The organism is Actinomadura keratinilytica (genome assembly GCF_039539665.1).
Classification (GTDB): Bacteria; Actinomycetota; Actinomycetes; order Streptosporangiales; family Streptosporangiaceae; genus Spirillospora; species Spirillospora keratinilytica.
On the sequence record NZ_BAABDO010000003.1, the window covers coordinates 1 to 55,848 of the forward strand.

Sequence of the window (55,848 nt, forward strand, 5' to 3'; positions counted from 1 at the left end):
GCACTCGGCGGCCTCCCACCCGCCAGCCGCGTCACCAACCTGTCGGGACAGAACATCTAGGCGAGTGGCGTCGCGGCCTTGACGAGCGGCGCGGCCAGGTTGGCGGCGCGTGCCATCGACCTCGGCGGCGATCGCGGCGACGTCGCGGGTCCAGCCGGTGAGGCCGAAGAAGCGCCGGCCGAAAGTCAGGCCGGTGGTGCCCAGGCCGAGCCCGGCCACCTCGCCGGAGACCTCGTGGCCGGGGACGGCCGGGGCGCGGTCGCGGCCAGCCCGGTCGGTCCAGGTCCCCGGCCAGCTCGGCTCGCCCGGTGTGAACCCGGCCGCGTGGACCTTGACGATGACATCGTTCTCGGCGGCGTGCGGTACGGAACGTCTTCCAGGACGAGCCCGTCGCCCCCGGCCTGCGGGCTGCGGACGCGGATGGCCTTCATGCGAGCCCCTTGCCCAGTCGGTGATCGGATATCAGTGCTTGCGGACGAGCGGCGGCAGCAATGCCATCGCCGCCAGGGCGAGGGCCAGGTTGCCGACCAGCGTGACCGTGAAGGCGTCGGTGTAGGCGTCCGGCGCGGCGGCGGCGTCGTGCGTTCCGCCGAGCGCCGCGGAGAACAGCAGGCCGAGCACCGTGACACCGAGCGACATGCCCACCTGTCCCGCGGTCTCCAGCACGCCGCCCGCCGAACCGGCGCTCCTGGCGGGCACCCCGGCCAGGACGCTTCCCATCAGCGGGCTGACACCCAGGCCCTCCCCGAAGCCGATCACGGCCAGCGCCGGCAACATGATCCAGCCGGTCAGCCCCGTCCCGGCCGCCCACGCGGTGATCAGCAGCGCCAGCGTGCCCACGGCGTTGATCACGTATCCCCAGGTGAGCACATGGCGGCCGTACCGGCCCTGCAGCCGGGGCGCCAGCATCGAGGCCAGCGAGAACGTCACCGCGAGCGGGACGAAGGTGAGCCCCGCGGCCAGCGGGGAGTAGCCCATGCCGTTCTGCAGGTGCAGGGTGAGCACGAAGAACAGGCCCGCATTGCCGGCGAAGAACGCCACCGCGATCGCGTTGCCGGCCGCGAACGTCCGCAGCCTGAACAGCGCCGGGTCGATCAGCGGGCTCCCGCCGCGCGAGGCCAGGCGGCGTTCCCAGGCCAGGAACGCCGCGGCGGCGGGCAGGGCGGCGCCCAGCGAGAACCACGTCCAGGCCGGCCAGCCGGCCTGCTGGCCCAGCGTGAGCGGGCCGATCAGCAACAGCAGTGCGGCGCTGAGCAGGCCGACGCCGGCAAGGTCCAGGCTGCAGGCGTGCCCGGCGTCGCCGTCGGCGGTGTGCCCGGCCGGCAGGGTGCGGGCGGCACCGATCAGGGCGAGCAGTCCGAGCGGCACGTTCACCAGGAACACGTTGCGCCAGCCGAGCCCGAACAGGTCGAGGTGGATCAGCAGGCCGCCGATCGCCTGCCCGGCGATGGAGGCCAGCCCGATCGTGGCGCCGAAGACGGCGAACGCCGTGGCCCGGGCGCGGCCGGTGAACACGATCTGCAGCACTGCCAGCACCTGCGGATAGAACAGCGCCGCCCCCGCGGCCTGCGCCGCCCGGAAAGCGATCAACGTCACCGGATCGCCGGCGAGCCCGGCGGCCAGCGAGGCCAGCGTGAAGACCACCGTCCCGATCAGGAACAGCCGCCGGGCGCCGAACAGGTCGCCGAGCCGTCCGCCGGTGACCAGCAGCAGCCCGTACACCAGCACGTAACCGCTCACGGCCAGCTCGGCCTGGGCGAACGAGGCGTCCAGCTCGGCGCGGACGGAGGGCAGCGCCACGTTCACGATGAACGAGTCCATGATCGCCATGAACGTGCCCGTCATGGCGACCAGCAGGGTCCACCACTCCCGTCCGCAGATCCGCCCGTCCCGCCGCGCGGCCGGTGCCGCCGACGCTTCGCTCACTGCCGTCATCGCGACCTCACTCCGTTGCCGTCGTTCCTCGACACCTTCCAGAGCCTCGTCCGCGGGCAGGTCCGGAACAATGACGAAGCGGATCACGACCCATAAGTGAGAGTTATCGATGTTGGAGCGCCACGAGATCGAGAGCTTCCTGGTGCTGGCCGAGGAGCTGCACTTCGGCCGTACCGCCGAACGCCTGCGCCTGTCGCAGGCCCGGGTCAGCCAGACGATCAGGAAGCTGGAACGCCGGATCGGTGCCCCGCTGTTCGAGCGGACGAGCCGCCGGGTGACGCTCACTCCACTGGGCGCGCGGCTGCACGCCGAGCTGGAGCCGGTCGTCCGGCAGCTCGACTCCGCGGTGGAGCGGGCGATCGCCGCGGCCAGAGGCGTCCAGGGCGTGCTGCGCGTCGGCTTCCTCGGCACCGGAGCCGGCGAGCTGACCGCCGCGATCATGGACGGGTTCCGCTCCCGGCATCCGGGCTGCGAGATCCTGATGCGCGAGACGCACTTCGCCGACCCGCTCGGCCCCCTCCGCGACGGGGACGTGGACGTGCTGCTGACCCGCCTGCCGGTCGAGGAGCCCGATCTCACCGTGGGCCCCGTGGTGCTGTCGGAGCCCCGGGTGCTGGCCGTCGCCGCCCGGCACCCGTTCGCCCGCCGCCGCAGTGTCTCGCTCGAGGACCTGGCCCACGACACGGTCTTCGGCGTGACCGGGCCCGCGCCGCGGTACTGGTGGGACTTCCACGTCCCCGCCCAGACCCCCAGTGGCCGGACCGTCCCGAGGGGGCAGTCCGTGGCCACCTTCCAGGAGCTGCTCGCCCTGGTCGCGGCCGGGCAGGGCATCTCGCCGGTGGCGGCGTCCGTCGAGCGGTACTACGCCCGTCCCGACATCGCCTTCGTCCCGATCGAGGATGCCCCGCCGACGCACGTGGCCGTGGTGTGGCGTACGGCCGGTGTCACGGCGCGCGTCCGTGCCTTCGCCGAAGCGGCGGCGGACGCCGTCCGCGCCAACGGCGGCCCGGCCCGCTACTGACGCGGGGACGCGGCGGGCGGGGTTCACATCGCGGCGGTGTTCAACCACTCCCTCGGCGGCATCCTCGCCGACGAGGGCACCGAATACCGGAAGTTCTGCTTCGACCTGCCCGAGAACCGTGCGAGCGACGCCCCGGCGCACACGGCTCTCTGACGAGCGCGTACGCGCACGTCATGCATCACCTGCGCGAGCACGGCCGGGGCCATGCCAAGTCCAAAGCGGCCGCTGTCACTACGGGGGGCGAAGAGCGGCAGCGTCCGGCGGCGCGCAGTGCGGCGGCCATCTCGGCCGAGTCGTGGTCGGGGTCGGCGCCGTCCACGATGACCAGGTCGCCCTCGAGACGGGCGGTACGCAGCGGCTTGATCTCCTGATAGGCGGCCGAGTCGCAGGAGTCGCCTGCGTGTTTCGTCGACGGGGACTCCACCAGCACGACGTCCCCGGGCCACTGCCCCTCCCGGACCCCCAGCGCCCCTCCGTGCACGAGGAGCCGGCCCGGGCAGGGGTCCAATGCCGACCGGCCCCTCTCCAGGTACTCCAGCACCTCGGGGTGGACCTCGGCGGGCTTGCGCAGGTACGCGAGCATGTACGGACGCCGTCGGAGGGTCTCTCCAAGGCGCTTCACGCCCCGAGGCCGCCCGATCCGGGCCTCGGCGGCGCTGCCCACGACCTGACCGCCGCCAGCTGGGGTCGGACGAAGTGCCTTCGATGCGCCGGGGTACGCGGGCGGGCTCTGGGCACGGGCGCGACGGGGTCTTGGCGGGTGCGCGGGCCGGTCTGAGGCGGGTGTTGGTGTTCGCGATGTCCGCGATCGGACGCGCCCCGTTCTGGCGGGGCCGCTGAGGCGGGCGGGTCAGCGGGTCACGGTGGTCTCGTGGCCGATGTGGGACAGCTTCTCCGGGTTCCGCACGATGTAGAGGCCGGTGATCAGGCCGTCGTCGATCCGCAGCGCGACGACGCTGTCGATCTCGCCGTCGATCCGGACGAGCAGCCCGGGGCGTCCGTTGACCTGCACCGGCTCGTAGGAGACGGCGTCCGCCACCCTGGCCCGCCCGGCCTCCAGCAGGCGGGCCACCTTGCGGGCCCCCACGATCGGCCGCACCACGGCCTGCCGGACGCCGCCGCCGTCGCCGAGGAGGACGACGTCCGGCGCGAGCCTGTCGACGAGGCCCTGCAGGTCGCCCGTCTCGAGCGCCCGCCGGAACGCGTCGAGCGCCGCCTGCGACTCGGCCGGGGAGACGGGGACGCGCGGGCGGCGGGCGGCGACATGCGCGCGCGCCCGGTGGGCGATCTGCCGGACGGCGTCCCGGCTCTTGCCGACCGCCTCGGCGATCTCGTCATAGCCGAGGTCGAACACCTCGCGCAGCACGAACACCGCGCGCTCGGTCGGGCCGAGGGTCTCCAGCACCAGCAGCATCGCCATCGAGACGCTCTCGGCGAGCTCGACGTCCTCGGCGACGTCCGGCGAGGTCAGCAGCGGTTCGGGCAGCCACGGGCCGATGTAGGACTCCTTGCGGCGGCGCAGCGTCCGCAGCCGTATCAGCGCCTGCCGGGTGACGATCCGGACGAGGTAGGCGCGCGGCTCCCGCACCCCGGCGAGGTCGACGCCGACCCAGCGCAGCCACGTCTCCTGCAGCACGTCCTCGGCGTCCGCGGCGGAGCCGAGCATCTCGTAGGCGACGGTGAACAGCAGGTTGCGGTGGGAGACGAACACCTCGGTGGCCGGGTCCGCGGGGCGGGTGGCCGGTGCGTCGGTGTGCGGCTCGCTCATGGTCGGCTCCTGCCCGTCTCGGCTCGTCGTGCACGCATACGGTGCCGGTGCCCGCCGGTCCGTGACGCCCCGGGCCCGTGGCGTACGTCACACCGGTGCGCCGTCACGGGGCCTGGTCCGGCGGCGTCTCGTGGTCGTCAGGACGCCGCGCGGAGGCCGCGCGGCCCGCGCCCACCAGTGAGGAGCATGCCATGGAACCCCGATTCGACCTGTTCGCCAGCGAGACCGCGGCGAAGTTCGCCAAGCGCGTGTACGCCGCCGGCTCGGTCCTGGAGGCGTCGCCGCTGCCGAAGTCCGTCCGCGAGCTGGTGATGCTGCGCATCAGCCAGATCAACGGCTGCGCGATGTGCATCGACATCCACACCAAGGAGGCCGCGGCCGCCGGGGAGGAGGCCGTCCGGCTGCACCTGGTGGCGGCGTGGCGGGAGGCGACCGTGTTCAGCGAGGCCGAGCGGGCGGCGCTCGCGTTCGCCGAGGAGGGCACCCGGCTCGCGGACGCGGGCGGCGGCGTGTCCGACCAGACCTGGGCGCGGGTGCGGGAGCACTTCGACGACGACCAGGTCGGCACGCTGATCGCGCTGGTCGCGATGATCAACGCCGCCAACCGGATGAACGTGATCGTGCGGACCCCGGCCGGCTCCTACAAGCCCGGCATGTTCGCGAACGCGCTCGACTGACCGGACGGCCCGGCCCGCGGGCGGGGCGGGCCGGTCATCCGGCCCGCCCGGCGCCCCGCGACGGGCGCGCCATGTGGAAACCGGGCGCGGTGAACCCGCGCCATGCGAACGCGTCCAACACGGCGGCCTCGACGGCGCCCCGGCCGTCCCGCTCGACCGGCGCGAGCACCGATCCGCCGAAGCCGCCGGGCGATCATCGGGGCGCCCGGCCGCGAGCGCCGCATCGACGGCCGTGTCGAGTTCGGCGGCGGACACCTCGTAGTCGTCCCGGAACGAGGCGTGGGAGGCGGTGAGCAGCGGTCCGACCTCCCGGCGCCCGGCCCGCCCGCAGCAGCCCGGCGGCCGCAAGAACCCGGGTGTTCTCCCGCACGACGTGCCGGACGCGCCGCGCGGCAACGGGATCGGCGAGGCGGGCGAGGGCGCCGTCGAGGTCGGTCCCGTCGCGCAGGTCCGCGACGCCGAGGGCCCGCGCCGCCGCGGCGCAGGTCCGGCGGCGCACGCCGTAACGCGCCGTCCGCGTTCCGGTGCGGCGACCGGGTGTCGACCACGAGCAGGTCGAGCCCCGCGGCCCCGAAGTCGCACGGGACGGGCTCGGCGGTCAGGCGTCGCGCGCCGACGAGCATCTCCTCCGTGGAGGGACGCCATCTGGTCCATGACGCCGGCGGGCGCGCCGACGTACCCGTTCTCCGCGTGCGTGGGCTCCCCACCCGGTGACCTCGCCCGGGACCGTCGCGGCGGGGAACTCGACCGCGCCGTACCCGGCGGACACCGCCGCGATGCGGCCGTCGGCGCGGGGCCGGGCGCGCACGACGGTGCGGCGCGCCGGCGCGAAGCCGCCGCTGTAGTCGGTGTGCTCGCCGATGATGTCGATCCGTCCCGGCGCGGACCACACTCCGCCGCGCACGCTCACACCTCCCGCATGCGGCGCGCCGCCTGCTCGGGGAGGGCGTCGGCGACGAAGGCGCCCATGCCCGACTCGGATCCGGCGAGGCACTTCGGCTTGTCCGCCGACCGCCGGATCGAGAACAGCTGGAGGTGCAGGTACCCGAGGTCGTCAGGGTCGTCCACCGGGCCCTGGTGCCACGCGGCGATGTACGGCAGCGGCGCGTCGCACAGCCGGTCGAAGCGGGCCGGCAGGTCCAGGTAGAGCGCGACGAACGCGTCGCGTTCCGCGCGTCGAGGTCGGGGATCGTCTTCGCCCTGCGGCGCGGGTACAGGTGGACCTCCACCGGCAAGCGCTCCGCCGCCGGGACGAACGCGGTGGTCCAGTGCGCGTTCTCCGCGACGAGCCGGACGCCCGCGCGGCGCTCCGCGTCCAGCACGTCGGTGTGCAGGTCCCCGTACCGCGCGGCCGCCCCGAGCCTGCGGGACGTCCGCGGCGTCGTGAACGGGTGGGCGCGGATCTGGCCGTGCGGGTGGGCCCCCGGCCGTGCGGGCGACGGGCGGCCGACCGGCTGAGTCACGGTGCGCGGCACGTGCCCGGAGAGCCGGACGCGCCGCCGTGCCAGGGGTCTCGCGGTCGTCGCGTCCGCTGTTCGCGCGTGCGGGATGAGGCGTCGTCGGCGGCCGGTGAACGGCCGGAACTCATGCCTGGACGGTGGTGCCGATGTCCTCGCCGTTGCAGACGTCGAGCATGGCGCCGCGCCGGGTCACATCGAAGATGTGCATGGTGAGGCCCTGTTCGTGCGCCAGGATGAACGCGCTCCTGTCCATGATGGAGATGCCGCGCGTGATGGCCTCCTCGTAGCGCAGCGTCTGGTACCGCTCGGCGTCCGGATGCACGTTCGGATCGCGGTCGTAGACGCCGTCGACGCCGCGTTTGGCCACCAGGAGGGCGTCGGCCTCCAGTTCGAGCGCCCGCTGGACCGACGGGTAGTCGGTGGTGACGTAGGGCTGCCCGATGCCGCCCGCCAGCAGCACGATGCAGCCGTGGTCGAGGTGACGCATGGCCCGGAGCCGGATGAACGGCTCCGCGACCGACTGGATCGGAATCGCCGTCATGACCCGGATGTCCGCGTCGGTGCGGGCGGTCAGAACGCCGCGCAGCATCAACGCGTTCATCACCGTACCGAGAATTCCGATATTGTCGGCCTCGGCGTGGGAAATGCCCCAACTGGCGGCCATTCGACCGCGGAAGTAGTTGCCGCCTCCGATGACGACGGCAACCCGGATGTCGTTGTCGTACAGGGCGATGATTTCGTCAGCGAGCCGCTGCAGCATCTGCTGGCTGACGCCCCAACCGGACTCGCCTGCCAGAGCCTCGCCGCTGAGCTTCACGACGACCCTCTTGTATCGCGTCACAGGCGAACAGGCTAGCACACCCCTCTCGATTAGGCGTGCCGATCGCCACCATCCGAGCGCACGCTTGCGGGACATCTTATTGACCTCAGCCGTGTTCCCGAATGTCCGCTTCTACGGCCTGCTCGAATGAGGCCCGCATGTCGTCGCACATACACATCACCATGGCAGTGTCCACATGTCTCGCACGACAAGAAACGATCACCGGACGCGACATATACCGGCATCCGCGCCTCTACAAAAAAGCCGCCTGCCGAAATCACCAAGACGGGTTCTTGACCACTGCCTCGGCGGTTCTCCATGAGCGCGACGAGCAGCAGGGGCGGGTTCGATTCTCGCTGGCGCGGACTGGCGGGCACCGGACGGCATACCGCAGGCGCCCGCCGCTGACGGCAAGGAGTGTGTGGTGCAGCTCCCCCGGACATTGGTCCTGCAACAGCATCTGTTTCGCTGGTCTGGGGGCGTTCGGCCTCCCCATCGCACTGCACTGCATGAAGGTCGGATCCGGCGTGTCCACGACGGAGGCGAACTGCGGGCGGGCCGAGCGGAAGGCGTCGGCGGACGCGCGGGCCAAGTCCGTTGCATCAGAATCCCTCAACCGTGACGCAATGGTCCTGTGCGGCGGCGGATACTGCGCCCGGTCTTTTCGGCTCGGAGGCCACAGCCGAGCAGCTGACGTGAAAGACGGACGGCTCTCTCGGGAAGCGGCTCGCCGTCTGCACTACCCAAGAACATCGAGAAGACCGGCGGATCAGGCGATATCCCGTTCGCGATACCGCGACGACCGCCTGCCCGCCAACGTGGACAACAACTCCCGGACGCCATGGCCGAGATATTCGCCGCCACGCGGACCAGAATGCCGCGACGCGCCCTGATGCCGGAAAGCCGCGATCTCTTCGCGCTGTTCCGCTGCTGCGCGGAGAACGACGCGGCCGCCGCCATGACGATCGACGCCGACCTGTACCAAGTCGGCGCGGAATGGGGGGGACCGTTACCCGGACGCGGCCGAAGAAGCCGACACGGTGCTCCCGGTGTATCCGCGCCGGTGGTACGAGGGAGGCCCGACCGTCCCGCTGATCTACGCGGGCGTCGGGAACCGCGATACGGCTTCTTCGCGTCCATGATGAAGCGCCTGCCGACGGCCGGGAGGAGGCGTGGACGTACGGCGGACGCCGGGATCGCAGATGTCGCCCTGCCGACCGGCGAAGTGCGGCCCGCCGTGCCTGCGTGCGGCGGCGCCGCCCGCGGCCCGCTCCGTGGAGTCCAGGTCGATGCCCTCGGAGTCGAACACGGCCTCCGGTATGGCGGACGGAGGCCACGTGCCGGTGCCCATCCGGTGCGACGTCGCGCAGACAGCCACGTCACCTGCCGGAACGTCGGCAGCGACTCCATCTCGCCCCTCGCGACGGAGCCGGTTCCGCGTGGGCACCTCTCCTTCGGCCAGGCCGGCGGGTCGGCCCCTCCGCAGCGGTAGGTGCGCTGCGGTCGTGAGCGTCGGCGGGTTCCCCGAGCGCGCGAGGGACTGCGACGGATCTTGTGACATGGATCGGCGAATCGCCCGCACGGGTCGTCCGGATCCCCTCCGACGTGATGGAGCACGTGAGAGGACCGCACGCGCCGACACGTCCGACAACGCATCCCCGGTCGTCAGCGCCTCGTTCCTGAACGATCCCGTCGGTGAGCTCCGCCGACACGCCGGGATCGCGTCCCACCGGATCGAGACTGGGCAAGGGGGAGTTGACCATGCAGGCGGACCGCGTAGCGGCCTACCCCGCCGGGCATCGAGGACTGGCGGCGCGGCGGGGAAGCACGGGCGGTCCGGCTCCGAGCCGACAATGCCATGCCGCGACGGCGCGGAGCTGGGCGCACGGTCTCGGTCGGCGGCGTCTCCGCACCGATTTGCGGCCTCGCCACATGGTGATCTGCAGTGCGGCCCTGGACATGACACCGGGTTGCGGCCCTCAGGAGGTCGCCCAGGCGAAGCCGCCGGGTGCGGCTGGTGGTGGCGGGCAACGAGACCACCCGCAACGCCATCGCCCACGGCCTCGCACTGCTCACCGACCACCCCGACCAGCGCGGTTGATGATCGAACGGGCCTGCACCAGTGAACATCGCCTGTGGTCGAACAGCCAGAAGTCCGCGCCGGGCGGCATCACGTCCCCTGCCTGGTCACGACGCTCTGGGACGTGAGCATGTGCTCCCACAGGAGGCAGTCCGACGGCGGTTCGCGGGTCATGCGGGCGTGGAAGCCGAATCGGCCCGCCGTGGGCGGCGATGTCCCGTCGCGGCTACGAACCGCGAAGCCGCGCGACCTCCGCTTCCAGTTCGCGCACTCTCGCCTCCAGCTCGGCTCTCGTGGGCTTCCGCGGCTTGGTGGACCGGCGGGGTGGCGCGGCAGGTGACGGCTTGGCCGGACCAGGCGGCTCCTCCACGAGGCCGACGGCCTCGCCGTCCACGATGGTCGCCGGATCGAGACCGCACTCGGGGCACGAAGTGGAGCCCGTGAACGCCGAGTGAAGGGTCTTGTGCGTGTAGTGCGCCTGCTCCTCCACGACGTGGCCGCAGTACAACCGGAGGCGCCACCGCATCAGTTCATGGGGCTGCTTCGGAGTCCCGAGGAGGCGGCCGATCTTCTCGATCTGCCGTGGCGACAGCGGCGGCGGCGGGCAGCACTTGCCGCAGTGCATGGTCAGCGATCCCGAGACCGAGTGGCGATGAGAGCGGCAGTCGCCGTGCGCCTTCTTGAACCGCGCCTCCTCAGCGTCGTAGCGGGCGCGCTCCTCCTCCGTGAAGTACATGGTGCCCTTGAAGTCCCAAGGTTCCCCGTCTCGATACGGGAGACCGCAACCGGGACACGGCTCTCCCGCGACGTAGGCTTCCCACGTCAACGGAGCGACATCGCACCGCACCGCTTCGCGGATGCGCTCGGCCGTTTTCTGCGCCCGCTCGTGCTTCCTGGTCAGTTCGAATGGCGCGTCGAGGTCGCCGCGCCGTTCGTACTCGGTGAGGTCGACCATGGTTCGACCGTAGAGGCATCCGCCGTCCGACGTTCGAGGATTCACCTGATCGCCGCCAGAACCTCTCCCAAGACGGCGTCGCAGCCCAGCGCCAGGGGCACGCGCCTTTCGGCCAGGCGGCCCCCGAACCGACCAGCGGCGCCATCGCCGCAGAAATGCCGCGTGATACGGCAGATCACCGCCCCTGCTAGGCCAGGGAGCGTGTCAGACCCAGCGGCCGTCCTTGGTGTTCGGGACGAACACCCTGTGTTTGAGGTATCCGGGCCAGGCGGACCCGTGACCGGCGAACCCCTTTTCCTGGCCGGCGGCGCAGGCGAGCAGCCAGCCGGTGATGAACGTCAGGCTTCCGCCGCCGTACGCGATGGACAGCACGACGGGACTACCGGGGTCCAGCATGATCAGGCAGAACACCGGTACCGTGGCGATCAGGAAGACGACGGCCGCGATCAACTGGCGGACCCGCCTTCGCCGCGTCGCCGCGATGCTGTGCACGGCATAGGTCAGCGTTTCCTGGCACACCGGACACCTGACGGTGTGCCGACGGGCTGGTTCTCCGTCCTCGGGCCGTTCGACGTCCCAGATTCGGCCGCTGTAGTTCCAGGCGATGGTGGTGAACGACACCGGGCGCCCGAAGAAGTTCTGGCGATGGCCGAGCATTGCGCGCTGCTGTCGCTCGATCGCCATCGCCATGCCGTGACTCCTTCGGATCGCTCTCACCCGCATCCTCGCCAGAGCCCAAAGCCGCGGTCAACTGCGCCCACGCCGTCGCCTTCGAAGTGCGCGCTCCACATCCGCTCGCAAGAAGTCGGCTGACCTGGGGTTACGTCAGGGTGCACGGCCGATGTCGGCGCGGGCCGCCGGATGGCCGCGGCACGCGGCCGAGGGCCCGGAAGTAGGCTTGGGCGGTGTTCTCGCCCAAAGGCCCCTCGCTGCGTGAACTGACGGTGCAGGCGCTGTCCTCTGTCGAGCGCGGCTACGACCTGCTCGCGCCGAAGTTCGACCACACGCCGTTCCGCACTCCGGACGCCGTTCTCGACGCGACCGCCGACGCGCTTCGTCCGCTGGGGCCCTTCGGGCAGGGTTTGGACGTGTGCTGCGGCACGGGTGCGGGCATGCGGGTCCTGCGCCCCCTGTGCCAGGGGCGGATCACGGGTGTGGACTTCAGCGCGGGCATGCTCGCGCAGGCGCGCAGGGCGCACCCGGAAGCCGAGTGGGTGCGGGCCGACGTGCGCGACCTGCGCTTCGCCGGGGACTTCGACCTCGCGGTCAGCTTCGGAGCGCTCGGGCACTTCCTGCCCGCCGAACGTCCCGCGCTGTTCGCCGGGGTGTACCGCGCGCTGCGGCCCGGCGGGCTGTTCGCCTTCCCGATCGGCGCTCCGCAGCCCGCCACCTCGCCCTGGTATTGGGCGCTGCTCGGGTTCGACCTGGCCATGCGGGTCCGCAACGCCGTGTGGCGTCCCCCGTTCGTCATGTACTACCGCACGTGCCCGCTGCACGCGGTCCGCGACGACCTGTCGGCGGCCGGATTCACCGTGACGACCGCTCCCCTGACCGCCCTGGGACGTCGCGAGGACGGCAGCCCGCGCTACGGGCTCGTTCTCGCGCGCAGACCCGGCGCGTCCTGACCTGCCCGCAGCGGCCGAACCGCGCTCACCTGATCGGGGCCGTGTCCGCACGGGCGAGCGGCACCGGCGGACGACCAGCTCGTCCGGCGAGGCTCGGGTCAGGAGGGTTCCTCCGCCAGGCGTCGCAGCAGGTCGACGAGGTGGCGGCGCTCGTCGCCGGTGAGCCGGCCGAAGATCTCCTCCCCCGTCCGCTCGGCGATCCGGCGCGCCTTGTCCAGGGTCTGCTCGCCGCGGCCCGTCAGCACGATCTGGTACGCGCGGCGGTCCTGCGGCGCCCGCCGGCGGGAGACCAGCCCCTTGTCCTCCAGCTCGTCGATGATCCGCACCATCGTGGACTTGTCGATGCCGATACGGGCGATCAGGTCCCGCTGGCTGACCGGGCCGTACAGGGGCAGCGCCAACAGCACGGTGAGTCCGCGGACGTCGATGCCCAGCGGACGCAGGGCCTCGTTGATGCGCGCCCGGCTCCTGTTGTGGGCCTCGGCCAGCAGCATGCCGAGCCCCACCTGATCGGCGGCCGGGCTGTCCTTCCCGGACAGCAGGCGCTCGAGCAGGTCCTTCAGCATGCGCCCAGTCTAGTAGCACCTGATATAGTCTCAGCCGAGATTATCTCACGAGTCTTCAGTAGGAGCACTCATGCCCGAGCTGACCCGTCGGAGCACCCTCAAGCTGACCGCGGCGACCGGGATGGCGGCGGCCGTCACCGCCATCCCGGTGCGCGGCGCCGCCGCGAGCACGCACCGCCCCTCGTACGGACGCATCGACACCCACCACCACGCCGTGCCGCGCAGGATGCGGCTGTGGGCGGTCGAGCAGGGCATCATCCCGCCCACCGGCGGCCCCTCCTGGGCCCACTGGACCCTGCCGAGCACACTGGAGACCATGGAGGCCAACAACATCGCCGTGGGCGTGGCCTCCGCGCCCGTGCCGGCCGAGGTGTTCGCGGACCGCAAGACCGCCGAGTCGGGCGTGCGCGTGTGCAACGAGTCCCTCGCCGAGCTGGTACGCGACCATCCCACCCGGTTCGGCTTCTTCGCCAACGTGGCCATGCTCCACCTTGACCTGGCGCTGCAGCAGATCGAGTACGCGCTGGACGAGCTGGGCGCCGACGGGGTGCTGCTCAACACCTCGGCCGCCGGGCACTACCTCGGCGACCCGATGTTCGACCCGCTGCTGGCCGAGCTCGACCGCCGCGGCGCCGTCGTGTTCGCCCATCCCTTCGCACCGAAGGGGATCGTCGAGGTGCCCGAGGTCGGAGAGTGGCTGGGCGACTTCCTGCTCGACACCACGCGGACCGCGCTCAGCCTGATCGCCGCCGGGGTCCTGGACCGCTACCGGCGGCTATCGATCATCTTGTCGCACGCGGGCGGGTTCCTGCCGTACATCGTCGCCCGCGTCGAGCGCTGGGGCAGGGAGGACGGCGGGCCCGACCCGGCGCGGACCTGGCGAGCGCTGCGGCGCTTCTACTACGACACGGCGCTGCCGATGTCCCCGTACGCCACCCCGACCCTGCTCAACGCGGTCGGCGCCGACCGCGTGCTGTTCGGCACCGACTGGCCCGCCGTCACCGCCCCCGAGGTGAGGCGCGGCACCGTGGACTTCGACCGCGACCCCGGCGTGGACCGCCGCGCACACCGCGCCATCGCCCGGGACAACGCACTGCGCCTGCTGCCCCGTCTCGCAAGCAAACTGCAGTGAGCCACGTCCGCGATCAGCGGCTTCGGTGCCGATGACAGCGTGACGACGGCCGACGCGGCACAGGCCGTCCCCTGCCGCCAAAGCCCTCGCCGATCAGGGAATGCCGCTCGGCGACCGCCACCGAGGCGACGGCCCCGAGCCTCCGCTTCGGCGATTCAACGCAGGTCGCGCACGTGACGACGGTAGGGACCGGTTCGCCGGTGGCCATGAGACCGTCCGGATCGGCAGAGCCGATGTTCCCGCACTGCCCGGCCGGTGAACACCGTGGCCTCCGGGATCACCGTCGCCGGCGGGGTCGATGTCCCCCGGCCCGCCGCGGACCATGCTCACGGAGTCGCACCGCGACCGGATGAGTCTCGTCCTGCGCCGCTGCCTGCCGGGATGTCCGGCGGGCAGCGGCGGCGAGCGGCATGGCGCGTGCGCCGCTCGCGCCGGGGCTGCTGCGCCTGTCCGCCCCTGGTGTCCCGGATAAGCCGACCAGCGGCGCGGAACGCCTCCGGGTCCGGCCGCCCGACCTCGAACCTGCGGAGCGACACCGCTGCGGGCGTGCCGCAGACACCGGGGAACGTTCGGCGGGGACAGGCCCAGCGAAGGCAGCGGGCAGTCCTGTCGTGACGCAAGTAGCGGCGGGAGGGACCGGGCCACAGCAGCCCCGATACGGCCACCGTCACCCCCAGCCGATGACGACGAGCGTGCGGAGCAGGAGCCGGTCGTCGGCCGCGAACACCACCGGCCTGCCGACGAGCTGCACCGCCAGCAGGCCCGTCAGCCGGTTCCGGGCCCATGAGCACGGCCGCCGGAGGAGCAGCGCCGGCCATGCGCAGGCCACGCCCCAGACCAGGTGGAAGACGTCCGTGAGTCCCTGCGGCGGATACAGCCAGGCGAACACGTGCCCGACGAGCAGCACCGCGATGCCGGCCAGCGCCCAGCTGACGGTCGCGGGCACCCGGACGGACTGAGACGCGCCGGCGCGGGCGCCCCTTGGATCGCGCATCGTTCTGCCCTGTGTTCGCGGATGCCGCCCGTATACATCTTATGAGAAACTCTCATCTGAGACTATCTCGCCGTGGTTAGATTCCCGGGCGGCATGGAACGAAGGGCGCGCCGCCAGGCCGGTCGATGCGCCGACGCGGCGATCGGCCACACGGGCGGGACGATGCAGGCGCGGTCGCGGGACGCGGCCGCCGCGGCCGAGGTCGGCTATCGCACCGGCTTGCGGGCGACCCCGCAGACTCCCAGGTCCGCGATCTCGTCGCCCGGCTCCTCCCCGTCGGGATCCAGTTCGGGCCGCCAGAGGTGCGCTGCGACCAGGCCCGGCTCGAGCAGCTCGAAGTCGCCGAACAGGGCCTTGATCTCGTCCCTGTCGCGCAGGGTGCCCAGGCCCATCGCCTGCTGGTACGCGGCGGCGACGTCGCGCAGCGCCGGGAGCACGTGGCTGATCGACAGGAAGCTGCCGGGGGCCAGCCGGCCGCAAAGACGGGCCAGCAGTTCGGCGGGCTGCGGGTCGGGCAGGAAGTGGAACAGGGCCAGCGCGCTGACGGCGATGGGCCGGGTGAAGTCGAGGGTCCGGGCCGCCTGCTCGATGATGCGGTCGATGTCGACGACGTCCGCGTCGATGTAGTCGGTGGCGCCCTCGGGACGGCTGGTCAGCAGCGCGCGGGCGTGGACGAGCACGATGGGGTCGTTGTCGACGTACACGACCCGGGACTCGGGGGCGATGCCCTGGGCGACCTCGTGCAGGTTGGGCGAGGTCGGCAGTCCGGTGCCGAGGTCCAGGAACTGCCGGATGCCGTAGTCGCGCGCGAGCAGCCCGACAGAGCGCACCAGGAACCTGCGGTTGGCCCGCGCCAGCGGCCGCAACTGCGGGCAGATGCCCAGCACCCGCTCGCCGAACTCGCGGTCGACGGTGAAGTGGTCCTTGCCGCCGAGATAGAAGTCGTAGACCCGCGCGGGGTGCGGCTCGTCAGTACGCAGGTCCGCAGAAGGGGGGAGCTCTGTCATGGGGGTCGCTTCCCGGAGCCGACGCCGTCTCTACGGAAGTAGCGTATCGACGCCGGACGGCGGATCACCTCGGCCCGTGCGGAGATGAAGCGCCCGGCGACCGCGACCGGCCGCACGACCTGCTCCATCTCCGCGCGAGCGACGAAAGTCACACCGGGAGTCTCGGCTCCGGTCCACCGCCCTCCGGCGGGGCCGGCTGTCTCGTGCCCGTCCGGGAGGGCCGCGGAGAACGGGCGGGCGGCATGTGCGGACGCGGGATCACCTGCCCTTGGCGGGGTAGAACGCCCAGGTCGGAGGGAAGGAGAGGCCATGAGGATCGCAGTCATCGGCACCGGTCTCATCGGCTCCCAGGTCGTGCGCGACCTCGTCGCGGCCGGGCACGACGCGGCCGGGCACTCCCGCTCCACCGGGCTCGACCTGCTCACCGGCGCGGGCCTCGACGAGGCGGTGCGCGGCGCCCGTGCCGTGGTGGACGTGAGCAACTCGCCGACCTTCGACGAGGCGTCCCTCGGCTTCTTCCGCGCCTCGGCCGGCCACCTGCTCCCCGCCGCCGCGAAGGCCGGCGTCGGGCACATCGTCATGTTGTCGATCGTGGGCGTCGACCGGGTGCCCGGCCTGGCCTACTACCGGGCCAAGACGTTGCAGGAGAACCTGGTGAAGGCGGGGCCCGTCCCGTATTCGATCGTGCGCGCCACCCAGTTCATGGAGTTCATTCCGGCGGTACTGGACGCGACCACCGACGGCGGCGTCGTGCGTCTGCCGTCCACCCCGGTCCAGCCCATCAGCTCCGCCGAGGTCGCCGCCGCGGTCGCCGAGGTCGCCGCCGGGGACCCGCTGCTGGGCACCCGCGAGATCGCCGGGCCCGAGGTCTTCCCGCTGGACGAGCTCGGCCGCATCACCCTGGAGGCGACCGGCGACGGCCGCCGCGTCGTCACCGACGAGACCGCCGGCCAGTTCGCCGCCGCCGAGGGGGACGTGCTCACCGCGTCCGATGGCGCCCGCATCGCCGCCACGCGCTACCGCGACTGGCTGCGAACCCGCTGACGGGGCGCCGGCTGACAGAGTGCCCGGCCGAAGGGGCGTCCGACGCGGCGGCCTCAGGTCACCAGGCCCCTGCGGTAGGCGTAGACGACCGCCTGCACCCGGTCGCGCAGGTCGAGCTTGGTGAGGATGCGCGACACGTACGTCTTCACGGTCTCCTGGCTGATCACCAGCGTCGCGGCGATCTCGCTGTTGGACAGGCCGTTGGCGATGAGGCGCAGCACCTCCAGTTCGCGCGGGGTCAGCGCGACGTCGTCCGGCGTGGCCTCGGCGGGCCGGATCCGCGCCGCGTACTTGCCGACGAGCTGCCGCGTCACCTCCGGGGCCAGCAGCGCGGCGCCGGTGGCGACGGTGCGGATGCCGTGCAGCAGCTGCGCGGGCGGGGCGTCCTTGAGCAGGAAGCCGCTCGCGCCCGCGCGCAGCGCCTCGTACACGTACTCGTCCAGGTTGAACGTCGTCACCACGAGCACCTTGACGGGCTGCTCCACCCCGACGCCGGCGAGCAGGCGGGTCGCCTCGATGCCGTCGAGCACCGGCATCCGCACGTCCATGACCACCACGTCCGGGTGCAGGCTGCGGGCGAGGTCGACCGCGGTGCGCCCGTCCTCGCACTCGCCCACGATCTCCATGTCGGGCTGCGCGTCGATGATGGTGACGAATCCGGTGCGGATCAGCGCCTGGTCGTCGCAGACCAGGACCCGGATGGGTGCGCTCACGACGGGCTCCCGGCGGGGATGCGGGCGCGGACGACGAAGCCGCCGTCGGGTCGCGGGGCCGCGGTGAAGTCGCCGCCCAGCGCGTCGATGCGCTCCCGGAGCCCGGCCAGGCCCCGCCCGCTCCCGCCGGGGGACGCGGCGCGCGAGCCGGTGCCGTCGGTGCTGACCTCCACGGTGATCTCCTTCTCGCCATGGCGCACGCCGACCGCCGTGCGGCTGCCGTGGGCGTACTTGAGGGCGTTCGTCAAAGCCTCCTGCACCACCCGGAAGGCCACCAGCTCGGCGCTGCCGCCGACCTGCGCCGGAGTGCCCTCCATGGTGAACTCCACCGGCTGCCCCGCCCGGCGCGTCTGCTCCACCAGTGCGTGCAGGTCGCCGGTGGTCGGCGTCCGGTCGCCGGTGCCCTGGTGGTCGGGGTTGAGCACGTCCAGCAGGTGCCGCAGGTCGGTGATGGCGCGCCGCCCGGTGTCGGTCACGGCGCTCAACGTGGCGTCGAGACGGTCGGGGGCGGCGGTCAGGTACCGGGCCGCCTCGGCCTGCACCACCATGGCGGTCACATGGTGGGTCACCACGTCGTGCAGGTCGCGGGCGATGCGGGCGCGTTCGGCCGCGCGGGTGGCCTCGGCGACGCGGCGGCGGCGTTCGGCCTCGGCCAGCCGCGTGGAACGCAGCCAGGATCCGATGCCCCACGCGCCCGCGAGCGTCACGTAGAACATCACGTACTCCGCCACTCCCGCAGTCGAGCCGAGCCGGTCGAGCGCGACCGCCAACGGCACGTACGCCGCCGACAACCCGATCGCGGTGAGGCGGCGGCGGCGTTCCAGATGGGCGCCCGCGCTCAGCAGCGCGACCGGCAGCGCGGCGCCCGCGTACGCGTGGTAGCCGCGGAGCTGGTCGACGGCGAAGCCGAGCACCACCAGCAGGAGGCAGACCGCCGGCCACCGCCGCCGCACCGCGAGCGGCATGCCCTGCAGGGCGACCGCCGCGACGGCCAGCGCGTCGTAGGTCCTGGCCGGCGCCTCGCCGATGCGCGTCCCGTCGCCCTGGAGCGCCGGCAGCAGCGACATGACGGTGAGCAGCAGCGCGAGCGGCAGGTCCCGGACCGTGACGTCGCACCGCCGCCACAGCTCCGGGATGCGCCGAAGATCGGTCACTGGGAGAGGGTAGCGGTCGCGGCGGCCCGGGCGGAGCGCCGGCGGGGAACGATGTTGCCGCGCCGGCGGGCCAGCCAGAGGAACACGATCGTCACCAGCACGCCGAAGGTGATGGCGGGCGGGCTGGCCTCCGGTCCGAACGCGCCGCCGGTGTAGAAGGCCGGGCCGGAGATCTCGCTGCGCAGCAGCCCCTCCGTCGCGCCGTTGCCGGACACCTCGGTGCTGAAGATGCCGGCCGCGGCGAAGTTCCAGCCGAAGTGCAGGCCGATCGGCACCCACAGGTTGCGGGTGGCGGCGTAGGCGGCGGCGAGCATGCCGCCGGCCTCGATCATGATGGCGACGGCGCCCCACAGGCTGGCGTGCGGGTTGGCCAGGTGGAAGGCGCCGAACAGCACGCCGGTCAGCGTCATCGCGATCCAGGTGCCCAGGCGCTGCTCGATGATGCGGAACAGCACGCCGCGGAACATCAGCTCCTCGGTCGTGGCGGCGGCGGCCATGAAGCCGACGAACCCGATCGCGCCCTCCACCGAGCCCAGGCCCTCGACGTGGTAGGCGCCGTTGAAGGCGATGTTCCCGATGACGGCCGAGAACATCGCGACGCCGATCACCAGTCCGCGGCCGAAGGCGGGGACGGCGCCCTTGCCCGCCACCTCCTCCGGCGCGCGGCGCTCGGTCCACCGCACCACCCATCGGTAGACGACGACCGCCAGCACGGCCGTCGCGACGCCGACGACCATGGTGAGCGGCCCGTTCCCCTCGACGGCGGCGGCGCCCGTGCTGCCGACGAAGGCGACCGCGGCGACGGCCGCGAACTGCGCCAGCAGTTGCCCCAACACTCGCATGACGACTCCTTAGCGGGATCGCGCGGCCGGAACGCCGCGGTGACGTGGAGAAACGCTAGGGATTCGCCGGCCCGGAATCTTCCCCGCACAGTGGACATTCGCGTGTAGCTCGCACGGGGGACAAGCACGGCCGCCGGGTTCCGGTGGCGGGCGGGTCGCGCGGCTAGAAGTAGTCGCCGAACAGGTCCTTGGTCGGCCAGGTCTTCAGGTTGTTGGCGACAGTGTGCAGGGGCGCGCTGAAGTCGCTGTAGGTGTAGGTCAGGCCGGACGGGTCGTCGCGCTGGTCGAACAGCAGCGCCCACGTCACGCCGTCGTAGCGGCGGGTGACGATCGTGCTGGTGCCGTCGTAGGCGCCGTCGTGCCAGGTGTTGCGGCCGCCGGTCACGTCCCGGACGAACCAGCCGAAGCCGTAGTAGGAGCCGCCGGAGTTCAGCCCGGTCTCCGGCTTGGCGAAGATCGAGGCGATGGAGGAGTCGTTCAGCACGCTCGTCCCGCCGTCGAGGATCGTGGTGAAGCGCACGTAGTCGACGGCGGAGGCCAGCCAGCCGCCCATCGCGGTGCGGTTCTCCACGTTGAAGGTGCCGTAGGGGGCGGGGACGGTCGTCCCGGCCGCGTCGAACACCGACGGGCCGGTCCGCTGCGAGAAGTAGGGGACCTCGCCCGGCGCGCGGTCGGCCCGCATGGTCTTGCCGGGACGCATCCGGGTGATGCCGACCGGCTCCAGGACGTGGCGTTGGACGTAGTCGGCGTACCCCATGCCCGAGACCTCCTCGATGATCTGGCCGAGCAGCAGGTAGCCGTAGTTGCTGTAGGCGTAGGCGGTGCCGGGGTCGTGGTCGAGCGGCAGGCCCGCCCCGTAGCGGACCATGTGCTCGCGGGTGATCGGCAGCGGGACGTTCAGCAGCTGGGCGATGGCGCGGTCCTTGTAGGTCGGGTCGCCGGAGATGTTCCGGTCCCAGCCGCCGAGGTGCTGGAGCAGGCGCCGCACCGTCACCCGGCCGAGCCGCGGGTCGAGCGACCGGCCGGGCGGCGGGGTCAGCGTCAGCAGGTCGGTGACCGGCGTCGACAGGCTCAGCCGGCCCGCCTGCACGAGCGTCATGACGGCCGTCGCGGTGATCGGCTTGCTGAGGCTGGCGAGCCGGAACAGGGACGTGGGCTGGACGGTCAGCGCGGGGTCGTCGCTCCAGGTGTAGCCGCGGGCGTGCAGCAGCCTGCCGTTGCGCATCACGGCCAGCGCCCCGCACGGGATGCCGCGGTCCTGCATCAGCTTCTTGACGGCCGCGTCGAACCCTTCCAGCCCGGCGCCCGCCGTCCCGGTGACCCGCCACGTCCGGGCCGCCGCGGCGCCCGTCCGGGCGGCCGTGCGCGCCTGCGTCGAGCAGCCCCCGGCCAGGGCGGGCACGGCCAGGCCGAGCCCGGCCAGTCCCATGAGCCTGCCGAAGTCGCGTCGGCGGAGTTCCTGCGGCACCCGTCCTCCTCTGATTCGCTGCGCCCCGCAATGGGATGATCACGGAAATTACATGATCACGAAGGGGGGCGGGTGCCCTTTTCCGGCAGATGACGGACGGCGGACGCGCGGACGCCGCGCGTCATGCGGCACCGCGCCGGACCGAACGGCCAGGTCAGGGGGTGCCGGCCTGCCCCGCGGACCCGGTGAAGACTCCGGCGTTCCACAGCACGCGCACATGGCCGATCAGCGGCGGTCCGAGGGCCCGCAGCGCGTCCGGGTCGCCCTCGGCGACGGCCGTGGTCACCATCGCGCCGGTCGCCGCCACGACCACCCGGCAGCCGAAGCGGCCCGCCTCGTCCGTCGCCCCCAGCAGGTCGGCGAGCGCCTCGGTGATGGCCTCCTGCAGCCGGGCGCGCCGCCGCAGCGCCTCGGGCCCGGCCGCGTGCACCTCGACGAGGAACAGCCGCGCGTAGGCCATCTCCTCGGCCAGCGCGCGCAGGTAGGCGGTGATCGCCCGCTCGAACAGCGCCAGCCGGTCCCCCGCCTGCTCGGCGGGCGGTCCGCCGCCGAGCGCCCAGCCCGCGCCGTCGTCGACCGCCTCGGCGATGCGCCGCAGCAGCAGTTCGCCCGCCGCCTCGAAGGTGGCCATGAAGCAGTCCAGTTTGGACTCGAAGAGTTCGTAGAAGCTCTGCCGCGACACCACGGCGCGTTTGAGCACGTCCGCCACCGATGTGGCCACGTACCCCTTCTCCGCCATCACATCGGCCATCGCGCGGCACAGCCGCGCCCGTTGGATTCGCTGCACCTCCGCGCGCGGCAAGGCATGGCGCCCGCGAGGCAGCCGGCGGGCCCCTGGATCATGCATCCGACCACGATAAGCGACGGGCCGGGCGGTCACTCAGACGCTATTGTCTTTTTGAGACCGGGGTGGTTCGTGCAACCGCTGGAGACATCGGACCCCCTGCAGATCGGGCGCTACCGGATGCTCGCCCGGCTCGGCCGGGGCGGCATGGGCAGGGTGCCGCCCGGCGCCGGATCGGACGGACGGCTGGTCGCGGTCACGCTGGTGGACGAGCAATGCGTGCACGTCGACGGGTTCCGCGCCCGGTTCCGCCGCGAGGTGCGGGCCTCCCGCAAGGTCGCCGGCGCGTCAACCGCGGCGCTGATCGAGGTGCACCGTGCCGCTGACGCCGTCGGGGTGCGGGGCGGGGCTGGGAGGCCGGGCGGCTGCTCGTTCAGTAGACCCAGGCTTCGGTGCCCGGTGACGAGCGGCCGTGGACCGCCGCGGGGGCCGTCGCGTCGGCCGTGAAGACGAGCGGGCCGTCCCCCCACCCCTCGTAGAGCACGAGCAGGGAGTCACTGGCGGGCGAGCACGGACCGTCCTCGTTGTCGTAGCCGGGGGTGTGGGCGGGGGCCGAACGTCCGCACGGGCATGCCCCGCCCGGAGGCGGGCAGGGGTTCGGGCGGCCGATGAGCATGCCGCCCCACTGCTCCCCCTCGTTCAAGGCCGCGCGCACCAGGTTCCGCTGCACCTGGGCGAAGAACTCCCACGCGCCGTCTTCCACGTGCTCGTCGAGCTCGGCCGCCACCGCCTCGATGCCCCGGCTGTGCCAGCCGTACTTGTAGTCGTCGTCCAGGAACAGCGTCCGGCGCAGCACCACCGGCTGGGGGCGGTCGGGTTCGGGGCCGCAGCCGCCTTCGTCGATGAGGTGGTCCAGGCCGGCCGGTGGAGCGGCGGGCCGCAGTCCGCCGGCGGGGACGTCGGCGTGCATGACGACGTGGTCGGGCTCGGTTTCGATCACGCCGCTCTCGTTGCGGAAGAACCACAGCCGGCCGTGGGGAGGCAGCCACCCCGCGTCCGCCGCGCAGGGGACGTCGGCGAGGTCGATCTGCGCGAGGAAGGCGAGCGCGGCGGGCCCGGCACCGTCCCTGCCGCCGGTGGGCCAGTCCCATCCGTGCGGCAGGTCGGGGCGGCCGCCGATCCGGGAGCCGCCCGTCCGCACCGGTCCGTCGTGCGGAACCAGCAGCCAGGCGGGACGCACGAGCGCGCGCAGCCGGTCGGTGACCCGCTCGACGTCCGCCTCGGGCAGGTCGTCGGCCTCCCGGACGGCCGCCGTCAGCAGCATGTCCAGGTCGGCCGCGAGCAGATGCCGGTTCCTCGGTTCCTTCACCATGCCTTCCGCGCTGTCGTTCGGGGCGTCACCGCGGCGGTCAAGATAGCGCCTCCCCGGGCCGGGTGCCGTCCGCGCCGTGGACCACGTGCGCAAACGAGTTGACGCCATGCCCTGGCCCGGCCGAAGTGACCTCCCGTCCACAGGGCCCACACCGGTGCGAGTGGGGCGGACGGCGCGCGGCGTCCACCGGCCGGCCGCGGCGGCGAAAGACCGGGGAGGGCCGGGCGGTGGACCACCGCGTCCGCGTCAGGCCGGGCGTTTCAGTTGGCGGAGCCGAGTTCGGGCAGGTTCTGCGCCAGCGGCACGAACTCGTCCGCCGTCAGCCACCCGTCCTTGTCGGTGTCGTACTCGGCGAACAGCGCCCCGACGATCCCGGACAGGTCGTTCACCTCGGCCGCCGGGAACATTCCCGCGATCGCCGCGGTCACCTCTTCGACGGTGAGCCGGCCGTCCCCGTCGGTGTCGTACCGAGCGAACACCGCCTTGTACTGATCGGACATGATCCCCCTCCGCGACGCAGCCGATGGCCCCCGATCGTAACGACTTCCGGAGGAGACGATCGCCCCGAACGGTGCGAACGCGGCGAGCAGGCCGGTGTGCGCCGTATCGGTGCCCCCCGTCTCCGCCCGGCCGTCGCGACGGTGCCGCGCGGTCGCGCCGAGCGCCTGCCGGGCCGATGCGCCGCTCGCCGGGCGGCCCGGTTCGCGGCCCGGTCAGCGGCGGGAGGCGCGGCGCTTGGGCGGCTCGATGCGCACCCGCTTGTCCTCGGGGGCGTTCTCGATGTCGTCGAGTTGCGCGAGGACCGTGGCGCGCAGCTCGTCGTAGTCGTCGAAGCGGTAGTCGTTGAACAGCGTGTAGCCCGCCCACATCAGGTTGGCGCACACCCGCGGCGGGACGCGGCCGGTCCGCGCGCCCATGCCGACCAGCGCGACCGACGTGATGCTGCCCGGGGCCCGCTGGTTCTGCCGGTGGATCGCCTGGAAGGCCGCGGCGCACGCCAGCGCCGTGTTCATGGTCGCGCTGATGTTCTGCGCCGACCGCTCCATCGTCGGCGTCGAGATCAGGAACCGGGGGGCGGCGGCGCCGGACGGGACGCACACCGCGGCGCCCACCGGGAGCCGGCCGCCGAACTCGTCGCGGATCGCCCGCTGCACGCGCAGCTGGATGCCGGCCCCGAGGTGCATTCTGACGACCGCGTCCAGCCCGCCGTCCATCCGGCCGCGGGAATTGGTCGGGCTGCCCCAGGCGTCGGCCTGCACATCGAGAATCGAGCCGTTTCGGATCTCGATTCCGGGAGTGTCGGCGAACGCCGACCGCCACGCCTCCACCACGTTGTCGTTGATGTCGGTCAGCACCACCCGCAGCGGCGACGGAAAGCGATTGACGGTCATGAAAAAACTCCGATCCGGGGGGACGGACTTTCCACCGTCCAGGACGCTATCGCGCCCCACCGACAGAACGCCCACCCCCGGAGAGCCGTCCCGGATCGTCACGATTGCGGACGCTCTGACCTGGTGTTAGCCTGCCGCAAGCCTTCCGCGGGCGAGACCCTGGAAGCCGACGCCCCCGGCGGGAGAACCCACCGCTCCCCGCGGACGGACCGGGTTCTCCCCCGCACCTCCAGGGCCTTTCACGTGGAAATCCAACCCTCGTCCGGCCTCGTTTCCGAAACGGCACGGTTCGACAAATTCGGAGCCTCACGATGAGCGACGCAGAAACCCCCGTGCAGCCCGACCCGAACGACCCGCTGCCCTCGCGGAATTGTTCAAGGGCGGCGGCGAGCCATGGCTTCCGCTGCTGAAGCCGGTCATCGAGGCGCAATCGGATGCGGCCACGTTCGTCGGCCCGGGGCGCAGCCCGCAGATCGTGCCCGTCCGGGAGCTGACCTTCCAGGCGCTCAAGCCCAACCCGCCGCACAAGTGGAAGGTCGTCGTCTTCGGCCAGAACCCCTACCCGCGGCCGGAGAGCGCCACCGGCATCGCGATGTTCGACAACACCTTCCACGACTGGGCGGACAGCCAGTTCGGCCGGGTCGTCAGCATCCGCTGCATCATCAAGGCCGCGGCGATGTGGAAGTACGGCATCCCCAAGAAGACCCCGATCGCCGACGTCCGCGCACTGCTGAAGGAGCACGACACCGTCCAGCCGCCCGAGTGGTTCCAGGCGATGCTCACGCAGGGCGTGCTGCTGCTGAACACGGCCCTCACCGCCAGCGCCGACGGGGCGGTGCGGCCCGACCGGCACACCGCGTTCTGGCGCCCGGTCGTCGAGCGGATCATCGAGGAGATCCTGCGGGCCAAGCAGAACGCCGACGAGGCCGACCGCGGCGTCGTGTTCGCGTGGTGGGGGGCGCACGCGCGCAACCTGAAGAAGGTCGTCCTGCGGCTGCAGAACAAGTACCCCGCCGTCGAGGTCCGCCACATCGACCACGCCAACCCGGCGGCGCAGGGCGACATCTTCTGCGAGGGCGACCACTTCGCGCTGGTGAACGCGGCGCTGGCCGCGCTGGGCGCCGACCAGATCGACTGGCTGCCGAGCAAGGGCTGGCGGAAGGCCGCGGCGGAGTCCGGCACGGCGGACGAGGACACGGCCGAGCGCATGGGCGCGTTCATCGCCTCCACCATGGAGCTGCACCAGCTCTACCTCGAGCGGCTCGCCGGTGTCAAAGACGAGGGGCTCGTCCTGCCCCCGATCACCGGCGTGTTCGACACCCCGCTCATGGCCTTCCGCGACGCGATCGCGCCGGTCGCCAAGCTGCTGCCGGGCCTGGACTTCCACGTGGAGTCGGCGCACGCGTTCGGCGAACGCAAGGCCGCCGCGTCGGCCGACGGCCCGACCGCCGACGAGATCGCCGCGCTCTACCTCTACACCTGCGAGTCCGCGTTCTACCGGCGGATCAACGCCACCCTGCGCGACCCGGACCGGACCAAGGCCGTCCCGTACCTGCCGTACCTGCGGCTGCTGTTCTCGGCGGTGTCGCGGCTGCCGGTCCGCAAGGAGCCGCTGTGGCGGGGCGTGTCGCTGGACCTGCGCGCCCAGTACCCGCCCGGCCGCACGGTGACGTGGTGGGGCGTGTCCTCCTGCACGTCCAAGCTCGGCGTGGCGCGGGCGTTCCTCGGCAGCCGCGGCAAGCGGACGCTGTTCGAGATCACCCCCGCCCGGGCCGTGGGCATCCGCAGCTTCTCGGCGTTCACCGACGAGGAGGAGTTCATCCTCCCGCCGGGCACTCGGCTCACGGTGACGGAGAAGAAGACCGAGCGCGGCGGCCTGTGCACCGTGAAGCTGACCGAACTGGACGAGCAGCCCCTGGTCTCGTGACCGCGTCTCGTGACCGCGTCTCGTGACCGCGTCTCGCGACCGCCCGCGCCGAGCCGGTGTTCAGCCGCGCCTCCGGACGGCCGTGTGGACGATCTCGGCGACGTTGTAGCCGAGGAGGCTCGCCACGTCGGCCAGTCCGGGGGCGCTCAGGATCGCGTTGGCCTCGCCGACGTTGAGGCTGCGATGCCAGCGGGTGTCCTCGACGGGCTTGCCGTCCTGCCAGTACGCCCGCGCGTGCGCGACGAACTTCTCCGCCTCCTCGCGCCCGGGGCCGTCCAGGCGCTCGATGAACTTGGCGAGCTGGTCCTTGCCCACGTAGGGCACGAAGGAGCTCCAGTTCCCGCCGGTGTCGTGCAGCCGGGTGCTGTCCGGTTCGGGGTCCAGCGGCAGGTGCAGGAAGGCGCTGAGGCGTTCCAGCGCGCGTTCGGGGTCGGCCATGTAGTCCTCGTAGCGCACCGTCAGCAGCGGCAGCCCGAACGTGTTGACGGTGCGGAGGGCGTCGACGTAGGTGTCCCGCCAGATCTCGGCTCCCCGCCACAGCGGCTCGCCCGTCCGGTTCCGGTGGCTGATGGCGAAGGCGAACGGGTTGCGCACCGTGGCGATCACGGCCACCGGGGTGCGGTTGGCCGGGTCGGCGCCGCGCTGCTCGACGGCGTGCCGCAGCCATGCGACGTACTTGCTGCCGTCGATGATGGCGGAGGCGCCGAGCGACCGCGCGAACTGCCCGTGCATGCCGAGGATGTCGTCGTAGGACACGCGTTCCCGCAGCGCGTCGGTGAAGTGCCGGCACTGTTTGCCGAGCAGGGAGCAGGGGCCGCACCGCCGTCCGGAGGTCGGGTGGCTGAGCTTCGGGAACTGCGTGAAGTTGTTCAGCTCGCCGACGTAGTGGGCCCCCTTGATGCGGGTGGTCATGTCGCGCCCGATCAGCGTCGAGCCGGAGAACAGGGTGCCGACGACGAACACCGAGGCCGGGGGCCGGTCCTGCCTCTTGGACAGCCTCAGCCGAAGGTTCGTGCGCCGCGCCGGGGCCTCTTGCGTCTCAGCTTCCATTTCCACGTCCACGGATCAGGATCGGTGTGCCCTCGCACCCGGTGCCGCCTGGACGGGCGTGTCGCCGTGGCTTGAGGAAGTCGTCTCGCGCTCTCTCACCGGCCGGGGGCGGAAGCGGCGAGATGACCGCGCAGACATTGTGCCCGTAACCAGCGAGAACCGCAGCAGCCACTCCCGGCCGCCGCTGCCCCGTCCGCATCCGGACGGACCGCACCGCGATGCCTGCCGGCCCACATCGCGGACCACGAGCGCGCGAGCACCGTGGACGTGGACGAAGCCCCATGCGCTGACCACATTCCGTAGGGCTTCACATGCAGATCGTGATGCATGGTGGGTGAAAGGGCCATCTGGGGGATCCGTCGCCTCCCCGCGTACCGCGCCTGCGTGGACGACTCCAGAAACCGTGTTCAGCGAAGTAGCGCGGCGGTCGGCGGCGCCGGACGTTTGCCCGGCCGCCGGAGGGTAGGGCAGCACCCGGATAGCGAGGTGATTCCCATGACGTACACAGCGCAGATGCTGGACACCTACCCGGCCGAGATCAATCTGGAGCACGACCGGCTGTCCCATGTCATCGACGCGCTGACCAGCTGCGCGCAGGCGTGCACCGCATGCGCCGACTCGTGTCTGTCGGAGCCCGCCGACGAGCTGCCCCGGCTGGCCCGCTGCATCCGCGACAACCTCGACTGCGCCGACATCTGCACGGCCACCGCCGCCGTGCTGTCCCGGCACACCGGTTACGACGCCCGGCTGACCAAGGCGCAGGTCGAAGCGGCCATCCAGGCCGTCAAGACCTGCGGCGACTCGTGCGCCGAGCACAGCGACCAGCATGCCCACTGCCGTCTGTGCGCCCAGTCCTGCCGCGAGACCGAGCGGGCGCTCAAGGGCCTGCTGCCGCTTCTCGAGCCGAGCGGCAAGGGCGCGCAGCAGCCGCACCGGGCGGCGCCCCAGCAGGGCATGTGAACGGCGAGCGCCCTGGCCTCATACCGGGTGTGAGGCCAGGGCGGCCCGTTTCAACGCGAACGCGAGACCGAGACGATCGGTGCTCAAGGTCAACGTGGAACCGGGACGACCCGCGCCCAAGACCGACGTGAGAGCGGAACGATCGGTGCTCCAAGCCACCGTGAGGCCGGAACGATCCGCCCCCAAGGGCCACCGCGGAACCGGGACGGCCCGTGCACAGGGCCAACGCGGGACCGGGACGATCGGTACTCAGAGTCGGCGTGGGAGCGGGACGGCCCGTCCCTCACAAGGTGTAGAGGGACGGGCGGCGGTCGCCGAACAGGTCGTTGCGGGGGGAGACGGCCTTGGACGCGGCGCGCTCCGGATCGATATCGGCCGCGGCGTCGGGGCCCTCGGCGAGCACCCAGCCGTCGGCACCGACGATCGCGGTCCCCGCGGTCCACTCCTGGCCCCGCTCGGTGCCGGACCGGTCGCAGCAGGCGATGGCCATCCGGTTGACGCGGGCCGCCGCCATCGCGATCACCACCTCGGGCGGGCGCTCCCCGTCGGGGCGGTCCACGAGCGGCCAGTTGACCGGCGCGGCGACCAGGCGGGCGCCCGCCAGCGCGAGCGTCCGCGTCATCTCGGGGAACTCCAGGTCGTAGCAGATCAGCACCCCGACCGGCCCGGCCGCGGTGGCCACCACGGGGGGCGGCCGGTCACCGGGCGTGAACACCAGCTTCTCCCGGTCCCACAGGTGGGTCTTGCGGTAGACGGCGCGGACGCCGCCGCGGTCGACGACGGCCGCGCTGTTGTACAGGCGGCCGTCGTCGCCGCGTTCGCAGAACCCGCCGACGACCACGGCCCGGCCGGCGGCCGACGCCCACTCCCCGAACAGCGGATGGGCGGGTGTCACGGCGACCGCCGCGGCCTCCTCCGGCGACGCGAAGACGTAACCGGAGGTGGCCAGCTCGGGCAGGACGACGACGTCCGCGCCGCCCGCCGCCGCGGCGCCGATCGCACTCGCCGTCAGCTCGCGGTTGGCGGCCAGGTCCCCCAGCCGCGGCGCGAGCTGACGGCAGGCGACGCGGATCACTGGGCGGGCGGGTCGTCGCGCAGGATCTGGGCCAGGACGTCGAACTCGTTGAACAGCGTCCACTCCTCCACGATCCGGCCGCCGGAGAAGTACAGCTGCGAGATGCCCCACAGGTGGACGCGCCGCCCGGTCGGCCGCCCGTACATCCCGTAGCCGCGGTGCGTGCCGACCGCCGTCCACCGCACCGACGCCGCGTAGCCGTCGCGGTCGTTGCCCATCCAGTAGACCTCGTCGACGTGCATGCCGAGGTCGGGGAAGGTGGCGAGCAGGTTGCGGGCCATGCCGCGCACGTCGGCGCGGCCGTAGCCGGTGCGGTTGGTGGTTCCGTGCCAGCGCACGTTCGGGGCGTAGGCGCGGTCGATGGCGCTGAGGTCGCGCCGGTTGTAGGTGTCGTGGAACAGCGCCCGCACCGTGTGCTCCAGGTCGAAGCCGGCGTCCGGGTCGGCCGCCGGATAGGGCTGCGGCTTGCGTCCGCCGGTCAGCCGCTCGACCTCGGTGATGTTGCGGTCGGCGAACGGCAGGGCGCCGCCCTCGTTGCCGAACGCGCGCGCCGCCTCGAACACGTCGATGCCCAGCTGCGCCAGCTTGGCGGCCGTGTTGTAGAGGACCCACTCCTCGTAGATCTCGTTCTCCCGGACGACGCAGTTGGCGATCACCCAGGTCTCCAGGCGGCGGCCGGTGGGCGGGCCCCAGCGCCACGGGCCGGTGTGGTGCCCGATGTTGATGGCGCGGTGCGAGGTGACGAAGCCCTGGTCCTCGTCGCCCGCCCAGATCACGTCGTCGGCGTAGTGGCGGCAGTCGGGGAAGGCGTTGATGCTCTGGATCGTGCCGTTCACCAGGCCCTCGACGCCGTACCGCAGGCCGCTGTCGTCGTACAGGCGGCAGCCGGGGCTGTAGGTGTCGTAGATGTAGCCGACGTCCTGGTCCTCCCAGATGCGGTGGGTGATGCGGACGATGTAGTCGACGATGTCGGTGTAGGTGTCCTCGAAGCCCCGCATCGGCTGCCGGCGGGCACCGTGCACCGGGCCGCCGGGCAGGTCGGCGCCGTTGCCCGGGCGGACGGAGATGGAGAAGTCGGGCGGCATCGTCCGCTGGATCGGCGCGTTCATGGCGATCGGCGCGCCCGCCGGGCGGTCGGGCCCGGATTCGCGTTCTGTCTCCATATGCTCTCGGCCTTTCTGTGTTCGGTCGGGGTCAGCGGTAGCGGGCCAGGCGCAGCGTCGCCGTCGCGCCGTGCGCCGCCATGCCCTCGTACGCCGAGATCACCTCGACGGCCTCGGCCAGCAGCGGCGTCGCCTCCCGCGAGGCCCGCTGGAAGGTCAGCGGCTTGAGGAACCGCGAGACCGACAGCCCGGCGCTGTGCCGGGCGCCGCCCGCCGTGGGGAGCACGTGGTTGGTGCCCGCCATGCCCTTGTCGGAGTAGGCGACCGTGCTCCACTGCCCGAGGAACACCGATCCGTAGTTGTGCAGCTCGTTCAGGTAGTAATCATCGTCGGCGGTCTGGATCTCCAGGTGCTCGGGGGCCAGGTCGTCCATCAGCGCCACCGCGGTCTGCCGGTCGGCGGCCCAGGTCACCGAGCCGTGGTCGCGCCAGGCGGGGCCGGCGATGTCGCGGGTGGCAAGGCCCGCCAGCTGCCGCTCCACCTCCTCGATCACCTTGACGCCGAGGGCCTCGGAGGTGGTGACCAGCGCGGCGGGCGACTCGGTGCCGTGCTCGGCCTGGCCGAGCAGGTCGGCGGCGACCAGCTCCGGGTCGGCGGTCTCGTCGGCCAGCACGGCGACCTCCGACGGCCCGGCGAGCAGGTCGATCGCGACGGTGCCGAACAGCTGCCGCTTCGCCTCGGCCACGTACGCGTTGCCGGGGCCGACGAGCATGTCGACGGGACGCTCGCCGAGCAGGCCGAACGCCATCGCGGCGAGCGCCTGCACCCCGCCGAGCACGTACACCCGGTCGGCGCCGGACAGGTACGCCGCGTACAGCACGGCGGGGTCGGCGCTGCCGTCGCGGCGCGGCGGGGTGCACGCCAGCACCGTCTCCACCCCGGCGACCTTGGCGACCCCGACGGTCATGCACGCGCCCGCCAGCAGCGGGAAGCGGCCGGCCGGCAGGTAGGCGCCGACCCGCTGGACCGGGACGTACCGCTGCCCGGCGACCAGGCCGGGGGCGAGTTCGACCTCGAAGTCGGTCAGGCGGGCGCGCTGCTCGCGGGCGAACGCCGAGGTCCGCTCCACGCCGAGCTCCAGCGCCCGGCGCAGTTCGGGCGACAGGTCGTCGCCGGCCCGCTTCAGGTCGTCGCGGGAGACCTCCACGTCGGGGCGGTCCCAGCCGTCCAGCTCGCGGGCGTAGCGCAGGACGGCGTCGATGCCGCCGCGCTCGATGTCGGCCAGCATGCCCGAGACGCGCTCGGCGACGCCCGGGTCGGTCTGGGCCGCGGGCGCGTCGGAGCCGGGCGCCTTCAAGATCTTGTAGGCGCCGTCCAGCTCGGCGAGACGGGCAGGGGTGAAACGCATGTCACAACCTCACGTTCAGGGTCGGTAGTTGCCGAGGGGGACGGCCGTCAGGGGGACGGCTCGTCGCCGCGGGCGTGGGCGATCTGGGCGCGGATCGCGATCTCGTCGTAGATCCGCCATTCCCGGACGACCCGGCCGTCGCGGAAGAGGAACTGCGAGGCGCCCAGCACGTCCACGGGGGAGCCCGTGGTCCGGCCGTAGCGCGGGATGCCGTCGTAGACGCCGCGCAGGACCCACACCACGGCGACGCGGACGCCGCCGTGCGGGGCGGAGTGGTTGGCGGCGACGTCGCGGATCTCGATCCGCCCGCCGGGGAACGGGGCCAGCAGGTCCAGCAGGGCCCGCTGGTAGCCGTCGGGGCGGATGACGTCGCGGTGCCCGGCGGTGTGGCAGGTGACGTCGCGGGCGATCCAGTCGGTGACCCGGTCGAGCCGCCGCCCGTTCCACACCTGTTCGATCAGTTCGCAGACGTGCTCGCACTCGCCCCGGAACGCCGCCCCGCCGTCCGGGCGCGGCCCCGAGTCACCGCGGGTCAGCGGAGACTTTGGGGGTGCGCTGCGGACGACGCCGCCGGGGGCGAAGGCCAGGTCGCGGGCGATCGCGTCCGGGTCCAGGCCGAGCGCCTGCACCACCGCCAGTTCGTCCCGGACGACCCATTCCTCCTGCATGACGCCGCGCCGGTACAGGCAGGTGGCGATGGTACGGGACGCGAACGGCCGGTGCGTGGGCGGCCCGTAGTGCGACATCCCGGTGTGGGTGCCCGCGCTGAACACGCGGTGCGAGCTGACGAACGCGTCGTCGCCGCGCGCCTCCCACACCACGTCGTCGGCCTGCCCGACCCGGTCCGGAAACGCGTTGATCTTCTGCAGCGTCCCGGAGACCACCGGTTCCACGCCCCGGACCGTTCCATAGGCGCCGTGCACGACGGAATCAGGGGCGTAGTTCTCGCGGATCAGGCCGATGCCGCGGCGCACCCAGATCCGGTCGGTCCACTCGACGATGAACTCCTCCGGATCCCGGTACGGGGCGTAGGCCACCTCGTTCAGGGCCGGGGCGGTCTGTTCCTGCTGCATGGTCGCGGTCAGTTCCCTTCACCCTCGCTGATCTGCCGGATGCGCTTGGCCGCCGCGTTCAGCTCGGTGCGCACGTCCGCGCCGTGCGCCATCTTGTTGATCGCGACCTCCAGGGCGTCCTGGATCTGCGGCCAGTCGATCGAGGTGGGGATGATGCGGCCGTTGCGCAGCGCCGCCTCCTGCAGCTTGGGGACGCCGCCGTTGACCCTGTTGACCTCCTCGTCCAGCATGTTCGACACGTGGACGGCGACGCCGGTGGCCTTCGCGGGGTCGGACTTGTCGAGCGCGACGTCGCGTTCGGTCTTGGGGTTGGTGAGCCACTTGAGGTACTCCCAGGCCGCGCCCTGCTTCTCGGAGCTGCGCAGCACGCCCATCAGCCAGGTCATCCCGTAGGACACGCGCGCCTTGCCCGGCATCCCCGGAAGCTGCGCGGGCAGCACGTTCTGCGCCACGTCCGGCTTGACCTTCTGCGGGTCGGTGAAGTCGTCGTACTGCCAGGTCCAGGTGAGGACGGTGTTGGCGTTGCCCTGCTCCATCGACTGCGTGGCCTCGGTCTCGGTCCAGTTGGTCGACGCCGGCGGGCTGTACTGCTTGCGGACGATGGAGATGTACTTCTCGGTGGCCTCGATGCCCTCGGGCCTGTTGAAGGCGACGCGGCCGTCCTTGTCGAACACGTCGCCGCCGTTGCTCCACAGCATCGACAGCCAGGTGAACAGGTTCTGGCCGCTGCCCCGCCCGTACTGTCCGGCGAGCGGGTGCCGCGAGTCGCTCTTCTTCAGCCTGTCCAGCTGGGAGAGGTACTCGTCCCACGTCTCCGGCGGTTTCAGGCCGAGCTTGTCGTAGGTGTCCTTGCGGTAGTAGAAGGCGTAGGCGAAGCCGCGGAACGGGATGCCGTAGACGGTGCCCTTCGGGTCGCCTGCGGTCGCGGCCTCGCGGAACGGCGGCGGGTAGTCGTCGAGGTTCATCCCGGACCGCTTCATCACGCCGTCGAGGGGCTGCACCCCGGCGCGGACGGACGCGCCGAACGCGTCGGTCCAGGCGACCAGGTCGTAGGTGCCGGTGCCGAGCGCGCTCTCGGCGACGATCTTCTGCAGGAACGACTCGTAGGGGATGTTGGCCCACTCGACCTCGATCCCGGTGCGCGGGGTGAACTCCTTGCCGGTGCGCTCCCGCAGCCCGAGGAACTGCGCGGTGGTGTTGCAGCAGATCAGCAGCCTGATCTTCTGCCCGCCGTACGGCTTGCCGGTGAGCAGCCCCAGGTCGTCCACGGCGCCGGTCCGGACGACCTCGGTCAGGTCGTGGTCGTCCTGCGCCGTGGCGCAGCCGCCGGCGAGCAGCACACCGGCCAGGGCGAGGGCGACGGGCCGCGTCGCGCGCCGCCGCAGCAGGGCCAGCCTCATTTGATCGCTCCCATCGTCATGCCCTGGGCGAAGTGCTTGCGGACGAACAGCGACAGCACCAGCATCGGGCCCATCACCATCAGCCCGGCGGCGGCCATCTGGCCCCACGCCACGCCTTCCGGACGCACCAGCGTCATCAGCCCGACCGGCAGCGTGGTCGCCTCCTCCTTGGCCAAGAAGGTCGGGAACAGGAACTCGTTCCACGACAGCAGGAACGAGAACACCGCGCAGACGAAGATCCCGGGGGCCGCCAGCGGGGTGACCACCCGCCACAGCAGCCGGATCTGCCCGCAGCCGTCCAGCCGCGCCGCCTCCTCGATCTCCAGCGGCAGCCCGTCCACGAACCCCTTGAGCAGCCAGGTGATGTACGGGACCACGATGGACAGGTTCACCACCACCAGGGCGGTCCGGGTGTCCAGCAGGCCCAGGTCGCGGAAGAGCGTCAGGAACGGCAGCGCGATCGCCACCCCCGGGATGAACTGCGTGGCGACCATCGCCAGCAGCATCGACCGGTGCCCGGGGAAGCGGTGCCGGGAGAACGCGTAGGACGCCAGCAGCGCCATCGGGATCGCGATCACCGTGGTCGCCACGCCGACGATCACGCTGTTGGCGGTCGCCGCGACCAGGTCGTTCTCACCGCCGATGATGCCGCGGAAGTTCTCCAGCGTCGGCGAGAAGAACGGCGAGGTGGAGAACGCGTCCTTCTCGGGACGGAACGCGGTGATCGCCAGCCAGAGGATCGGGAACAGGACGAAGAACAGGATCGCCAGGGTCGCCGCCACGTGACACGCGCGACCGAGGATGCGGCCGGGCTTCATTTCGCCTCCTGCCGGGCCATGAAGAACAGGTACAGCGCGGCGAGCACGCCCAGGGCCACGACGAGGATCCAGGAGATCGCCGAGGCGTAGCCGATGTCGAGGAACGTGAACCCCTGCGCGTAGGCGTAGAAGTTGAGGGTCTCGGTGGCCCGCCCGGGACCGCCGCCGGTGATCGTGACGACCTGGTCGAACAGCTTGAGCGAGAACACCGCCTTGAGGAAGATCACGATCAGCAGCAGCGGTCGCAGCAGCGGCCAGGTCACGTAGCGGAACCGCTGCCACGCCCCGCAGCCGTCCACCCGTGCCGCCTCGTGCACCTCCGGCGGGATCGAGCCGAGCCCGCCGAGCAGCATCAGCGCGATGAGCGGGGCCCAGCCCCACACCTCGGTGAGCACCACCACGACCTGCGCCCAGAACGGCTCACCGAGCCAGTTCACGTCGGCGGTGAACGGCAGCACCGCGCCGATCATCTTGTCGTACACGCCGTGGTCGGGGTTGAGCATGAACCGCCACGAGAAGCCCTTCAGCGCCGGGGCCACCGCGAACGGCAGGATGAGCAGCGCCTTGGTGAGCGCGGTGAGCGGGCCGCGGCGGTTGAGGATCAGTGCGATCGCCAGGCCGAGCCCGACCGACAGCGTCACCGACAGCAGCGTGAACCAGGCCGTCACCCAGACGCTGTTGAAGAAGGTCCCGTCCTGGAAGGCCCGGACGTACTGATCGAAACCGACGAAACGCCCGGGCGTGCGCGTCTCGTTCAGCCGCCAGTGCCGGAAGCTGGTCACCAGCGCCGACACCAGCGGGTACACCGTGGTGAGCACGATCGCGATCAGTGCGGGGGCCAGGTGCGCGTAGGGCACCGCCAGGTCGCGCCAGCGGCGCCGGCCTGATCGCCGGGTTCCCTTGGCCGAGGCCCGCCGGACCCTCTCGGGGCGCGTCGGCTGCTCGGCCGTGGCCGCGGTCATGGCGCGTTCCATCTGTTCGGCTTCACTGCGGTCTCCTTTGCGGCGGGGATCGCGCGGGGGGCTGAGGTGTCCGGCAGTGTATGCGTATTCACAACCGGGGATCAAGGCGTCACCAGGGACTTTCTTCCTCAAGATCCCGACTTTTGGCCTGTTCATCCCCACCCTAGGCGCCACCCGGCATGCCCGATCCACGCCGTGCGAATATCCGTATGCACGCCTAGCCGAGGGGCGAACCGGACAACCGGGACACAAGCCGGAACCCGTATGCGCGCCGTCTCCACACCTCGAACCCGGGCCTGCGCAGGCCGAAAACCCAGCCGCCCCACCATCCCTCACGACCACCTCCTGCCCCGCCCACCGCGCCCGCCCGCGCCGCCCCGGAAGAGCTGAACAGCGAAGCAAGCCCGACCGAGGACGCGGCAAGGCTGATACCGGGGCAGCCTGCCCCGCCCCGCCCTGACCGGAAGCCGCCGATACCGGTGCGACATGACGGGGCCGCATGAACACCCGCCCCCGAAGACCTCGGCCAAAGCCCCGATTCCACGAGCCCCCCTGACCAGCGCTCCCGGAACGCCCACCGAACCGCGCTCCACGGGCCGCAGGGCGACACTCCCGCCTGACGGGAAACACCGCCGAAACCGAAGCGGCACCCCGCAGACACCTGTTCCCGGAAGACTCAGGACCCAGAGAGCCCGCAAACCCCTGGAGGCAGGTGCGCTCGCCGTCCAGCACGCCCACGACCAGGCAGCCCAAAGACCACGACAGCGCCGCCAACGTGAACGGGGACCGGACGATGACACCGGAGCAGGCTTGATGACCAAGGCACACGTCCAGGCCGACACAGCTCGAAGCAGCGCGACGGAACCGCAGAAGCGCCCGCCCTACTCAGCGGGGCCGAGAGCTGCGGCACCGCCGACATGAACGGGGACCCCAGAGAGCGACGTCCCCGCCTGACGGGAAGGCACCCCCGTGTGCCCCGGAGCGGCGCCTCGCGGACGCCTGTTCCTGCGGTCCTCGCGAACCTTGGAGCAGGTGCTCACCGTCCGGCGCGCTCAGTGCAGCGACCGGAGCGACCAAGGACGACGGCCCCGCCGGTGTGGGCGGCGGGGCCCGGGGCGGGGCTCTCAGGAGGGGGCGGGGGCGTGGGTGCGGCGGAGGATCAACTCGGGGGTGTAGACGACGCGTTCCAGGTCGGCGTCGGGGCTGGTGATGCGGGCGACCAGGAGGCGGGCGGCGGCGCGGGCCATGCCGTGCAGGTCGTGGCGGACGGTGGTGAGCTGGAACGCGGTCCAGGACGCCATCGGGATGTCGTCGAAGCCGATCACGGTCAGCTCGTCGGGGACGCGGACGCCGGCCTGCAGCGCCGCGTCCAGGGCGCCCAGCGCGATCACGTCGTTGCCGCAGAAGACGGCGGTGGGGCGGGGGTCGAGGGTCAGCAGCTCGGCCAGGGCGTCGCGGCCGGTGGTGTACTCGAACGGGCCGCGGCGCACCCGCTCCTCCGGCAGCCCGACGCCGACCTCGGCGAGCGCCAGCCGGAAACCGTATTCGCGGTCGCGTCCGGTGCTGGTGTCGTCCGGGCCGAAGATCCCGGCGACGCGGGCGTGGCCGAGCCGGGCCAGCTCGCGGGCCACCAGCCCGGCGCCGTGCCGGTTGTCGACCACGGCGGCGTCGGCGGGCGTGCCGCTCTCCCGGTTGAGGTAGACGAACGGCAGCCGGCGTCGGTGCAGTTCGGCGGGCAGGCCGGAGTCGAGGGTCGGAGTGGTGAGCACCACACCGTCGATCGAGCGGTCCAGCAGCCGTTCGGAGGCGATCACCTCGTCGGACCGCTCGGTGAACAGCATCATCCGGTAGCCCAGGCGCTCCAGCTCGTCGTGCAGGGGCGCGACCAGATGCGGATAGAACGGGTTGGTCAGGTCGGTGACCAGCACGCCGACGCGCTTGGTCGAGCGGGTGGACAGGCTGCGCCCGGCCTCGCTCGGGACGTAGTTCAGCGCCTCGGCGGCCTCTTTGACCTTGCGGCGCGTCTCGGCGGAGATCCGCGGGTCGCCCCGCAGCGCCCGCGACACGGTGGGCTGTGAGACCCCCGCCAGGCGGGCGACGTCTCGGCTGGTGATGCCCACCGGTCTGCCTCCACATGTTGTGCCGTACCGACGTAAGCATACGTCTTTCACGGCCGCTCCCAGGCGAAGACCGACGCCCTCGTTGACAGACCGATGTAACACTGCCGTATTGTGCATACGTATGAACACTATCCCCACGGTCCGGGTGGAGCAGGCCGAGCTGGCCCGGCGCACCATCCGGCGAAGCGACTTCGTCTCCTGCGACCAGGCGTTCATCGACTGCCGGACGCCCGGTTCGGACCGCAAGGAGAACTACGCGATGATCGGCCCGGGGGTCAGCCAGAGCCCCGGCCAGGTGATCAACCTCCGCGAGCCGCACGGCTTCAACGTCGGTGCCGCCGCCATGCCCAACGGCGTGACCAACAGCATGCACCTGCACTTCACCGCCGAGGTGTTCCTGTGCTTCCGGGGCGAGTTCCTGGTGCGCTGGGGCACCGACGGGGTGGACGGGGAGCTGGTGATGCGCGAGGGCGACATCGCCTCGATCCCCACCTGGGTGTTCCGCGGCTTCACCAACGTGGGTTCCGATGACGGCTGGCTGTTCACCACGCTCGGCGAGGACGACACCGGCGGCATCATCTGGGCGCCCTCGGTGCTGAAGGAGGCCGAGAAGCACGGCCTGTACCTGACGGCGGCGGGCGAACTGGTCGACACGGTCGCCGGCGACCCGCTTCCGGACGAGTCGCAGCTGGTCCGGCCGATCACGGCGGAGCAGATCGCCGCGTTGCGCACCTACAGCGCCGAGGAGATGCGGGGGCGCGTGGCCACCCCCGACGACCTGGTGTGGAGCGACGCGCCGTTCCTCGACTCCACGCTGCCCGGCGGCGGTGCCAGGCTCGCGGCGGTGGTGGGTTACGGCATCACCGAGGACCGCTTCCAGGAACCGCTGATCGGCAACCCGCACGGCCACTCGATCGCGTGGCTGCGGGCGCTGCCCGGGCAGGGGGTGTCACGGCACCGGCACGGCCGGTCCCAGGTGCTGATCGTCAAGGACGGCGAGTGGGAGGTCACGCTGAACGGTCCCGGCGAGGAGCTGTCGGTGCGGCTCGGCCCGTGGGACATGCTGTCGATCCCCGAGGGGGCGTGGCGCACCGTCCGCAACGTCGGCGACGCCGAGGCTTCCGCGGTCGTGGTGACCGGCGGTGAGGGCCGCGTCCGCCTGGAGTGGGACGAGGAGGTCGTCAGGCAGGCCGCCGACGCGGGCGTCGCCCTCGACCACGGCGGCTACCTGGCCCCCGCCGCGCTGGTGCCGCGGCGATGACGCCGACCGTCCTGGTGCCCGGCATGCTCTGCGACGCGGACCTGTGGTCCGGCGTGGAGCTGCCGGACGCCGTGCACGCCGAGATCACCGCACCGAGCGTCACCGGCATGGCCGAGCAGGTGCTCGCCGCGGTGGACGGGCCGTTCACGCTGATCGGCCTGAGCCTCGGCGCGATCGTCGGGTTCGAGGTGCTGCGCCTGGCCCCCGAGCGCGTGACGGCGTTCTGCGCGATCTCCACCAACGCGGCCGCGCCGACCCCGCGGCAGCTCGCCGGCTGGCGGTCCATGGCCGAGCGCACCGCCGCCGGCGGGTTCGAGACGGTCGTCCGCGACGACATCCTGCCGACGATGTTCGCCGAGCCCGGCCACGACGACCGGTTCTGGGGCATGGCCCGCCGCATCGGCCCGGACACCTTCCGCGCGCAGCTGGCGGCGCAGGCGACCCGCACCGACGCGTTCGGCGTGCTGGCGTCCGCATCGTGCCGGGTGCTGGCGGTGTGCGGCAGCGACGACGCCCTGTGCCCGGTGGCCTTCCACCGCCGGATCGCCGAGGCCGTGCCGGACCGGCGGGGACGGCTGCGCATCCTGCCCGGGGCCGGCCACCTGCTGCCGATCGAACGCCCGCGCGTGCTGGCGGGCCTGCTGAACGAGTGGCTGAACGAGAACTGACGACGAAGGAGAGCCGACCGGTGCCCCAGATCCTGAAGAAGCCCGTCCCCAAGGAACAAGTCGCGCACGACCTCGGCCAGGTCCGCGAACGCGTCGAAGCGATCATCGCCGACGTGCGGGAACGCGGCGACGCCGCCGTCCGCGAGTACTCCGAGCGCTTCGACAACTGGTCGCCGGAGTCGTTCCGGCTCGCCCCCGAGGAGGTCGAGCGGATCATCGCGGGCGTCCCGGCCCAGGTGATCGAGGACATCACGTTCGTGCAGGAGCAGGTCCGCGGGTTCGCGCGGCTGCAGCGCGACTCGCTGACCGACTTCGAGGCCGAGACGCTGCCGGGCGTGCGGCTCGGGCAGCGGCACATCCCCGTCGCCGCGGCCGGTGCGTACGTGCCGGGCGGCCGCTACCCGCTGACGGCGTCGGCGCACATGACGATCGTGACCGCCAAGGTCGCCGGGGTGCCGCGGGTGAGCGCGTGCACGCCGCCGATCCGCGGCGAGGTCCCGGCCGCCACGATCGCCGCGATGCACCTGGCCGGGGCGGACGAGATCTACCTGCTCGGCGGGGTGCAGGCGGTGGCGGCGCTGGCGGTCGGCACCGAGACGATCGGCCGGGTCAACATGATCGCCGGGCCGGGCAACGCCTACGTCGCCGAGGCCAAGCGGCAGCTGTTCGGCGAGGTCGGCATCGACCTGTTCGCCGGGCCCACCGAGATCCTGGTGATCGCCGACGAGACCGCCGACCCGTTCACCGTGGCGGTGGACCTGCTGTCGCAGGCCGAGCACGGCCCCGACTCCCCCGCGATCCTGGTCACCACCTCCGCCGACCTCGGCCGGGAGGTCATCGAACACGTCGAGCGGCTGCTGCCGGGCATGCCGACCCGCGACTTCGCCGAGCCCGCCTGGCGCGACCACGGCGAGGTGGTCGTCGTGGACTCGGTGGAGGAGGCGTTCGCGGTCGCCGACGGCTACGCCGCCGAGCACGTCGAGGTGCTCACCGCCGAGCCCCGGCGGGCGCTGGAATCGATGCGCGACTACGGCGCGCTGTTCCTCGGCGAGGGCACCTGCGTGTCGTACGGCGACAAGGTCATCGGCACCAACCACGTGCTGCCGACGCGCGGCGCGGCCCGGTACACCGGCGGGCTGTGGGTCGGCAAGTACCTCAAGACCGTCACCTACCAGGAGGTCACCGACCCGGCGGCGAGCGCCCGGCTCGGCGAGGTGTGCGGCCGCGCCTCGCGGGTCGAGCTGTTCGAGGGGCACGCCCGCTCCGGCGACGTGCGCGCCGCCCGGTTCGGCGACGCGTCCCTGCCGTGGCGCGACGAGGCGTACGCGTGACCGCGCACCGGGTCGCCGGGCGCACCGCACTGGTGACCGGCGGCGGCAACGGCCTCGGCCTGGCGATGGTCCGGGCCCTGGCCGGCGCCGGCGCCCGGGTGATCGCGGTGGGCCGGAACCGGGCCAAGACGGAGGCGGCCGTGGCCGGGCTGGCGACGCCGGGCCGGGCCGCCGCCTGCGACGTGTCCGACCCGCGCGACGTCGCGGCCCTGGCCGCCGAGCTGGCCGACGAGGAGATCTCCATCCTGGTCAACAACGCCGGCGTGCCGGGGCCGGTCAAGCCGCTGACCGAGATCGAGCCCGCCGAGTGGGACGCGGTCTTCGACGTCAACGTCCGCGGCGTCTACCTGATGTGCCGGGCGTTCCTGCCGCCAATGGTGGAGCGGGGCGCGGGCGACGTGGTGAACGTGGCGTCGGTCAGCGGCAAGCGCCCGCTCACCGCGCGCACCCCGTACTGCGCGTCCAAGATGGCGGTGATCGGGTTGACGACCACGCTGGCCACCGAGGTCGGACCGGCGGGCGTGCACGTCAACTCGCTGTCCCCCGGCCCGGTCGCAGGCCCGCGGATGGAGCGCAACTTCCGGTTGGAGGCCGAGCGCACCGGCACGTCCTACGAGGAGGCCGAGCGGGCGTTCGTGTCCCGCTCGGCGCTGGGCCGCATGGTCACCGAGGAGGAGGTCGCGGCCGCGCTGCTGGCGATGCTGTCGATGCCGGGCCTGTGCGCGGCCGACATCGACCTGTCCGCGGGAATGGTGGCGCGGTGAAACGGCGGGTGCGCGCCGGGGAGACCCTGGTCGGCGGCCTGCTGCGGATGCCCGGCGAGTTCCTCGTCGAACTCGCCGGGGTCGCCGGGCTGGACTACGTGGTGATCGACTGCGAGCACGGCCCGGCCGACCTGGTCGCGCTGCAGCACCATCTGACCGCGGCGCAGGCGCACGGCCTGCCCGTGCTGGTCCGGGTGGGGCAGGACGACCCCGGTCTCGTCCTGCGGGTGCTCGACCTCGGCGCGGCGGGCATCATCGTCCCGCACGTGGACACCCCGGAGGACGCCCGCCGCGCCGTCGCCGCCGCGCACTACCCGCCGCTCGGCGAACGGGGTTTCGCCACCTACAGCCGGGCGGGCCGGTTCGGGGCGGCGAGCATCCCCGGCCACCTGCGGGACACCGCGGACCGCACGCTCGTGGTGGTCATGGCCGAGACCCCCCGGGCCTGCGACAACGCCTCCGCCATCCTCGCCGTCGACGGCGTCGACGCGATCATGGTCGGTCCCGCCGACCTGTCGGTGGCGATGGGCCTGACCGGCGGCGCCGCCGAACCGGCCGTCCAGGAGGGCATCGCCCGGGTCCGCGCCGCCGCCGCGGAGTCCGGCACCCCGGTGATGACGATCGTCAACGCGCCGCCCCAGGCCGCCGCGGCCCCGCCGGGGCTGATCGTCTACAACCTGGCGCACGTCCTGCTGACGGCCTTCCGCACCCTCACCGAGACACGCCCCGCCCCCTGACCCCGGCCCGCGCGCCGCCGCTCATCCCAACTGCCGGCGCGCGGGCCGGAACCAATACGTCCGCCGGGTGTCGGACGACGCCACCGACCGGGCCGCGCAACGCGAATCCGCCAAGGCACGGCACTCGCCTCCGCCGGGGGTCGCTCGGCGGAGGCGAGGGAGCGGGCGGGCGGGCTCGCGGGTCAGGCGAGTTCGTGGAGAAGCCCGCCGTCGTAGAAGCGGCCCGCGCTGTAGACCATGGGCGGACGGTCGGAGTACCCGGCCTCGACCACCCTGCCGATGAAGGCGGTGTGCGTGCTGGCCTGGAGCCGTTCGGTGATCTCCGCTTCCAGGTGGGCGCTGACCCCGTCGAGGACCGGGGCGCCCGTCGCGCCCGGGTGCCATGCCACGCCGGCGAACTTGTCGGGGTCCTTGGTGGCGAACTTGCGCACCAGGGCCTGCTGATCGCGGCTGAGGATGTTGACGGCGAAGTACTGCTCGGCGAACAGCGACGGGTAGGTCGAGGACGTCTTCTGCACGCAGACCAGGATCAGCGGCGGGTCCAGCGAGATGCTGGCGAAGGCGTTGACCGCCAGGCCGCGGGGGACGCCCTCGTGGCAGGTGGTGACGATGGTGACCCCGGAGACGAACCTCCGGTGCACGTTGCGGATCAGCTCCTGGTCGACGGCGGTGAGCACCGCGTTCACACCTCCTCCATGGTCCGTGCGCCGGCCGGGGTTCCCGCGCCGACGGTGATGATGCCGAGCGCCTCCAGCAGTTCCCGGGGATCCCAGGTGACGTGCTCGGTGACGATGAGACCGTCCACCACTCGCGCGAAGGTCGCGCCGGACACCGCCACCGTCCGGCCGGTGGGCGGCACGCCGAGCATCGACCCGGTGTGCGTGCCGCCGCTGTGCCATCGGACGGCCAGTCTGCCGGGCTCCCCCACGATGTCGTCGATGACCGTGGTCAGGTCGGGGAAGGCGCGGCGGCAGGCGGTGATGGACGCCTTGAGCTCCTCCCGGGTCTGCCCGTCCGGCGACGTCCGGCCGTAGCGGCGGTAGTCGGGGGCGAGCAGATCGTCCAGCGCCGCCACCTCCCCCAGGTCCCAGGCCGCGTGCCAGATGTCGCGGACCTTGCGCTTCAGCTCGTCTCCGGTGGTCACGACCGCGCTCCCTTCTCCACCGTCTCGGTCACCAGAACCGGTTCCGCCCGCGGCGCCGGCACGGCGGGCACCTGCGGCGCGATGGCGGCCGGATCGTCCTTGATGTCCTTCCACAGCGACACCAGCAGCCCGCCGATGATGAGGATGAACGGCGCCGAGGAGACGATGACCGTCTGCTGCAGCGCCTCCAGCCCGCCCGCCAGCAGCAGGATGACCGCGAGCGCCCCGGTGACCGCACCCCAGACGACCAGTACCGGGCGGCGGGGGCGCAGGCTGCCGCGCGAGGTCAGCATGCCGAGCACGAAGGTGTTGGCGTCCGCCCCGGAGATGAAGAACAGCACCGCGAGCAGGACGACGACCGCCGAGGTGAGGGCGGGCAGCGGGAACGCCTCGAGCAGGGTGAAGAACGCGCTGTTGATGTCGGCGGCGGTGGCCTCGGCGACGTTGCCGCCGTGCCGCATGTCGAGCTCGATCGCCGAACCGCCGAACACCGCGAACCAGGCGAAGAACGCCAGGCTGGGCACGCCGAGCACGGCCAGCACGAACTGCCGGACCGTCCGGCCCCGGGAGATGCGGGCCAGGAAGACGCCGACGAAGGCGCCCCAGGCGATCCACCACGCCATCATGAAGTAGGTCCAGCCCTGCATCCAGGCCAGGTCGCCGAACGTCGGCCCGCGCAGGCTCATCGCCAGAAAGTCGTTGACGTAGCGGCCGACGGACTCCAGGAACAGGTTGATGACGAAGGCCGTGGCCCCGGTGAACAGCACGAAGAGGAACAGCGCCACGGCCAGCACGAGGTTGGACTCGCTGAGGAACCGGATGCCGCGGCCCACGCCCGACACCGCCGACGCGGTGAACAGCACCGTGGTGACGACGATGATGACGATCTGGGTCGCCGTCCCGGACGGGGTGCCCAGCAGCCGGCCCAGCCCGTTGTCGATCTGCAGGGCGCCGAGCCCCAGCGAGGTGGTGGTGCCGAACAGCGTCGCGAAGACGGCGAAGATGTCGATGGACTTGCCGACGGGGCCGTTGACCCGGTCGCCCAGCAGCGGTGTGAACAGCGAGCTGACCAGCCCGCCGCGCCGCTTGCGGTACGTCGAGTAGGCGATGGCCAGCCCGAACACCGCGAAGATGGCCCAGGCGTGCACGCCCCAGTCGTAGTAGGAGTACTGCAGCGCCACCACGGCCGCTTCGGGGGTGCCCGGCCCGGCGAGCTGGTGCGGCGGGGTCCCGAAGTGGGAGATCGGCTCGGCGACGCCGTACGACACCAGCCCGATGCCCATGACGGCGGACAGGATCATGGCGAGCCAGGAGTGGGTGCGGAACTCGGGGCGCTCGTCGTCGGCGCCCAGCCGGATGCGGCCGTACCTGCTGAAGGCCAGGATCAGCAGCGCCACCAGCAGTACCAGCGGCACGGTCAGGTAGAGCCAGCCGAAGTTGCGGGTGATGGCGTTCAGCGCCGCGCTCATGGCGTCCATCTGCGTGTCGGGGGCGGCCACACCCCACCCGACGAAGACGGCGGAGACCGCCAGCGAGATCCAGAACACCGCGCCCGGTCTGCCGTGCGGCGCGGTGTCCGTCCGTGGCTGCATAGAGGCTCCCTTCCTCGCAGCTTGTATGGCAGACGACCGTAGGCCGGGGTGTGACGTAGGTCAATACTCTCGCCACATTTCCTTGTTGATCGGGCTCACCAGCGGTGTTGGAGGGAAATCGGATCGTCCATTGACGTCCGACGGGGACGATGGTTAGCGTCTCTGCCATGCAAGAACCCACCGCGAGTTCAAACTCCGGCGGAGGCGCCGGCGGCGTCCGGGCGCGGGTCCTGGCGGAGCTGCGGGACGCCATCATCCGCGGCGACCATCCGCCGGGCGCCCCGCTGTCGGAGGTGACGCTGGCCGAGACCTACGGGACCAGCCGCACCCCGATCCGCGAGGCGCTCAAGCAGCTCCAGGTCGAGGGGCTGGTGGAGATCCGGTCCCGGGTCGGCACCTTCGTGCGCCGGCCGTCCCGGCGGGAGGTCGTCGAGCTGTTCCAGCTCAAGGAGATGCTGGAGGGCCTGGGGGCCCGGCTGCTGGCGCGCCGCGGACAGGTGCCGGAGCTGGACAAGCTGCGGCGGAACGTGGCCGAGTCCGAGCTCGCGGTGGCGCGCGGCGACGCCGACGAGTACGCGCGGCTGGTGCACGACTTCCACGGCGTCATCGTCCAGGGCGCCGACAACACCCGGCTGCAGAACCACTACCGGCTGCTGATGAACCAGCTGGCATACCACCGGCTCGTCGTCAGCACCCTGCGCCACCCGGGACGGCTCGGCGCATCGCTGCACGAGCACCGGATCATCCTGGAGCGCATCTGCGAGAAGGACGGGTTCGGCGCCGAGATGGCGATGCGCGACCACGTCCGGGCCAGCGAACGGGAGGTCATGGCGGACCCTGTGCTCGGTGCGTCCGGCACCTCCGCGGAGAACGGAAAGGAGCCTTGATGCGATTCTCGATCTTCCATGCCCTCGGCGCCCCCGGCAGGGTGGACGCCTACGACCGGGCGATGCGGGAGGCCAGGGAGTTCGCCCAGGCCGCCGACCGGGCCGGCTTCTGGTCGATCTGGTACACCGAGCACCACTTCGGCCACGAGGGCTTCGAGATCACCCCGAACCCGGTGCTGATGGGCGTCGACATCGCCGCCCGCACCGAACGCATCCGCATCGGCCAGGCCGCCAACATCATCACGTTCTGGCACCCGCTGCGGCTCGCCGAGGACCTGGCCATGCTCGACCAGCTGTCCGGCGGCCGGGTCGAGGTCGGCATCGGCCGCGGCCTGTACGGCCGGGAGGCGCTCAACCTCAACGCCGCCGCCGACCCCCGCGACCAGGAGCGCAACCGCGCCCTGTTCGAGGAGACCCTGGATGTCATGGTCAAGGCGTGGTCGGGCGACTTCTTCGACCACAAGGGCCAGTTCTACGAGTTCCCCGCGCCAGGGGTGCGGTGGAACCACCCGATGTCACCGGCGACCGACGACTTCACCGCCGACGGTGTCATCACCAAGATGGCGGTGGTGCCGCGCACACTGCAGCGGCCGCACCCGCCGCTGTGGCAGGTCATCGACACCCCGCGGTCCATCAAGTGGGCGGCGAGCCGGCAGATCCAGGGGCTGTTCTGGCTGCCGCCGGTGTCGGCCCTCAAGGAGCGCTTCGAGCTGTACCGGGCCACCGCCAGCGCGGCGTCCGGCCGCGAGTACGCCCTCGGCGAGGGCATCGGCCTGGTCCGCGACGTCTACGTCGCCGACACCATGGAGCAGGCGCGCGCCGAGTTCGAGGAGGCCCTGCTCACCTCCTACCGGTGGATCACGCACTGGCGCGGCCTGGGCAACCTGATGGAGGCCGGCGAGGAGCTGACCGACGAGCACAAGCTGTCCTTCGACTTCCTGCACCCCCGCAACCTGCTCGTCGGCACCCCCGAGTACGTCGCCGAGAAGATCCACGAGCTGCGCAGCGAGCTGAACCTGGAGCACCTGCTGCTGTGGACGACCCACCCCGGGCTCAAGCACGAGCACGCCATGCGCAGCCTCGAACTGTTCGCCGAGAAGGTCATGCCGCAGTTCACCTCGGGTTCGCCGGCATGACGGCGCCACCGGTCCGCAAGTTCGTCACCACCACCGACGAGATCCTCATCGAGGTGGGCCGGCCGGTGCGCGTCCCGGTGCGCCGGGTCGCCGCCGCCGCGGTCGTCGCCAACCCGTGGGCCGGACGCGGTGTGCTGCCCGACCTCGCCGCCGAGGCCGCCGCGCTGGCACCGGTGCTGGCGGCCGAGCTGACCCGCCGGCTGACCGGCGCGCTCGGCGGCCCGGAACGGGTCGAGTCCTTCGGCAAGGGCGCCATCGTGGGACTGGACGGCGAGATCGAGCACGGCGCCGCCCTCATCCACACGCCCTACTTCGGCAACATCTTCCGCGAACTGGTCGACGGCACCTCGATCATCGCGTTCGCCGACGACCGCGCCCCGGCCGGGGCCTCGCTGGCGGTCCCGGTGTGGCACAAGACCGAAAACGCCACCCGCTCGCACTACCAGACCGTTCAGGTGCGCGTCCCCGACGCGCCCCGGCCCGGCGAGATCGTGGTCGTCGCCGCGGCGGCCGCCGGACCGCGCCCCAACGCGCGCATCGGCGACCGCCGCACCGACCCCCGGGTCACCCTCAAGGATGTGGAGTACGCACGTTGAACGTCCGCAAGATCGTCACCACGGTGGAAGAGGTCCTGACCGAGGGCGGCGAACCGGTCTCGCCGGCCGCCCGGGTCGCCGTGGTGCTGGCCGTCATCGACAACCCGTGGGCCGGGCAGGGCTTCGTGCGCGACCTCGCGCCGGTCATCGACGACGTCGCGCCCCGTCTCGGCGAGCTGCTCGCGCCGCGCGTCGTCGAGGCGCTCGGCGCGCCGGTCGAGGCGTACGGCAAGGCGGCCATCGTGGGGCTGGACGGCGAGATCGAGCACGGCTCCGCGCTCATCCACACGCTGAAGTTCGGCGACCACTTCCGCAAGGCGGCCGACGCCACCACGCTGCTGCCGGCCGTGGAGAAGCGCGCCGGCGCCGGGACCGTGTTCGACATCCCGCTCAAGCACGTCACCGACGCCACGACCAGGTCGCACCACCAGACGGTCGAGGCGCGGGTGCCGGACGCCCCGCGCGCCGGCGAAATCGTCATCGGGCTGGCGGCCGCCGCGCAGGGCCGTCCGCAGGCCCGACTGGCCCCGCTGTCCACGGAACAATGATCGCGGCCAAGCGGACCGGGATCGGCACCGACGTCGTGCTCCTGCACGGCGTCGGGTTGGATCGTGCCATGTGGCGGCGGTGCGTGCCCGCGCTCGCCGCCCGGCACCGCGTCACCCTGCTGGACCTGCCCGGTCACGGCGGGTCGGCGCCGGTCCCGCCCGGTACCGACCTGCCCGGCCTGGCCGCCGCCGTCGCCGGAGCGCTGCCCGGCCCGTCGCACGTCGTCGGGTTCTCCCTGGGCGCCCTCGTCGCCCAGGAACTGGCGCTGCGCTCCCCCGCGTCGGTGCGGTCGCTGACGCTGGTCAGCGCCGTGGCCGACCGGACGCCCGAGCAGGCCGCGGCGGTCCGGGCCCGGCTGGAGCTGACCCGCCGCGACCCCGCCGCCACCGCCCGCGCCGCCGTGGACCGCTGGTTCGACGACGCCTGGCGGAAGGCCGAACCGGAGCTGGCCGAGGAAATCCTGCAGACGTTGCTGGCCACCGACCGGGACTCCTACGCGCGCTGCTACGAGATCTTCTGCACCGCCGACCGGGACCTGTGGCCGAGGCTGGGCGGCATCACCGCGCCCACCCTGGCCGTCACCGGGTCCGACGATCCGGGCTCCACCCCGGAGATGAGCCGGAAGATCGCCGCAGCCGTCCCCGGCGCCCGCGCGGTCGTCGTCCCGGGCGTCCGGCACCTGCTGCCGCTGCAGGCCCCCGGCGAACTGGCCGCCCTCATCCTCGAACACACAAGGAGCGTCGACGGTGAACGTCCGAGCCCTCACGCGTCATGACCACTACATCGCCGGCGAGTGGGTCCCGCCCGCGGACGGCGAGTACTTCCCCAGCGTCAACCCCGCCACCGGGCAGCCCTGGTACGAGGCGGCCCGCGGCGGCGCCGCCGACGTCGACCGGGCGGTGCGCGCCGCCCGCGCCGCGTTCGAGGCGCCGTCCTGGCGGGACCTCACCCAGACCCGGCGCGGCCGGCTGCTGCGCCGGCTCGGCGACCTCATCGCCGAGAACGCCGACCACCTGGCCCGGCAGGAGACCCTCGACAACGGCAAGCTGCTGCGCGAGATGCGCGCCCAGCTCACCGCGCTGCCGGAGTACTACTTCTACTACGCCGGCCTGGCCGACAAGATCCACGGCGACGTCATCCCGTCCAACCAGCGCGCCATCCTCAACTACACGCTGCGCGAGCCCGTCGGCGTCGTCGGCGCGATCACGCCGTGGAACTCCCCGCTGCTGCTGACCACGACCAAGCTGGCGCCGGCCCTGGTCAGCGGGAACACGATCGTCATCAAGCCGTCCGAGCACACCTCGGCGTCCCTGCTGGCCCTGGTGCCGCTGTTCGAGGAGGCCGGGTTCCCGCCCGGCGTGGTCAACGTGGTCACCGGCGACGGCCCGGGCGCCGGCGTCCCGCTGGTGGAGCACCCGCTGGTCGCCAAGGTCAGCTTCACCGGCAGCAGCGCCACGGGCGCCGCCATCGCCCGCAGCTGCGCGGGCCGGTTCGTCAAGACCACCCTGGAGCTCGGCGGCAAGTCGCCCAACATCGTGTTCCCCGACGCCGACCTGGAGAGCGCGTCCATGGGCATCGTCGCCGGGATCTTCGCCGCGGCGGGCCAGACCTGCGTGGCCGGCAGCCGCGTCTTCGTGCACCGCGACGTCTACGACGAGGTGCTCAAGCGGGTCGCCGACCGGGCCGCGACCATCCGGATCGGCGACCCCCTCGATCCGGAGACCGAGCTGGGGCCGCTGGCCACCGCCGGGCAGCTCGCCAAGGTGGAGGAGTACGTGCGGATCGGGCAGCAGGACGGCGGCACCGTCCTGTACGGGGGCCGCCGCCCCGACGTGCCCGGCGGCGGCTTCTTCTTCGAGCCGACCGTCTTCGTCGACACCCGCAACGACATGCGCATCTGCCGGGAGGAGATCTTCGGCCCGGTGGTGACGGTGATGCCGTTCGCCACCGAGGACGAGGTCGTCGGCCTGGCCAACGACACCGACTTCGGCCTGGCCGCCGGGGTGTGGACGCGCGACTTGGCCCGCGCCCACCGCATGGCCCAGCGGCTCGACGCGGGCACCGTCTGGGTCAACACCTACCGCGCCATGTCGCCGATGTCCCCCCGCGAAGGCTTCGGCGCCAGCGGCATGGGCGTCGAGCACGGCACCGAAGCGATCAAGGAGTACACCCGCCTCAAGAGCGTCTGGATCAACACCAGCGAAGAACCGACCGCCGACCCCTTCGTCCTCCGCTCCTAACCCCACATCAGGTGCGCCCGTCCGCCCCGGGCGGGCGCACCCCACCACCAACGCCCCGCCGACCCGTCGGCCGCAATCACGCTCCCGTCGCGTCCCGGAGGACCGACGAGAAAGCGGCCCACTGCGACCGGCTCAACTCAAGCACGGGGCCACCGGGCGCCTTGGAATCACGAATACCGATCCGCTGTCAGCGGCCCCGGCTATCCGGACGCCTTCGCGTTCGGTGCCCTCCTCGACTACCTACAACAGATCGACGGGGGCACCGCGAACGCTCAGGCCCGGTCAGTCACTTCTCCTCGTTCTTGATGGGGTCACCCCTTCGCCTCGAACCAGACCGTGACCCTTCGCCGTTCGTCGTCGCCAACCCTGACGCCCCAGGCGTGGGCCAGCTCGTTCACCAGCAGAAGGCCGCGGCCGGACTCACCCCACTCGTCGCTGTGGCTCATCTGGGGCAGTGTTTCGGAGTCGCCGTCGTCCTGGATCTCCACCCGTGCAAGGTCGGGTGTCCACAGCACGGTCACCCGCACCCCGCCATCCTTCCGGCCGCTTGCGCTGTGCCGGGCGGCGTTGGTGGCGATCTCCACTGTCATGAGGTCGATGTCATCGAGGTCGAATGCGCCGCCCTCGGTGTCGAGCGCCTCGCGGACGAACCGGCGCACCTCCCGCACGTCCACCCCCGCAGTGCCGCCTACGTGGCCGGTCACCATGTGCCCCCACTCGATCACCACCGCACCGCCGCGATCTGGTGCGCGGCCCGCATCGTGCCGTCGGCGTCGGCGCAGTAACCCCCGTCCCACAGGTACGACCACCGTCCCCGGCCGTCCTGCAGCCCGAGCACCGGCATCCGCCGACCCGTCCGCGGCAGCGGCACGAACAGCAGCCCTTCCCCGGTGGCGGGTGCGAGCAGGGACGAACCGCGCCCCAGGCCACGCAGGTCGATCATGAGTTCGGTAAGCACCCTCAGCCGCTCACCGGTCAGTCCGCCTCGCCCGTGCCGCCACATGCCTCCGGCCGGATCGGATGGAGAGCGATTCGGTACATTGCTCACAGGTTCGACTCCTTCCAGTCGAGCTGAGGCCCTGGGACGCGGTGGTGCTGGCACCGGCCCGGGGCCGTTTGCGTTTCGGCTGCGCACGCCCAGCGACAGTGGCAGACTGTAACTTGCCGATCGCACTTCGCATCGGAAAATTACAGATGCAAACTACTGATCACAAGGCTGGTGTCCATGGTCACGAGGAGCGCCCCCACCGTGAAGCGCCGCCGCCTGGCCGGTGAGCTGCGCAAACACCGAGAGGCAGCAGGTCTCACCCTCGAAGAGGTAGCCGAAAGGCTGGAATGGTCTACCGCTAAGGTCAGCCGCATCGAGAACGCTCGTGTCAGCGTCCTTCCGCGCGACGTCAAGCACCTGCTCAACGTGTACGGCGTCGAAGGGGAGGCGCGTGAGGTCCTGCTCGTGCTGGCCCGCGAAGCCAGGCAGAAGGGCTGGTGGCACAGCTACGGGGAAGTCATTCCCACGTGGTTCGAGGTCTATGTCGGGCTGGAGTCCGAAGCCGTGGCCATAGACCAATACGACTCGGAACATGTCCCCGGCCTGCTCCAAACCGCCGACTACGCCCGCGCGATCTTCCAGGCGTTCCTTCTCGATGACGAAGACGAGATCAATAAGCTCGTCGAGGTCCGCATGGCGCGCACCGAACGCCTCACGGCCCCTACCGCGCCCAAATGCTGGGTCGTACTCAATGAAGCCGTCATCCGCCGTCAGGTCGGGGGCGCCCAGGTCATGCGGGCTCAGCTGGCTCACCTATCCGACGTGGCGAAGCTGCCGAACGTCACCCTCCAGGTACTCCCGTTCGGAGCCGGGGCGCATCCCGCGATGAGCGGGTCCTTCTCCATCCTCGGCTTTCCGGAGCCGTCCGATTCCAAGGTGGTCTACATGGAGATGCAGACAGGCGGCCTCTATCTGGAGAAGCCACACGAGATCGAGCGATATACGCTGGCATTCGACCACTTGCGCGCGGCGGCCCTGTGCCCCAGCGACTCCCAGGCGCTCATCGCCCGCGCAGCCGACGAGATGTCGTAACCACCTGGCATTGGAAGGCAAGGAGGAGCGGGAGAACATGCGATTCCCGGACGCTTCCCGCGCCACGTGGCGCAAGAGCTCCAGAAGCAACGGCGCCGGTGGTAACTGCGTCGAGGTCGCCAACCTCGCGGCCGGCATCGGAGTGCGCGACAGCAAGGCCCCCGACTCCGGTCATCTCATCTTCAGTCCGCAGGCATGGGCCGCCTTTCTGGCCCGAGCCCGAGCCGGGCGACACGACCTGTAGCAGGAGCGGACACCCCTAATCAGGGAAGCTCAACAGCAGCAGCGGCGGACGATCCCCCGCGCTGGAGCAGGCGCGGGCCGTCCGCCGGTTCGTGGCCTGCCTGCTGGCGGGCTGCCCAGTCCTTGACGACGTGATCCTCGCCGTGGACGAGATCGTGGTGAACGCGCTCCGCCACACCAAGTCCGGGCAGTGCGGGGGCTCGTTCACCGTCGAGGTCCTGTCCACGAGACCGCATCGCGGTGTCCGTCTCCGACCAGGGCGGCCCCGGCGAGCCGACCGCGCGGGACGCCGGCGAGCTCGACGAGACCGGCCGCGGCCTGCGCACCGTGGCGCTCACCGCCACCAGCTGGGGCTGGCACGGCAACGACCAGGGCCGCACCGTGACGGCCGTCTTCACCAGAGGGCTCCCGGCATGACCGCCGCACAGCACGCCCTCCATGAATGGGTACAGCAGCGCGTGCACGCCTGCGTCTCCACCGCTCTGCGCGCCGACCCCGACGCCATCAACGCGGCCGTCACCCATCTCGTCGGGCACCTGGCCCCGCACAGCCGACACCTCCTGCGCAACGCACGCCCCCTGGTGCTGGGCTGCGCAACCGCGCTGATCGCCGTCCTGGAGGCCCACCGCCCGCAGACCGACCCGTCCGGCCGCCAGGTCTGCCGGGCCTACCGCACCCCCGAGTGCCCGACCCTTCACCGCGTCGCCCAGGTGATGGCCGTCCACGGCTCCCGCCCCATCGTCGTCGACCGCGCGGAAGCCTGGCGGAGGGCCGACGCCTGCCTGTCCCGGGACCGCCACCCGGTCCCCATCGAGATCCGCGAGTTCGAGTACGGATACGTGGCGTGGCCCGCCCACGGCCCGGACGCGAACGGCTTTCTCCTCGTCATCGACCGCCACACCGGCGCCCTGACCCGCTGGCCCCGACTCCCCCTGGAGACCCTGGCACTCCAGTACCGGGCCTACCTCGCCGCCCACTCCCCCACCAGAGACCACCCTCCGCAGAAGTGAGCTTCTTCCAACCGGCGTCCGGCCGAAACGGGCGATATACGCTGGCAACGGAAGACAAGGAGGTGCGGGAGAACATGCGATTCCCGGACGCTTCCCGTGCCACGTGGCGCCATCGGGCGTCGATCGTGTCGGACTCGGCGCGCGCTTCCTGACGGAGCAGTGGACCGCCGCCTGCAATGGCGTCGGCGCGAACAGGTCCGGTCACGACATGTTGATCTTCGCCCTTCACCCCTCGGCGGCGGAGAGGCGCTCCAGGAACTGCCCCGCGTCGATGATCTCTATGTCGCAGCCCTGCTCCCGGTATTCCTGGGCCTTGGCGAGCTTGCCGGTCATCGTGGCGCCGGGGGCGAGCCAGCTGGGATCGACTTCGCCCACCACGAGCAGATCGACGGCCTTGCTAATGTTGACGACGGGCTTTGCGCCGAGTGCTGCGAGCCGCTCGCTTGCCTGGCGCTTGGTCATCCCCGGGCTTCCGGTGAAGCAGACGGTCAGGCCGTAGAACGGGTTGTCCGGGTCGGCGTTGGGATCGGCCTCCGGAAACGGTGCACGCCGCCAGCTCCCCCGGTGGCGGCACCCCGTGCGCTGTCCTGCCCGGAACTCCCCCATCTGGATCTTGTAGGCGTCCAGCAGTTCCTCCAGCGTGGGCGCCCCGTGCCGGTACTGCGCGGCGAGCACGATCTGTGCCGCCGCGCGGGCGTCGGACAGCACGTTGTGGTGGTCCAGGTCGATACCGAGGTGGTCGGCGACGACCGGCAGCTTGTAGGACAGCAACTCCGGCCACACCTGACGCGCGAGCACCGCACTGCATGCGAACCGCAGATCGGGGATGTCAATACCGCTCACCTCGCAGGCTCTGGCGAGGAACCGGGTGTCGGCCGGTGCGTAGTGCGCGACGAACGGATCGCC

General features: G+C 72.0%; 57 protein-coding genes and 2 pseudogenes (1 of these 59 only partly in view). 22 read left to right on the forward strand and 37 right to left on the reverse strand.

Annotation, left to right across the window (positions count from 1 at the left end; genetic code table 11):
• The 3 genes and pseudogenes from ABD879_RS01485 to ABD879_RS01490 form a co-directional block, all read right to left on the reverse strand.
• Positions 1-219 (reverse strand): hypothetical protein (locus tag ABD879_RS01485; RefSeq protein WP_345016603.1); only part of this gene is annotated, 219 nt, incomplete at its 3' end.
• 6 nt (positions 220-225) lie between these two features.
• Positions 226-456 (reverse strand): annotated as a pseudogene (locus tag ABD879_RS32865) (hypothetical protein); the annotation flags it as partial.
• A gap of 6 nt (positions 457-462) precedes the next feature.
• Positions 463-1,935: an MFS transporter gene (locus tag ABD879_RS01490; RefSeq protein ID WP_345016605.1), complete on the reverse strand. Its 1,473-nt coding sequence runs from the start codon at positions 1,933-1,935 to the stop codon at positions 463-465.
• Between the two features lie 109 nt (positions 1,936-2,044).
• Here ABD879_RS01490 and ABD879_RS01495 point away from each other — a divergent pair, with 109 nt between their 5' ends.
• Positions 2,045-2,956 (forward strand): LysR family transcriptional regulator, encoded by a 912-nt coding sequence (locus tag ABD879_RS01495; RefSeq protein ID WP_345016607.1) that lies wholly within the window; start codon positions 2,045-2,047, stop codon positions 2,954-2,956.
• A gap of 178 nt (positions 2,957-3,134) precedes the next feature.
• Here ABD879_RS01495 and ABD879_RS01500 read toward each other — a convergent pair whose 3' ends face one another.
• Positions 3,135-3,539 carry a DUF1330 domain-containing protein gene (locus ABD879_RS01500; protein WP_345016609.1) on the reverse strand — a complete coding sequence of 135 codons (405 nt, stop codon included), beginning with the start codon at positions 3,537-3,539 and terminating at the stop codon, positions 3,135-3,137.
• Positions 3,540-3,806: 267 nt separating this feature from the next.
• Positions 3,807-4,724: an RNA polymerase sigma-70 factor gene (locus tag ABD879_RS01505; RefSeq protein ID WP_345016611.1), complete on the reverse strand. Its 918-nt coding sequence runs from the start codon at positions 4,722-4,724 to the stop codon at positions 3,807-3,809.
• Positions 4,725-4,915: 191 nt separating this feature from the next.
• Here ABD879_RS01505 and ABD879_RS01510 point away from each other — a divergent pair, with 191 nt between their 5' ends.
• A complete protein-coding gene (locus ABD879_RS01510; protein WP_345016613.1) occupies positions 4,916-5,401 on the forward strand; it encodes a carboxymuconolactone decarboxylase family protein in 486 nt (161 codons plus the stop codon).
• A gap of 598 nt (positions 5,402-5,999) precedes the next feature.
• Here ABD879_RS01510 and ABD879_RS32870 read toward each other — a convergent pair.
• From ABD879_RS32870 to ABD879_RS01530, 5 genes and pseudogenes are all read right to left on the reverse strand, one after another.
• A complete protein-coding gene (locus tag ABD879_RS32870; RefSeq protein WP_425549609.1) occupies positions 6,000-6,395 on the reverse strand; it encodes a galactokinase family protein in 396 nt (131 codons plus the stop codon).
• Positions 6,308-6,819: pseudogene (locus tag ABD879_RS01515) on the reverse strand (galactose-1-phosphate uridylyltransferase); the annotation flags it as partial. The pseudogene ABD879_RS01515 and the gene ABD879_RS32870, both read right to left, overlap by 88 nt.
• A gap of 166 nt (positions 6,820-6,985) precedes the next feature.
• A complete protein-coding gene (gene pyrH, locus ABD879_RS01520; RefSeq protein ID WP_345016615.1) occupies positions 6,986-7,702 on the reverse strand; it encodes a UMP kinase in 717 nt (238 codons plus the stop codon).
• A 2,285-nt stretch (positions 7,703-9,987) separates the two neighbouring features.
• Positions 9,988-10,716 carry a hypothetical protein gene (locus tag ABD879_RS01525; protein WP_345016617.1) on the reverse strand — a complete coding sequence of 243 codons (729 nt, stop codon included), beginning with the start codon at positions 10,714-10,716 and terminating at the stop codon, positions 9,988-9,990.
• Positions 10,717-10,920: 204 nt separating this feature from the next.
• Positions 10,921-11,406, reverse strand: a complete 486-nt coding sequence (locus ABD879_RS01530) for a cytochrome c-type biogenesis protein (RefSeq protein WP_345016619.1) — start codon at positions 11,404-11,406, stop codon at positions 10,921-10,923.
• A gap of 215 nt (positions 11,407-11,621) precedes the next feature.
• Between ABD879_RS01530 and ABD879_RS01535 the strand changes: the two genes are divergently transcribed.
• Positions 11,622-12,341, forward strand: coding sequence for a class I SAM-dependent DNA methyltransferase (locus ABD879_RS01535; RefSeq protein ID WP_345016621.1), 720 nt, complete (start codon positions 11,622-11,624; stop codon positions 12,339-12,341).
• Between the two features lie 98 nt (positions 12,342-12,439).
• On the opposite strand, the gene ABD879_RS01540 is transcribed toward ABD879_RS01535, so the two are convergent.
• The gene (locus ABD879_RS01540) at positions 12,440-12,907 is read right to left on the reverse strand and encodes a MarR family winged helix-turn-helix transcriptional regulator (RefSeq protein ID WP_345016623.1); all 468 of its coding nucleotides are present in this window, start codon (positions 12,905-12,907) and stop codon (positions 12,440-12,442) included.
• Between the two features lie 70 nt (positions 12,908-12,977).
• On the opposite strand from ABD879_RS01540, the gene ABD879_RS01545 reads away from it, so the two are divergent.
• Positions 12,978-14,039: an amidohydrolase family protein gene (locus tag ABD879_RS01545; protein WP_345016625.1), complete on the forward strand. Its 1,062-nt coding sequence runs from the start codon at positions 12,978-12,980 to the stop codon at positions 14,037-14,039.
• Positions 14,040-14,706: 667 nt separating this feature from the next.
• On the opposite strand, the gene ABD879_RS01550 is transcribed toward ABD879_RS01545, so the two are convergent.
• On the reverse strand, positions 14,707-14,985 hold the full coding sequence (locus ABD879_RS01550) for a hypothetical protein (protein WP_345016627.1): 279 nt from the start codon (positions 14,983-14,985) through the stop codon (positions 14,707-14,709).
• A gap of 254 nt (positions 14,986-15,239) precedes the next feature.
• Positions 15,240-16,040, reverse strand: coding sequence for an SAM-dependent methyltransferase (locus tag ABD879_RS01555; RefSeq protein WP_345016630.1), 801 nt, complete (start codon positions 16,038-16,040; stop codon positions 15,240-15,242).
• Between the two features lie 309 nt (positions 16,041-16,349).
• Here ABD879_RS01555 and ABD879_RS01560 point away from each other — a divergent pair, with 309 nt between their 5' ends.
• A complete protein-coding gene (locus ABD879_RS01560) occupies positions 16,350-17,084 on the forward strand; it encodes an SDR family oxidoreductase (RefSeq protein WP_345016632.1) in 735 nt (244 codons plus the stop codon).
• A 53-nt stretch (positions 17,085-17,137) separates the two neighbouring features.
• Here ABD879_RS01560 and ABD879_RS01565 read toward each other — a convergent pair whose 3' ends face one another.
• The 8 genes from ABD879_RS01565 to ABD879_RS01600 all read right to left on the reverse strand — a co-directional run bounded on the left by ABD879_RS01565 (position 17,138) and on the right by ABD879_RS01600 (position 24,808).
• A complete protein-coding gene (locus ABD879_RS01565; protein WP_345016634.1) occupies positions 17,138-17,797 on the reverse strand; it encodes a response regulator in 660 nt (219 codons plus the stop codon).
• Positions 17,794-18,951 carry a sensor histidine kinase gene (locus tag ABD879_RS01570; RefSeq protein WP_345016636.1) on the reverse strand — a complete coding sequence of 386 codons (1,158 nt, stop codon included), beginning with the start codon at positions 18,949-18,951 and terminating at the stop codon, positions 17,794-17,796. The genes ABD879_RS01565 and ABD879_RS01570 overlap by 4 nt, the downstream gene beginning before the upstream one ends.
• Entirely contained in the window at positions 18,948-19,793 is an 846-nt protein-coding gene (locus ABD879_RS01575; RefSeq protein WP_345016638.1) for a CPBP family intramembrane glutamic endopeptidase, read from the reverse strand. The genes ABD879_RS01570 and ABD879_RS01575 overlap by 4 nt, the downstream gene beginning before the upstream one ends.
• 163 nt (positions 19,794-19,956) lie before the next feature.
• The gene (locus ABD879_RS01580) at positions 19,957-21,261 is read right to left on the reverse strand and encodes a serine hydrolase domain-containing protein (protein WP_345016640.1); all 1,305 of its coding nucleotides are present in this window, start codon (positions 21,259-21,261) and stop codon (positions 19,957-19,959) included.
• Positions 21,262-21,415: 154 nt separating this feature from the next.
• Positions 21,416-22,048, reverse strand: coding sequence for a TetR/AcrR family transcriptional regulator (locus ABD879_RS01585; RefSeq protein ID WP_345016642.1), 633 nt, complete (start codon positions 22,046-22,048; stop codon positions 21,416-21,418).
• Between the two features lie 430 nt (positions 22,049-22,478).
• Positions 22,479-23,417, reverse strand: a complete 939-nt coding sequence (locus ABD879_RS01590; RefSeq protein ID WP_345016644.1) for a DUF1963 domain-containing protein — start codon at positions 23,415-23,417, stop codon at positions 22,479-22,481.
• 260 nt (positions 23,418-23,677) lie between these two features.
• Positions 23,678-23,917 carry an EF-hand domain-containing protein gene (locus ABD879_RS01595; protein ID WP_345016646.1) on the reverse strand — a complete coding sequence of 80 codons (240 nt, stop codon included), beginning with the start codon at positions 23,915-23,917 and terminating at the stop codon, positions 23,678-23,680.
• Positions 23,918-24,130: 213 nt separating this feature from the next.
• Positions 24,131-24,808, reverse strand: coding sequence for a macro domain-containing protein (locus ABD879_RS01600; RefSeq protein ID WP_345016648.1), 678 nt, complete (start codon positions 24,806-24,808; stop codon positions 24,131-24,133).
• A gap of 370 nt (positions 24,809-25,178) precedes the next feature.
• Here ABD879_RS01600 and ABD879_RS01605 point away from each other — a divergent pair, with 370 nt between their 5' ends.
• Positions 25,179-26,735 (forward strand): ADP-ribosyltransferase domain-containing protein, encoded by a 1,557-nt coding sequence (locus tag ABD879_RS01605; protein WP_345016650.1) that lies wholly within the window; start codon positions 25,179-25,181, stop codon positions 26,733-26,735.
• A 60-nt stretch (positions 26,736-26,795) separates the two neighbouring features.
• Here the strand turns inward: ABD879_RS01605 and ABD879_RS01610 are convergent, their stop codons facing one another.
• Positions 26,796-27,785, reverse strand: a complete 990-nt coding sequence (locus ABD879_RS01610; RefSeq protein WP_345016652.1) for a sulfotransferase — start codon at positions 27,783-27,785, stop codon at positions 26,796-26,798.
• A gap of 495 nt (positions 27,786-28,280) precedes the next feature.
• Between ABD879_RS01610 and ABD879_RS01615 the strand changes: the two genes are divergently transcribed.
• Positions 28,281-28,745 (forward strand): four-helix bundle copper-binding protein, encoded by a 465-nt coding sequence (locus tag ABD879_RS01615; RefSeq protein WP_345016654.1) that lies wholly within the window; start codon positions 28,281-28,283, stop codon positions 28,743-28,745.
• Between the two features lie 283 nt (positions 28,746-29,028).
• Here ABD879_RS01615 and ABD879_RS01620 read toward each other — a convergent pair whose 3' ends face one another.
• The 8 genes from ABD879_RS01620 to ABD879_RS01655 all read right to left on the reverse strand — a co-directional run bounded on the left by ABD879_RS01620 (position 29,029) and on the right by ABD879_RS01655 (position 38,704).
• Entirely contained in the window at positions 29,029-29,820 is a 792-nt protein-coding gene (locus ABD879_RS01620; RefSeq protein WP_345016656.1) for a nitrilase-related carbon-nitrogen hydrolase, read from the reverse strand.
• The gene (locus tag ABD879_RS01625; RefSeq protein ID WP_345016658.1) at positions 29,817-30,983 is read right to left on the reverse strand and encodes an ester cyclase; all 1,167 of its coding nucleotides are present in this window, start codon (positions 30,981-30,983) and stop codon (positions 29,817-29,819) included. Before ABD879_RS01625 ends, ABD879_RS01620 begins: the two co-directional genes overlap by 4 nt.
• Positions 30,984-31,014: 31 nt before the next feature.
• Positions 31,015-32,331, reverse strand: a complete 1,317-nt coding sequence (gene hisD / locus ABD879_RS01630) for a histidinol dehydrogenase (protein ID WP_345016660.1) — start codon at positions 32,329-32,331, stop codon at positions 31,015-31,017.
• Positions 32,332-32,378: 47 nt separating this feature from the next.
• A complete protein-coding gene (locus tag ABD879_RS01635; protein WP_345016662.1) occupies positions 32,379-33,404 on the reverse strand; it encodes an ester cyclase in 1,026 nt (341 codons plus the stop codon).
• A gap of 8 nt (positions 33,405-33,412) precedes the next feature.
• Positions 33,413-34,804: an ABC transporter substrate-binding protein gene (locus ABD879_RS01640; RefSeq protein ID WP_345016663.1), complete on the reverse strand. Its 1,392-nt coding sequence runs from the start codon at positions 34,802-34,804 to the stop codon at positions 33,413-33,415.
• Entirely contained in the window at positions 34,801-35,586 is a 786-nt protein-coding gene (locus ABD879_RS01645) for a carbohydrate ABC transporter permease (protein ID WP_345016664.1), read from the reverse strand. The genes ABD879_RS01640 and ABD879_RS01645 overlap by 4 nt, the downstream gene beginning before the upstream one ends.
• Before the next feature lie 32 nt (positions 35,587-35,618).
• Positions 35,619-36,584: a carbohydrate ABC transporter permease gene (locus ABD879_RS01650; RefSeq protein WP_345016665.1), complete on the reverse strand. Its 966-nt coding sequence runs from the start codon at positions 36,582-36,584 to the stop codon at positions 35,619-35,621.
• A 1,124-nt stretch (positions 36,585-37,708) separates the two neighbouring features.
• Positions 37,709-38,704 (reverse strand): LacI family DNA-binding transcriptional regulator, encoded by a 996-nt coding sequence (locus ABD879_RS01655; protein WP_345016667.1) that lies wholly within the window; start codon positions 38,702-38,704, stop codon positions 37,709-37,711.
• A 121-nt stretch (positions 38,705-38,825) separates the two neighbouring features.
• Between ABD879_RS01655 and ABD879_RS01660 the strand changes: the two genes are divergently transcribed.
• Genes ABD879_RS01660 through ABD879_RS01680 form a run of 5 tightly spaced genes read left to right on the forward strand, consistent with a single transcriptional unit; the run spans position 38,826 to position 43,465 of the window.
• Positions 38,826-39,965, forward strand: coding sequence for a cupin domain-containing protein (locus tag ABD879_RS01660; protein WP_345016669.1), 1,140 nt, complete (start codon positions 38,826-38,828; stop codon positions 39,963-39,965).
• Positions 39,962-40,633 (forward strand): alpha/beta fold hydrolase, encoded by a 672-nt coding sequence (locus ABD879_RS01665; RefSeq protein ID WP_345016670.1) that lies wholly within the window; start codon positions 39,962-39,964, stop codon positions 40,631-40,633. The genes ABD879_RS01660 and ABD879_RS01665 overlap by 4 nt, the downstream gene beginning before the upstream one ends.
• A gap of 20 nt (positions 40,634-40,653) precedes the next feature.
• Complete coding sequence (hisD, locus tag ABD879_RS01670) at positions 40,654-41,964, forward strand: histidinol dehydrogenase (RefSeq protein ID WP_345016671.1); 1,311 nt, start codon at positions 40,654-40,656, stop codon at positions 41,962-41,964.
• Entirely contained in the window at positions 41,961-42,728 is a 768-nt protein-coding gene (locus ABD879_RS01675) for an SDR family NAD(P)-dependent oxidoreductase (RefSeq protein ID WP_345016672.1), read from the forward strand. Before hisD (ABD879_RS01670) ends, ABD879_RS01675 begins: the two co-directional genes overlap by 4 nt.
• Positions 42,725-43,465: an HpcH/HpaI aldolase family protein gene (locus ABD879_RS01680; protein ID WP_345016673.1), complete on the forward strand. Its 741-nt coding sequence runs from the start codon at positions 42,725-42,727 to the stop codon at positions 43,463-43,465. The genes ABD879_RS01675 and ABD879_RS01680 overlap by 4 nt, the downstream gene beginning before the upstream one ends.
• Before the next feature lie 182 nt (positions 43,466-43,647).
• Here ABD879_RS01680 and ABD879_RS01685 read toward each other — a convergent pair whose 3' ends face one another.
• Genes ABD879_RS01685 through ABD879_RS01695 form a run of 3 tightly spaced genes read right to left on the reverse strand, consistent with a single transcriptional unit; the run spans position 43,648 to position 46,201 of the window.
• Positions 43,648-44,151, reverse strand: a complete 504-nt coding sequence (locus ABD879_RS01685) for a flavin reductase family protein (RefSeq protein WP_345016675.1) — start codon at positions 44,149-44,151, stop codon at positions 43,648-43,650.
• Positions 44,148-44,609: an ester cyclase gene (locus ABD879_RS01690; RefSeq protein ID WP_345016677.1), complete on the reverse strand. Its 462-nt coding sequence runs from the start codon at positions 44,607-44,609 to the stop codon at positions 44,148-44,150. The genes ABD879_RS01685 and ABD879_RS01690 overlap by 4 nt, the downstream gene beginning before the upstream one ends.
• Positions 44,606-46,201, reverse strand: coding sequence for a BCCT family transporter (locus ABD879_RS01695; protein WP_345016679.1), 1,596 nt, complete (start codon positions 46,199-46,201; stop codon positions 44,606-44,608). The genes ABD879_RS01690 and ABD879_RS01695 overlap by 4 nt, the downstream gene beginning before the upstream one ends.
• A gap of 167 nt (positions 46,202-46,368) precedes the next feature.
• On the opposite strand from ABD879_RS01695, the gene ABD879_RS01700 reads away from it, so the two are divergent.
• The 6 genes from ABD879_RS01700 to ABD879_RS01725 are packed head-to-tail and all read left to right on the forward strand — an operon-like array spanning position 46,369 to position 51,609.
• On the forward strand, positions 46,369-47,088 hold the full coding sequence (locus tag ABD879_RS01700) for a GntR family transcriptional regulator (RefSeq protein WP_345016681.1): 720 nt from the start codon (positions 46,369-46,371) through the stop codon (positions 47,086-47,088).
• Positions 47,088-48,224 (forward strand): LLM class flavin-dependent oxidoreductase, encoded by a 1,137-nt coding sequence (locus tag ABD879_RS01705; RefSeq protein WP_345016683.1) that lies wholly within the window; start codon positions 47,088-47,090, stop codon positions 48,222-48,224. The genes ABD879_RS01700 and ABD879_RS01705 overlap by 1 nt, the downstream gene beginning before the upstream one ends.
• Positions 48,221-48,820 (forward strand): amino acid synthesis family protein, encoded by a 600-nt coding sequence (locus ABD879_RS01710; protein ID WP_345016685.1) that lies wholly within the window; start codon positions 48,221-48,223, stop codon positions 48,818-48,820. Before ABD879_RS01705 ends, ABD879_RS01710 begins: the two co-directional genes overlap by 4 nt.
• Positions 48,817-49,368, forward strand: coding sequence for an amino acid synthesis family protein (locus tag ABD879_RS01715; protein ID WP_345016687.1), 552 nt, complete (start codon positions 48,817-48,819; stop codon positions 49,366-49,368). The genes ABD879_RS01710 and ABD879_RS01715 overlap by 4 nt, the downstream gene beginning before the upstream one ends.
• Positions 49,365-50,144: an alpha/beta fold hydrolase gene (locus ABD879_RS01720; RefSeq protein WP_345016689.1), complete on the forward strand. Its 780-nt coding sequence runs from the start codon at positions 49,365-49,367 to the stop codon at positions 50,142-50,144. The genes ABD879_RS01715 and ABD879_RS01720 overlap by 4 nt, the downstream gene beginning before the upstream one ends.
• Positions 50,116-51,609, forward strand: coding sequence for an aldehyde dehydrogenase (locus tag ABD879_RS01725; protein WP_345016691.1), 1,494 nt, complete (start codon positions 50,116-50,118; stop codon positions 51,607-51,609). The genes ABD879_RS01720 and ABD879_RS01725 overlap by 29 nt, the downstream gene beginning before the upstream one ends.
• 76 nt (positions 51,610-51,685) lie before the next feature.
• On the opposite strand, the gene ABD879_RS32875 is transcribed toward ABD879_RS01725, so the two are convergent.
• The 3 genes from ABD879_RS32875 to ABD879_RS01735 form a co-directional block, all read right to left on the reverse strand.
• A complete protein-coding gene (locus ABD879_RS32875; RefSeq protein ID WP_425549612.1) occupies positions 51,686-51,790 on the reverse strand; it encodes a DUF397 domain-containing protein in 105 nt (34 codons plus the stop codon).
• Between the two features lie 130 nt (positions 51,791-51,920).
• The gene (locus ABD879_RS01730) at positions 51,921-52,337 is read right to left on the reverse strand and encodes an ATP-binding protein (RefSeq protein WP_345016693.1); all 417 of its coding nucleotides are present in this window, start codon (positions 52,335-52,337) and stop codon (positions 51,921-51,923) included.
• Positions 52,331-52,552: a hypothetical protein gene (locus tag ABD879_RS01735; RefSeq protein WP_345016695.1), complete on the reverse strand. Its 222-nt coding sequence runs from the start codon at positions 52,550-52,552 to the stop codon at positions 52,331-52,333. The genes ABD879_RS01730 and ABD879_RS01735 overlap by 7 nt, the downstream gene beginning before the upstream one ends.
• A gap of 306 nt (positions 52,553-52,858) precedes the next feature.
• Here ABD879_RS01735 and ABD879_RS01740 point away from each other — a divergent pair, with 306 nt between their 5' ends.
• The 4 genes from ABD879_RS01740 (at position 52,859) to ABD879_RS01755 (ending at position 54,942) form a co-directional block, all read left to right on the forward strand.
• Positions 52,859-53,689 carry a helix-turn-helix domain-containing protein gene (locus ABD879_RS01740; RefSeq protein ID WP_285497533.1) on the forward strand — a complete coding sequence of 277 codons (831 nt, stop codon included), beginning with the start codon at positions 52,859-52,861 and terminating at the stop codon, positions 53,687-53,689.
• Between the two features lie 10 nt (positions 53,690-53,699).
• Entirely contained in the window at positions 53,700-53,933 is a 234-nt protein-coding gene (locus ABD879_RS01745) for a DUF397 domain-containing protein (protein WP_425549610.1), read from the forward strand.
• Positions 53,934-54,172: 239 nt separating this feature from the next.
• Positions 54,173-54,349: an ATP-binding protein gene (locus tag ABD879_RS01750; RefSeq protein ID WP_345016697.1), complete on the forward strand. Its 177-nt coding sequence runs from the start codon at positions 54,173-54,175 to the stop codon at positions 54,347-54,349.
• Positions 54,346-54,942: a hypothetical protein gene (locus ABD879_RS01755; RefSeq protein WP_345016698.1), complete on the forward strand. Its 597-nt coding sequence runs from the start codon at positions 54,346-54,348 to the stop codon at positions 54,940-54,942. The genes ABD879_RS01750 and ABD879_RS01755 overlap by 4 nt, the downstream gene beginning before the upstream one ends.
• Positions 54,943-55,167: 225 nt before the next feature.
• Here ABD879_RS01755 and ABD879_RS01760 read toward each other — a convergent pair whose 3' ends face one another.
• Positions 55,168-55,848: the 3' portion of an exonuclease domain-containing protein gene (locus ABD879_RS01760; RefSeq protein WP_345016700.1), read on the reverse strand. The gene runs 246 nt beyond the window's last position; the window shows 681 of its 927 coding nt (coding positions 247-927); its start codon lies beyond the right edge, outside the window; its stop codon occupies positions 55,168-55,170.

Excerpts from the sequence above, each read along its gene's own strand:
- ABD879_RS01490 (WP_345016605.1), bottom strand. The coding sequence starts at position 1,935 with ATGACGGCAGTGAGCGAAGCGTCGGCGGCACCGGCCGCGCGGCGGGAC.
- ABD879_RS01495 (WP_345016607.1), top strand. The coding sequence starts at position 2,045 with ATGTTGGAGCGCCACGAGATCGAGAGCTTCCTGGTGCTGGCCGAGGAG.
- ABD879_RS01500 (WP_345016609.1), bottom strand. The coding sequence starts at position 3,539 with ATGCTCGCGTACCTGCGCAAGCCCGCCGAGGTCCACCCCGAGGTGCTG.
- ABD879_RS01505 (WP_345016611.1), bottom strand. The coding sequence starts at position 4,724 with ATGAGCGAGCCGCACACCGACGCACCGGCCACCCGCCCCGCGGACCCG.
- ABD879_RS01510 (WP_345016613.1), top strand. The coding sequence starts at position 4,916 with ATGGAACCCCGATTCGACCTGTTCGCCAGCGAGACCGCGGCGAAGTTC.
- ABD879_RS01525 (WP_345016617.1), bottom strand. The coding sequence starts at position 10,716 with ATGGTCGACCTCACCGAGTACGAACGGCGCGGCGACCTCGACGCGCCA.
- ABD879_RS01530 (WP_345016619.1), bottom strand. The coding sequence starts at position 11,406 with ATGGCGATGGCGATCGAGCGACAGCAGCGCGCAATGCTCGGCCATCGC.
- ABD879_RS01540 (WP_345016623.1), bottom strand. The coding sequence starts at position 12,907 with ATGCTGAAGGACCTGCTCGAGCGCCTGCTGTCCGGGAAGGACAGCCCG.
- ABD879_RS01545 (WP_345016625.1), top strand. The coding sequence starts at position 12,978 with ATGCCCGAGCTGACCCGTCGGAGCACCCTCAAGCTGACCGCGGCGACC.
- ABD879_RS01555 (WP_345016630.1), bottom strand. The coding sequence starts at position 16,040 with ATGACAGAGCTCCCCCCTTCTGCGGACCTGCGTACTGACGAGCCGCAC.
- ABD879_RS01560 (WP_345016632.1), top strand. The coding sequence starts at position 16,350 with ATGAGGATCGCAGTCATCGGCACCGGTCTCATCGGCTCCCAGGTCGTG.
- ABD879_RS01575 (WP_345016638.1), bottom strand. The coding sequence starts at position 19,793 with ATGCGAGTGTTGGGGCAACTGCTGGCGCAGTTCGCGGCCGTCGCCGCG.
- ABD879_RS01590 (WP_345016644.1), bottom strand. The coding sequence starts at position 23,417 with ATGGTGAAGGAACCGAGGAACCGGCATCTGCTCGCGGCCGACCTGGAC.
- ABD879_RS01595 (WP_345016646.1), bottom strand. The coding sequence starts at position 23,917 with ATGTCCGATCAGTACAAGGCGGTGTTCGCTCGGTACGACACCGACGGG.
- ABD879_RS01600 (WP_345016648.1), bottom strand. The coding sequence starts at position 24,808 with ATGACCGTCAATCGCTTTCCGTCGCCGCTGCGGGTGGTGCTGACCGAC.
- ABD879_RS01610 (WP_345016652.1), bottom strand. The coding sequence starts at position 27,785 with ATGGAAGCTGAGACGCAAGAGGCCCCGGCGCGGCGCACGAACCTTCGG.
- ABD879_RS01615 (WP_345016654.1), top strand. The coding sequence starts at position 28,281 with ATGACGTACACAGCGCAGATGCTGGACACCTACCCGGCCGAGATCAAT.
- ABD879_RS01625 (WP_345016658.1), bottom strand. The coding sequence starts at position 30,983 with ATGGAGACAGAACGCGAATCCGGGCCCGACCGCCCGGCGGGCGCGCCG.
- hisD (WP_345016660.1), bottom strand. The coding sequence starts at position 32,331 with ATGCGTTTCACCCCTGCCCGTCTCGCCGAGCTGGACGGCGCCTACAAG.
- ABD879_RS01635 (WP_345016662.1), bottom strand. The coding sequence starts at position 33,404 with ATGCAGCAGGAACAGACCGCCCCGGCCCTGAACGAGGTGGCCTACGCC.
- ABD879_RS01640 (WP_345016663.1), bottom strand. The coding sequence starts at position 34,804 with ATGAGGCTGGCCCTGCTGCGGCGGCGCGCGACGCGGCCCGTCGCCCTC.
- ABD879_RS01650 (WP_345016665.1), bottom strand. The coding sequence starts at position 36,584 with ATGACCGCGGCCACGGCCGAGCAGCCGACGCGCCCCGAGAGGGTCCGG.
- ABD879_RS01660 (WP_345016669.1), top strand. The coding sequence starts at position 38,826 with ATGAACACTATCCCCACGGTCCGGGTGGAGCAGGCCGAGCTGGCCCGG.
- ABD879_RS01665 (WP_345016670.1), top strand. The coding sequence starts at position 39,962 with ATGACGCCGACCGTCCTGGTGCCCGGCATGCTCTGCGACGCGGACCTG.
- ABD879_RS01695 (WP_345016679.1), bottom strand. The coding sequence starts at position 46,201 with ATGCAGCCACGGACGGACACCGCGCCGCACGGCAGACCGGGCGCGGTG.
- ABD879_RS01700 (WP_345016681.1), top strand. The coding sequence starts at position 46,369 with ATGCAAGAACCCACCGCGAGTTCAAACTCCGGCGGAGGCGCCGGCGGC.
- ABD879_RS01705 (WP_345016683.1), top strand. The coding sequence starts at position 47,088 with ATGCGATTCTCGATCTTCCATGCCCTCGGCGCCCCCGGCAGGGTGGAC.
- ABD879_RS01710 (WP_345016685.1), top strand. The coding sequence starts at position 48,221 with ATGACGGCGCCACCGGTCCGCAAGTTCGTCACCACCACCGACGAGATC.
- ABD879_RS01720 (WP_345016689.1), top strand. The coding sequence starts at position 49,365 with ATGATCGCGGCCAAGCGGACCGGGATCGGCACCGACGTCGTGCTCCTG.
- ABD879_RS01735 (WP_345016695.1), bottom strand. The coding sequence starts at position 52,552 with ATGATCGACCTGCGTGGCCTGGGGCGCGGTTCGTCCCTGCTCGCACCC.
- ABD879_RS01755 (WP_345016698.1), top strand. The coding sequence starts at position 54,346 with ATGACCGCCGCACAGCACGCCCTCCATGAATGGGTACAGCAGCGCGTG.